Annotated in this window: 42 protein-coding genes and 2 pseudogenes; 22 read left to right on the top strand and 22 right to left on the bottom strand. The window is 38.3% G+C overall.

The window, feature by feature from the left end:
• Positions 1-15: 15 nt before the first annotated feature.
• From sufD to UXI14_RS16145, 5 genes and pseudogenes are all read right to left on the bottom strand, one after another.
• Positions 16-1,332, bottom strand: a complete 1,317-nt coding sequence (gene sufD, locus UXI14_RS16165) for a Fe-S cluster assembly protein SufD (RefSeq protein WP_335967012.1) — start codon at positions 1,330-1,332, stop codon at positions 16-18.
• Between the two features lie 197 nt (positions 1,333-1,529).
• Positions 1,530-2,282: a Fe-S cluster assembly ATPase SufC gene (sufC, locus tag UXI14_RS16160; protein ID WP_277900482.1), complete on the bottom strand. Its 753-nt coding sequence runs from the start codon at positions 2,280-2,282 to the stop codon at positions 1,530-1,532.
• Positions 2,283-2,377: 95 nt separating this feature from the next.
• Positions 2,378-3,823, bottom strand: a complete 1,446-nt coding sequence (gene sufB, locus UXI14_RS16155) for a Fe-S cluster assembly protein SufB (protein WP_335967011.1) — start codon at positions 3,821-3,823, stop codon at positions 2,378-2,380.
• A 48-nt stretch (positions 3,824-3,871) separates the two neighbouring features.
• A pseudogene (locus UXI14_RS16150) lies at positions 3,872-4,186 on the bottom strand (four helix bundle protein); the annotation flags it as partial.
• A gap of 55 nt (positions 4,187-4,241) precedes the next feature.
• On the bottom strand, positions 4,242-4,571 hold the full coding sequence (locus UXI14_RS16145) for an iron-sulfur cluster assembly accessory protein (protein ID WP_335967009.1): 330 nt from the start codon (positions 4,569-4,571) through the stop codon (positions 4,242-4,244).
• A 580-nt stretch (positions 4,572-5,151) separates the two neighbouring features.
• Here UXI14_RS16145 and UXI14_RS16140 point away from each other — a divergent pair.
• Positions 5,152-6,648, top strand: a complete 1,497-nt coding sequence (locus tag UXI14_RS16140; protein WP_335967008.1) for a hypothetical protein — start codon at positions 5,152-5,154, stop codon at positions 6,646-6,648.
• A 12-nt stretch (positions 6,649-6,660) separates the two neighbouring features.
• Complete coding sequence (locus UXI14_RS16135) at positions 6,661-7,263, top strand: hypothetical protein (RefSeq protein ID WP_335967007.1); 603 nt, start codon at positions 6,661-6,663, stop codon at positions 7,261-7,263.
• A 493-nt stretch (positions 7,264-7,756) separates the two neighbouring features.
• On the opposite strand, the gene UXI14_RS16130 is transcribed toward UXI14_RS16135, so the two are convergent.
• Positions 7,757-8,359, bottom strand: a complete 603-nt coding sequence (locus UXI14_RS16130; RefSeq protein WP_335967006.1) for a CGNR zinc finger domain-containing protein — start codon at positions 8,357-8,359, stop codon at positions 7,757-7,759.
• A gap of 103 nt (positions 8,360-8,462) precedes the next feature.
• On the opposite strand from UXI14_RS16130, the gene UXI14_RS16125 reads away from it, so the two are divergent.
• The 9 genes from UXI14_RS16125 (at position 8,463) to thiL (ending at position 16,242) form a co-directional block, all read left to right on the top strand.
• The gene (locus UXI14_RS16125) at positions 8,463-9,350 is read left to right on the top strand and encodes an EamA family transporter (RefSeq protein ID WP_335967005.1); all 888 of its coding nucleotides are present in this window, start codon (positions 8,463-8,465) and stop codon (positions 9,348-9,350) included.
• Positions 9,347-9,658 (top strand): hypothetical protein, encoded by a 312-nt coding sequence (locus tag UXI14_RS16120; protein WP_335967003.1) that lies wholly within the window; start codon positions 9,347-9,349, stop codon positions 9,656-9,658. Before UXI14_RS16125 ends, UXI14_RS16120 begins: the two co-directional genes overlap by 4 nt.
• Before the next feature lie 232 nt (positions 9,659-9,890).
• Complete coding sequence (locus tag UXI14_RS16115; RefSeq protein ID WP_335967014.1) at positions 9,891-10,451, top strand: Crp/Fnr family transcriptional regulator; 561 nt, start codon at positions 9,891-9,893, stop codon at positions 10,449-10,451.
• A gap of 79 nt (positions 10,452-10,530) precedes the next feature.
• Positions 10,531-11,292, top strand: coding sequence for an SDR family oxidoreductase (locus tag UXI14_RS16110; protein ID WP_335967002.1), 762 nt, complete (start codon positions 10,531-10,533; stop codon positions 11,290-11,292).
• Between the two features lie 115 nt (positions 11,293-11,407).
• Positions 11,408-12,259, top strand: coding sequence for an AraC family transcriptional regulator (locus UXI14_RS16105; RefSeq protein WP_335967001.1), 852 nt, complete (start codon positions 11,408-11,410; stop codon positions 12,257-12,259).
• An 87-nt stretch (positions 12,260-12,346) separates the two neighbouring features.
• A complete protein-coding gene (locus UXI14_RS16100) occupies positions 12,347-12,760 on the top strand; it encodes an OsmC family peroxiredoxin (RefSeq protein ID WP_335967000.1) in 414 nt (137 codons plus the stop codon).
• Positions 12,761-12,791: 31 nt separating this feature from the next.
• Positions 12,792-13,286: a hypothetical protein gene (locus UXI14_RS16095; RefSeq protein ID WP_335966999.1), complete on the top strand. Its 495-nt coding sequence runs from the start codon at positions 12,792-12,794 to the stop codon at positions 13,284-13,286.
• 213 nt (positions 13,287-13,499) lie between these two features.
• Positions 13,500-15,023 (top strand): glycosyltransferase family 39 protein, encoded by a 1,524-nt coding sequence (locus UXI14_RS16090; RefSeq protein ID WP_335966998.1) that lies wholly within the window; start codon positions 13,500-13,502, stop codon positions 15,021-15,023.
• Between the two features lie 163 nt (positions 15,024-15,186).
• Positions 15,187-16,242 carry a thiamine-phosphate kinase gene (thiL, locus tag UXI14_RS16085; protein WP_335967013.1) on the top strand — a complete coding sequence of 352 codons (1,056 nt, stop codon included), beginning with the start codon at positions 15,187-15,189 and terminating at the stop codon, positions 16,240-16,242.
• Between the two features lie 291 nt (positions 16,243-16,533).
• On the opposite strand, the gene UXI14_RS16080 is transcribed toward thiL, so the two are convergent.
• Complete coding sequence (locus tag UXI14_RS16080) at positions 16,534-17,313, bottom strand: alpha/beta hydrolase (RefSeq protein ID WP_277900492.1); 780 nt, start codon at positions 17,311-17,313, stop codon at positions 16,534-16,536.
• 199 nt (positions 17,314-17,512) lie between these two features.
• Positions 17,513-18,808 carry an aminopeptidase P family protein gene (locus UXI14_RS16075; RefSeq protein WP_335966997.1) on the bottom strand — a complete coding sequence of 432 codons (1,296 nt, stop codon included), beginning with the start codon at positions 18,806-18,808 and terminating at the stop codon, positions 17,513-17,515.
• A gap of 462 nt (positions 18,809-19,270) precedes the next feature.
• On the opposite strand from UXI14_RS16075, the gene UXI14_RS16070 reads away from it, so the two are divergent.
• From UXI14_RS16070 to UXI14_RS16060, 3 genes are all read left to right on the top strand, one after another.
• Positions 19,271-19,930: a succinate dehydrogenase cytochrome b subunit gene (locus UXI14_RS16070; protein ID WP_335966996.1), complete on the top strand. Its 660-nt coding sequence runs from the start codon at positions 19,271-19,273 to the stop codon at positions 19,928-19,930.
• Positions 19,931-19,942: 12 nt separating this feature from the next.
• The gene (locus UXI14_RS16065; protein WP_277900495.1) at positions 19,943-21,946 is read left to right on the top strand and encodes a fumarate reductase/succinate dehydrogenase flavoprotein subunit; all 2,004 of its coding nucleotides are present in this window, start codon (positions 19,943-19,945) and stop codon (positions 21,944-21,946) included.
• A gap of 73 nt (positions 21,947-22,019) precedes the next feature.
• Positions 22,020-22,766 carry a succinate dehydrogenase/fumarate reductase iron-sulfur subunit gene (locus tag UXI14_RS16060; RefSeq protein ID WP_277900496.1) on the top strand — a complete coding sequence of 249 codons (747 nt, stop codon included), beginning with the start codon at positions 22,020-22,022 and terminating at the stop codon, positions 22,764-22,766.
• Positions 22,767-22,818: 52 nt separating this feature from the next.
• Here UXI14_RS16060 and UXI14_RS16055 read toward each other — a convergent pair whose 3' ends face one another.
• The 12 genes from UXI14_RS16055 to UXI14_RS16000 all read right to left on the bottom strand — a co-directional run bounded on the left by UXI14_RS16055 (position 22,819) and on the right by UXI14_RS16000 (position 35,474).
• Positions 22,819-24,516, bottom strand: a complete 1,698-nt coding sequence (locus tag UXI14_RS16055) for a sodium:solute symporter family protein (protein WP_335966995.1) — start codon at positions 24,514-24,516, stop codon at positions 22,819-22,821.
• 8 nt (positions 24,517-24,524) lie between these two features.
• Positions 24,525-24,779: a DUF4212 domain-containing protein gene (locus UXI14_RS16050; protein ID WP_335966994.1), complete on the bottom strand. Its 255-nt coding sequence runs from the start codon at positions 24,777-24,779 to the stop codon at positions 24,525-24,527.
• A gap of 165 nt (positions 24,780-24,944) precedes the next feature.
• Positions 24,945-25,361: a hypothetical protein gene (locus tag UXI14_RS16045; RefSeq protein WP_335966993.1), complete on the bottom strand. Its 417-nt coding sequence runs from the start codon at positions 25,359-25,361 to the stop codon at positions 24,945-24,947.
• A 14-nt stretch (positions 25,362-25,375) separates the two neighbouring features.
• On the bottom strand, positions 25,376-25,942 hold the full coding sequence (locus tag UXI14_RS16040; RefSeq protein ID WP_335966992.1) for a hypothetical protein: 567 nt from the start codon (positions 25,940-25,942) through the stop codon (positions 25,376-25,378).
• A gap of 637 nt (positions 25,943-26,579) precedes the next feature.
• Positions 26,580-27,236 carry a CoA transferase subunit B gene (locus tag UXI14_RS16035; RefSeq protein WP_335966991.1) on the bottom strand — a complete coding sequence of 219 codons (657 nt, stop codon included), beginning with the start codon at positions 27,234-27,236 and terminating at the stop codon, positions 26,580-26,582.
• A 92-nt stretch (positions 27,237-27,328) separates the two neighbouring features.
• Complete coding sequence (locus tag UXI14_RS16030; RefSeq protein WP_335966990.1) at positions 27,329-28,030, bottom strand: CoA transferase subunit A; 702 nt, start codon at positions 28,028-28,030, stop codon at positions 27,329-27,331.
• 223 nt (positions 28,031-28,253) lie between these two features.
• Positions 28,254-29,393: a P1 family peptidase gene (locus tag UXI14_RS16025; RefSeq protein WP_335966989.1), complete on the bottom strand. Its 1,140-nt coding sequence runs from the start codon at positions 29,391-29,393 to the stop codon at positions 28,254-28,256.
• A 91-nt stretch (positions 29,394-29,484) separates the two neighbouring features.
• Positions 29,485-30,024, bottom strand: coding sequence for an isochorismatase family protein (locus tag UXI14_RS16020; RefSeq protein WP_335966988.1), 540 nt, complete (start codon positions 30,022-30,024; stop codon positions 29,485-29,487).
• Between the two features lie 185 nt (positions 30,025-30,209).
• Positions 30,210-32,555, bottom strand: coding sequence for a transglycosylase domain-containing protein (locus tag UXI14_RS16015; protein WP_335966987.1), 2,346 nt, complete (start codon positions 32,553-32,555; stop codon positions 30,210-30,212).
• 1 nt (position 32,556) lies between these two features.
• Entirely contained in the window at positions 32,557-33,045 is a 489-nt protein-coding gene (locus UXI14_RS16010; protein ID WP_335966986.1) for a gliding motility lipoprotein GldH, read from the bottom strand.
• Positions 33,038-34,204, bottom strand: a complete 1,167-nt coding sequence (gene ricT / locus UXI14_RS16005) for a regulatory iron-sulfur-containing complex subunit RicT (RefSeq protein WP_335966985.1) — start codon at positions 34,202-34,204, stop codon at positions 33,038-33,040. Before ricT ends, UXI14_RS16010 begins: the two co-directional genes overlap by 8 nt.
• A 238-nt stretch (positions 34,205-34,442) precedes the next feature.
• Entirely contained in the window at positions 34,443-35,474 is a 1,032-nt protein-coding gene (locus UXI14_RS16000) for a rhodanese-related sulfurtransferase (RefSeq protein ID WP_335966984.1), read from the bottom strand.
• Between the two features lie 615 nt (positions 35,475-36,089).
• Between UXI14_RS16000 and recA the strand changes: the two genes are divergently transcribed.
• From recA to UXI14_RS15980, 4 genes are all read left to right on the top strand, one after another.
• Positions 36,090-37,097 (top strand): recombinase RecA, encoded by a 1,008-nt coding sequence (gene recA, locus UXI14_RS15995; protein WP_277900509.1) that lies wholly within the window; start codon positions 36,090-36,092, stop codon positions 37,095-37,097.
• Positions 37,098-37,268: 171 nt separating this feature from the next.
• Complete coding sequence (locus UXI14_RS15990; RefSeq protein ID WP_335966983.1) at positions 37,269-37,706, top strand: hypothetical protein; 438 nt, start codon at positions 37,269-37,271, stop codon at positions 37,704-37,706.
• 27 nt (positions 37,707-37,733) lie between these two features.
• Entirely contained in the window at positions 37,734-38,276 is a 543-nt protein-coding gene (locus UXI14_RS15985; protein ID WP_277900511.1) for an RNA polymerase sigma factor, read from the top strand.
• 54 nt (positions 38,277-38,330) lie between these two features.
• Positions 38,331-39,800, top strand: a complete 1,470-nt coding sequence (locus UXI14_RS15980) for an outer membrane beta-barrel protein (protein ID WP_335966982.1) — start codon at positions 38,331-38,333, stop codon at positions 39,798-39,800.
• Positions 39,801-39,846: 46 nt separating this feature from the next.
• On the opposite strand, the gene UXI14_RS15975 is transcribed toward UXI14_RS15980, so the two are convergent.
• A complete protein-coding gene (locus UXI14_RS15975) occupies positions 39,847-40,611 on the bottom strand; it encodes a lysophospholipid acyltransferase family protein (RefSeq protein ID WP_335966981.1) in 765 nt (254 codons plus the stop codon).
• Positions 40,612-40,685: 74 nt separating this feature from the next.
• On the opposite strand from UXI14_RS15975, the gene trpS reads away from it, so the two are divergent.
• Positions 40,686-41,654, top strand: coding sequence for a tryptophan--tRNA ligase (gene trpS / locus UXI14_RS15970; RefSeq protein WP_335966980.1), 969 nt, complete (start codon positions 40,686-40,688; stop codon positions 41,652-41,654).
• A gap of 33 nt (positions 41,655-41,687) precedes the next feature.
• Here the strand turns inward: trpS and UXI14_RS15965 are convergent.
• Positions 41,688-41,915, bottom strand: a pseudogene (locus UXI14_RS15965) (transposase); the annotation flags it as partial.
• Between the two features lie 431 nt (positions 41,916-42,346).
• Here UXI14_RS15965 and UXI14_RS15960 point away from each other — a divergent pair.
• The 3 genes from UXI14_RS15960 to UXI14_RS15950 all read left to right on the top strand — a co-directional run bounded on the left by UXI14_RS15960 (position 42,347) and on the right by UXI14_RS15950 (position 45,102).
• Complete coding sequence (locus tag UXI14_RS15960) at positions 42,347-43,288, top strand: SPOR domain-containing protein (protein WP_335966979.1); 942 nt, start codon at positions 42,347-42,349, stop codon at positions 43,286-43,288.
• A 187-nt stretch (positions 43,289-43,475) separates the two neighbouring features.
• Positions 43,476-44,510, top strand: a complete 1,035-nt coding sequence (locus UXI14_RS15955; protein ID WP_335966978.1) for an alpha/beta hydrolase — start codon at positions 43,476-43,478, stop codon at positions 44,508-44,510.
• 79 nt (positions 44,511-44,589) lie between these two features.
• Complete coding sequence (locus UXI14_RS15950) at positions 44,590-45,102, top strand: acyl-CoA thioesterase (protein WP_277900517.1); 513 nt, start codon at positions 44,590-44,592, stop codon at positions 45,100-45,102.
• Positions 45,103-45,300 lie beyond the last annotated feature (198 nt).

Here is a 45,300-nt window from a genome sequence, read left to right as displayed (position 1 = left end):
TATAACAGTTTTATTTTATAAGTCGAAACCAATGTTAACGCCAAGCTTCATGGCAATCAACTTGTTAATCCTGATTTTAACCTCGGGTATTTTCACACTTTCCAAAACGTTATTGGCAAAAGCATACATCAACAAAGCGCGTGCTTCCTTTTTAGGGATTCCACGGGTTTGCAGGTAAAACAGTGCTTCGTCGTCCAATTGCCCAATGGTACATCCGTGCGAACATTTTACATCATCGGCAAAAATTTCTAATTGAGGCTTTGCGTTTACAGTGGCCTTGTCATCAATTAAAATATTGTTATTCTGCTGAAACCCATTGGTTTTTTGGGCTTCTTTTTCAACAATAATACGCCCGTTGAAAACGCCGGTACTTCTATCGGCATAAATACCTTTATAATCTTGATGGCTCTCGCAATTTGGCGTTGCATGATGCACCAAGGTACTATGGTCTACATGCTGTTTGTCTTCGGTAATGGTAATTCCCTTTAAGGTGGAATTGATATATTCCCCTTTGTGGAAAAACTGTAAATTGTTACGCGTTAATTTCCCCCCGAAAGAAAACGTATGCACTGATGCATGACTGTTTTGTTGTTGCGAAATATACGTATTGTCAATCAACGAAGCGTCTTGGTTATCGTTTTGAATTTTGTAGTAATCAACGATGCCTCGCTTGTGGGTATAAATTTCGGTAACGGCATTGGTAAGCACCGGATTGTCGGTTAAACTTTGATGCCTTTCTATAATCTGCACATGCGCATTTTCACCCACGACTACCAAGTTTCTGGGTTGCAGCATTAGCGACGATTCTTTTCCAGTGGCAAAATGCAAAATTTGAATCGGTTTGTCCACCACCTTTCCTTTTGGGATATTTATAAAAGCGCCTTCCCTTGAAAAAGCCGTATTCAACGAAGTAAGGCTATCGTCTTTTTTAGCTATTTTATTGAAGTAATTTTCAATAACCAATTGATATTTTGGCTTTGTCAATGCCGAACTCATAATGCATACATCCAAGCCTTCGTGTGAGGTTTGCGACAAATGCGAACTGTAAATACCATCGATAAAAACAATTCTGTAGCTATCTATATCGTGTACAAAATACTTTTTTATGTCCTTAAATTCCAAAGCAGATTCTTCCTTTGGAAACACACTGTAATCGTTTTTTAACAATGCGTTTAACGATGTATATTTCCACGCTTCATCTTTCTTAGTAGGAAACCCCTTTTCTTCAAAGATTTTTATAGCTTCCGTACGGATATCGTGTACCGAGTGATCAATGTCCACACGGTTTTCAAAAGCCATAAACGATGATATTAATTTATCTTTTAATTCCATTCTAAATTTTCGTTTCTGAGTTCTGGGAGTTAGATAAATGCTAAATCCTCTAAAAAACCTCAGTTCTATAATTTAATTTTTCTTGTCATGCTGAGCTTGTCGAAGCACTTTATTTTGAAATGTGCCTGAGGAAAACCCTTCGACAAGCTCAGGGTGACACATATTAAAATAATACTATATCTATGTGTTCCCGAAACCTAAACGGCTACTTCCTGCTTAATCCAGTCGTATCCTTTTTCTTCAAGTTCTAAAGCGAGCTCTTTTCCTCCGGATTTTACTATTCTTCCGTTTAACAATACGTGCACAAAATCGGGCACGATATATTCTAATAAGCGCTGATAGTGCGTAATTACAACTACGGCATTGTCTTTACTTTTTAATCGGTTTACGCCGTTTGAAACAATGCGGAGCGCATCTATGTCCAAACCGGAGTCGGTTTCGTCCAGAATAGCCAATTTTGGCTCCAACATGGCCATTTGGAAAATCTCGTTACGCTTTTTCTCGCCTCCCGAAAAACCTTGGTTTAACGAACGGGAAAGAAATTTTCGGTCGATTTCCAATAATTCTGATTTCTCACGTATTTTCCTCAACATTTCATTGGCCGGCATATCTTCCAATCCTTGGGCCCTGCGACTTTCGTTTATGGCCGTTTTCATGAAATTGGTTACCGACACCCCCGGAATCTCAACCGGATATTGAAACGACAAGAAGATGCCCTTATGCGCTCTTTCTTCAGGAGCAAGCGCATCAATATCTTCTCCCAAAAATTTAATACTTCCTTTGGTAATCTCAAAATCTTCATTCCCGGCTATCACCGACGACAATGTACTTTTACCGGAGCCATTGGGCCCCATGATAGCGTGTACCTCCCCCGGTTTTACTTCCAGGTTAATCCCTCTCAAAATTTCTTTATCTTCTACGCTAGCGTGTAAATTTTCAATCTTTAACATTTGTTTCTTCTGTTATATTGTATGTTGTTGTTTCTGCTATGTTGCTATGGTATTGCTTTGGGCAACTTGATAACCACATAATCATCAACTTAAATTTATCCTACGGAACCTTCTAATGAAATTTCCAGTAATTTTTGTGCTTCTACGGCAAATTCCATAGGAAGCTTATTTAATACTTCTTTACTAAATCCGTTTACAATTAACGCAATGGCCTTTTCGGTATCGATACCACGTTGGTTACAGTAAAAAATCTGGTCTTCCCCGATTTTACTGGTGGTGGCCTCATGCTCTATTTGCGCCGTTTTATTTTTGGTTTCTATATACGGAAATGTGTGTGCCCCGCATTCATTCCCCATTAACAAAGAGTCGCATTGCGAGAAATTACGGGCGTTTTCTGCCCTTCCCTGCACTTGTACCAAACCACGGTAACTATTTTGCGATTTTCCTGCGGAAATACCTTTGGAAATAATGGTGCTTTTTGTGTTTTTCCCTAAATGGATCATTTTTGTTCCGGTGTCGGCTTGCTGAAAATTATTGGTTACTGCAATTGAATAAAACTCCCCTACCGAATTATCGCCCTTCAATACACATGAAGGATATTTCCATGTTACGGCAGATCCCGTTTCTACTTGTGTCCAACTAATTTTAGCGTTTTTTTCGCACAATCCTCTTTTGGTTACAAAGTTAAAAACACCTCCTTTTCCGTTTTTATCGCCCGGGAACCAGTTTTGCACGGTTGAATATTTTATCTCGGCATTGTCAAGCGCGATAAGTTCCACCACGGCAGCATGCAATTGGTTTTCGTCACGCATGGGCGCTGTGCATCCTTCCAGATAACTTACATAACTTCCTTCTTCGGCAACTACCAATGTACGCTCAAATTGACCCGTTCCCGCTTGATTGATACGGAAATAGGTTGAAAGCTCCATTGGGCAACGAACGCCTTTTGGGATGTAACAAAATGACCCATCTGAAAACACCGCTGAGTTTAGGGCCGCATAAAAATTATCTTTTTTGGGAACTACTGTGCCGATATATTTCTTTACCAGCTCCGGATACTCTTTAATAGCCTCTGAAATGGAGCAAAAAATAATGCCCTTCTCGGCCAAGGTCTTTTTAAATGTAGTTGCCACGGAAACCGAGTCCATCACCACATCAACGGCCACTCCCGCCAGTTTTTTCTGCTCGTCAATGGAAATCCCCAGTTTTTTAAACGTATCCAACAATTCTGGATCAACATCGTCCAAACTTTCGTATTGCGGTTTCTTCTTTGGGGCCGAGTAATACGAAATCGACTGAAAGTCGGGTTTTTTATATTTTACGTTCGCCCATTCGGGTTCTTGCATTTCCGTCCATGCACGATAGGCCTCCAAGCGCCAATCGGTCATCCATTCCGGTTCGTTCTTCTTTTTAGATATCGCCCGAACAATCTCTTCATTTAAGCCCACGGGCAGGGTATCCGATTCTATATCGGTATAAAACCCATACTCGTATTCTTTCGTTTCGAGCTCTTTTTTTAATTCTTCCTCTGTGTATGCCATATTTTTAGTTATAAAGCTGAAAGTTTATAACGTTGCAAAGCTATTTCTCTAAATTAGGATTGTTAGATACTTAATCAACCCACTTATTAACTTTGCTATTTCATTCACCTTCAATTTTAATTTTTCAAATTCTGCTTCAATAATATATTTCAAATCGTAAGCTAAATACAATTGATACCATACTTCTCCTGCAAATGCTTTCGCTATATATAGAAAACGAATAAACTCTTTTGTTGTTTCCCGTTCAAACCCCTCAGCAATGTTAGAAGATATAGAAATCCTTACTCTTCTAATTTGTCGCTTTAGTCCCTTATTCTCTGAAAACCCACGGTTGTTTGTAATTGCATATATGGTTGAATTTAACGCTCTCGCTTTTTACCATAAAACCCTTACAAAATTTTAACCTTCAACTTTCAAACTAAAGTGAAAAACTCTCCCCGCATCCGCAGGTTCTCTGTGCATTTGGGTTGTTAAAGACAAAACCTTTACCGTTAAGCCCGCCGGAATACTCTAAAGTGGTTCCGATTAGGTACAAAAAGCTTTTTTTGTCTACAATGATTTTTACTTCATTGTCTTCAAACATTTTATCTTCCTCTGCCTTGTTTTTATCAAATTTCAGGTCATATGATAATCCACTGCACCCACCACTTTTAACGCCTACACGTATAAAGTCCTGAGCCACATTAAAGCCATCGTCGGCCATAAGCTCCGCGATTTTCTTTTTCGCTGTTTCAGAAACTTTTATCATAATAAATCTGTTCTTTCTAAATAGTTTACAAAAATAAGATATTCGGCACGATATACCATAGCCAAAAGCATTATTATATTATATCTTTCTATAGGCTTTTGTTATGATTGTTGATAATTCCTTACATTTTTTCCTTATAAGTACTGCACTACCATTATAAAGTCAATGCTATTGCCCTTATCTATTAAAAACCACATGGGTTTTTCTTTTAAAAAACTAAAAACTTATGGTATTGAACAATTAAAATTTGATTTGGTTTTATTCAAAGAAAACAGTTTCAAAAAAGAAAAAGTCCAGTTTAAAACCTGCTTAAATAAAATTTGCTTATAAATAGCACCAATATAATTCAAAGAGTATCTTCAAGAAGAAACGTTGTGACCTCTGTAATTGAGTGATTGCTTTATGGTTCTATGCTAATCTGGTTTTAATATATCCAAATCGACATATTAAGTTTTAAAAAAGGGTATTATTCCCTTTCCACTCCTTAATAAGGATTATTTACTCCTTTTTTATACTTTTATGAGTAATATATATAACTATTATGTACTTTAATTGATATAATAACCTAAACTATTATGATATGAAACGATTATTTTCACAAATTAATTTTTCTTTTACAACCTGTATTGCCTTATCCCTCTTCTTTTTTAGTTGTGAAAAAGAAGATATAGGAGATTTATCACAAAAAGGGTCACATCCATCATTTTCATTGCTTGAGTTCAGCGACAAATTTGTAAAAGAAAATCTTATTGTTGACTGGAATGAATACATTGCTGAAGTTGACAGTTCTAGTGGACAAGATAAATACCTGTACAATACATCCCTTAAATCATCAAGTACACTATATGACAATGAGCAAAAATGGGGCCAATTATATAAGTTACTGGCTGAAAAAGACAGTCTGTCCAACTGGAATTACACTCTCTTGGAATTTTTATCCGTAAAAGACAGCATATTGCCAAATAATCTATCTATTTCCAATACTACGTCATTTACTGGAACTTTGTATTTTTATGATTTAAAGGGCAATGTAAAGAAGATTGAAAGTTATGAAGATGGTTTGAAAATGACTGAATTTATAAATAAGAAGCAGGGTAAGGTAACCTTACAATCAAAGGCGCCAAAAGTTTGCGGAGGTTACAACCCTTTTTGCGAAGATGGAACAACCGTGACATATATTACTGTTTCCGTAAGCACTTATACCGATCATTACAATGTACGGGAAGGTGGAAGGTTGGATTATTCTTACTCTACATATGATGGCACAAAGACCAAATGGATAGCTGTACCTGTTAATGATCCAGAACCTACGGTAGGCAGTTATGTACACCATCATGTGGATGATCCTAACTTAAATCATGGAAGTGGAAGTAGTGGTAGTAACCATCCAAAAGACGTCATAGTTGACTCATCTGCTTCACCCTGTATTGATGGAATAATAGGTCAATTGAAACTAAAAGACAAACATGTAAGCGTAGTCCCTGATATTCTTGGTAGTGAAGGAGCAAGTCATTTATCGCAAATAATATTAGATATATTCGATAATTCGGATAAATATATGATTAAATTTCTAGTAAAAGAAGCTGGTACTGATTCAAATGGAGCTGCTAAAAATGCTCAAACATTGCGGGAGTCGGATGGAAATGGTGGATTTATAATGACGATTACAATAGATGACGATTATATAAAGAATGCAACCAAACTTGCATTGGCCAGGACTATTATTCATGAATCCTTACATGCCTATTTAGGTTATGTATTACAAAATAATTATACTAGTAATACAGCATCATTGTTGCATACATATTATAGCAAGTATGGGAATGGCAATATAGCAGAACATACATTTATGTCACAATATGTTGAAGCCTTGGGGTATTCGTTGGCAGCTTGGGATAACCATAAGCAATCTCAAGAATATTATAATAATTTGGCTTGGTCTGGAGGATTGCTTTCAACAGATGCTTATAATAAATTATCTGGATCCAAAAAAACAGCTATTTTAAATGCGAATAGAGCTGAAGGAAACGCTATTTATAAATCAACCAGTCAAGCCAAAGGAATAAGATGCAATTAACTATTTATTATTATGAGTAAAGTAAAAGTAATTTTAATTTCGATATCATTTTTAATAATCTCTTGCAAGAATTCTCAGGTTTTTAATGAAAATGACAAAAATGAAACCAAAAATATTTATGATATCATAAATGCTTACATTAAAGACAATAAGGTTAAAGAGATTTATTTTATGTCATATAAAAATGATGATTATGATTTTGATAAAGTTAAACCATTAATAAATCATATGAATGAAAATGATTATTTAATTGGCAAAAAAAAAATAGATTCTATGGCCTCATTAGGCAAATTAAATACTGATTATAAGGATTCTATAGCTAGAATATATATAAAGCCCCAAATTGAAGACTTTTTGGGTTATAGGGATCTTGAAGATATGAAATCAAAGCCGAATATATCAATAAAATGGGACAAGAATAAAATAAAGAATGCTAAACTAATTAAAATCAAGGATGATTCAACTCTGAAAATCTCAGTCCCTATATTGAATAGAGAACAAGACATATCTTTGTTTTATGTTGAATCTTCCAAAGGTTTAGATCTTAAATTTTATAAAAGGAATGATAGTATATGGAAATACTATTGTTCAGCATTAATTTACACAGAAGATTAATTTTTCTCGTTTAAGAAGAATGGTTTTGCAAGTATATAATGTAATAAAAGCATGAAATTATTCTTAAAGAAGAATTAAAGTCAAGTTTTTTATGTTCAAATAAAATATATTGAATAACAGATAGTTAATCTAATTAGTTTAAAAAGTACTCCCTTTCTATTGTTTTATTAAAAAACCTAATTACATTTGCACCGCTTTTGTGATAAAGCATTACAATAAGAAAGTTCAGTGTCATTTGAGTCACCTATTCGGTTACCCGATTATTTAAAACTAGGATAACTCATTGATTTTAAGAAATATAATTGTCGGTTTTGGCAGCCTGCCACCCCAACAAAATAGCTCTTAAAAAACACTGCCCCTTCCCTAATTATTGGTCATTTATGATTATTTCTCCTTTTTGTCATTGGTTTAATTTCTCACACCTTTTGTGAAATGACCGCCCTTGTTGCTTACCGACTTTATCTTTTAATATTCCGCCGATTTATTTTGTATATTAGTGTTTATTCCTCTGATACCATTGACTGGCCTTATGCTGACTGCCACAAGTGGCCATACTGCACCATTTTCTCCTGCCGTTTTTTGAACTATCGAAAAAAAGCCAACCACATTTGGGACATTCCTTAATCCTATCCGGCAAGTTCAGCAGAAGAAGGTCATAGGCATCTTTTGTAATGGACAACAAAATTTTTTCCAATTCCCCTGCCCCGGTTGTCCATTTAGTTATAAATACCTTCTGCTCTTGCTCAATACACAACTTTGAGAAAGATTTTGAAACCACTTTATTAAATATTTCAATATCTACACTATCCACACTTTTGTTGAGGGAGATTGCCAGGAATATGGAATGTAGGAGTTCACGTAGATCAATCGCTCTGTTCAAAAATCTATTGGCATAGTCGATATCCTTGGGATTCTCTCCTTTTAAAGATTCACGCTGTTCTACATTAATAATCTCTGCTTTGACAGCCCAATCCAGCAAGTCATCGATTGAATTCAAATAATCTCTCTGGGGTACATCAAATCTATCATGAATGGTGTTCACAAAATCCAGACAAAGCCTTCCCCCATCAAATCTCATATTATTAATTTTATTCATTTTTACTCTTAAAATACATTTTAACAGTAAAAAATTGTATTTTTACCATCTAATTAATCTTTAATGGTAAAGATAAGGTTTCAGAATTTATTTCCAAAGAACAATGGACTTTAAAGTGATACTTGCGTTATTGGCTCTATACTTGGGTTGGGGCTCCACTTATTTGGCAATCGCTGTTGCCTTGGAGCATTTCCCGCCTTTTATGCTTGCTGGCATCCGTTTCTTTCTGGCGGGTTCGATATTCTTTGGTTGGTGTCTATTGCAGCGAATCAAAATCCCTCCGGATAAGGATATATTAAAAATTTGTCTAGCGGGATTCTTTCTATTGTTCCTTGGTTCGGGTTCGGTCATATGGGTAAGTCAATTTCTGAGCACCGGAATTATTGCCATAATATGGGCTTCATTACCTGTTTGGCTTGTTGTTATGGATAGGAATAATTGGAAATTTTATTTGCCAAATTTTAAACTCATTGCCGGACTGATTATTGGTTTTTTTGGCGTATTGATCCTTTTTTGGGATAAAACTTCCAATAATGGCACATTCAGGGAATTGATCATGGCAATAGGTGGCGTACTATGTTTTTCGATTGGCTCGCTTTATTCCAAATATGTTTCATTTAAAAACAATATCCTTATGGTAGTGGCCATTCAAATGATATTTGTGGGGGTATTGGCAATTGCAACAAGTATATGTATAGGAGAAGATATGCCGACAAGTACAAATATATCCTTTACAAAATCCGCTTTGGGATTGGCCTATCTGATAATTATAGGTTCTTTAGTGGCTTACTCCGCTTATGTCTGGCTTTTAAAAGTACTGCCGCCAATAGTGGTCGGAACCTATACCTACATAAATCCGGCCGTGGCCGTCTTTCTTGGCTGGTGGTTCCTCAAGGAGGATGTAACCAATCAAAAAATAGTTGCCTTGACCCTCATATTCATAGGAACACTCATTGTTAATATATATAAATCAAAAACTCAAAAATTATGATTGCAAGAATGTGGCACGGTAAAGTGCTAAAAGAGAAATCCGAAAAATATCACGGATACTTATTGGAAACCGGCTTAAAGGATTATGCCGAAGTAGAAGGCAACCAAGGCGTTAAACTTCTAAAAAGGGATGAGGATGTTATAACTCATTTTTATACTTGGTCTTATTGGGACAGTTATGATTCCATCAAAAAATTTGCCGGGGAAGACTATGAAAAAGCCAGGTATTATGAGGATGACAAAAAATTCCTGTTGGAATTTGAACCATTTGTCACCCATTATGAGGTTCTAAACCATAAACAAACGTAGTTTTTTTAGCTTGACACTAACTTATTTATATGCCAAGCTCTTATCCCTATAAACCTCTATATTGGATGGCTATACAGTCTAAAATAAGAACCATAGGGAATATCGGTTTTTAGGAAAGGCTTCACATACTGCCGATGGAACTTAGAAAAAGTTTCAAATAATATCAACTAAAAAAAGCCATTTTTACCAAATGGTAAATCAATTAAAATAAATGATTGCTACCTTTAGACCTATGCAAGAATTGATAGAGTATATATTGCAGTTTGGCAATTTGAACAAACAGCAAATCGGGCTAATTTCCAGCAAAGCAACCGAAACGGAACTTCTCAAAGACGACTATTTTGTAGAAGCGGGAAGCACGTTTAACCAAGTCGTTTTTATTTTGAAAGGTATTTTGCGCATCTATTATTACAATAAAAAAGGAGATGAAATCACAAAGTATTTCATTGACGAAAACCACTTGTTTTCAAATCCGTACAAAGGCGAGCCATTGACAGAATACATTCAAGCTGTTACAGATTGTAAATTAATCGTTTTTCCCCAAAAAGATTGGGACGACCTATCTGACACAATTGTCGGGTGGGATAAAATTACACATAAAATATTTCAAAAAGGAATGGCGGAAAAATTAGACCGAAGAAGTTCGTTGGTTTCAGAAGACGCCACAACACGTTACCTGACATTTTTAGAAAAATTTCCAACACTTGTCAATCGGGTCCCCCTTTCATATATTGCTTCCTATTTAGGAATTACACAACAGTCATTAAGCAGGATAAGAAAAAACATCGGTTAAAATCGTTTTTTACCAAATGGTAAATGATTTCATTTTTAGTTGAAGCAACTTTGCAGTATTAATTTAAATCAACAAAAAAATGAAAAAAGCATTCATAACAGGAGCGAACAAAAGCATCGGCTTTGAAACAGCAAGACAATTATTACAAAAAGGATTTTACGTTTATCTCGGAAGCCGAAATTTGGAAAACGGACAAGAAGCCGTAAAACAACTAAAATCAGAAGGGCTCAACAATGTAGAAGTCGTTCAGATTGATGTGACCGATGATGCTTCTGTAAAAAGTGCACGTATGGAAATCGGTAATAAGACAAGTGTTTTGGACGTGCTAATCAACAACGCGGGAATTAACGGAGTAAAAATTGACGAGAGCGGGAACTTTATTCCTCAAACATCGCAAAATACAGGTATTGAGATTTTTAAAGAAGTGTACGAAACCAATATTTATGGTGTTGTTAGAGTTACACAAGCATTCTTGGATTTACTCAAAAAATCGGATGAACCAAGAATTGTCATGGTAAGTTCAAGTCAAGGATCTATTACTTTACATAGCGACCCAACTTATAAATATTACAATCACAAAGGGGTAGTTTACCTATCGTCAAAATCGGCACTCAATATGTACACTGTGAATTTGGCATATGAACTGAAAGACACGAATTTCAAAATCAACGCTATAAGCCCCGGTTTCACCAAGACAGATTTCAACCATCATCGCGGAACAGAAACTGTGGAAGATGCCGGAAAACGCATTATTAAATATGCCTTAATTGACAATAACGGTGTTACAGGAAAATTCTTTTGTGAAGAAACCAATCCTGAGGGAGGCGAAATTCCTTGGTAAGAAAAGGATAAACAATGGGTAATAAAAAACATTAACTTTAACTTTTGGGTTAAAGTAGTTCAAAGAAACATCTTTAAGCTTGTGGTAGAATAAGATATGCAGAAATGGTATCGATATGATAAACAGTTATAAAAAATTTGATTTGTTTGGGAAATCGCTCATTCAAAGAATTGTATTAAAGCCACCCTTTAAATATGAATTTCCGGTTAATGAGCAAGCTTGCTTATTGTTTGTAAGAGAAGGAGCGTTTCAGTATAAAATGGATGACATACAGATTGGTGTTCCTACTAATTACTCATTACTTTTAAATTGTGTTAAATCTGGCAAGCAAATACATCATTCCGATGCAAAAAACTTTTGTGAAGTCGTGATTGTCACGTTCCATTTAGATGTTTTAAAAAAGATATACAATAGAGAAATTCCCTTGATATTGCAGCCTAGCATCAAAGTATCCAATCAGTCGAGCGGAAAGGTCAATAATGACTTCTTAATTCAAAAATATATTGAAGGTCTTCTTTTTTACTTTGAAAACCCTTCTCTTGTCAATGACGAAGTTCTGGTTTTGAAGTTGAAGGAAATTATCCTCCTATTATCGCAAACACAAGAAGCAGAAACCATACAGGTCATATTATCTCAACTTTTTTCACCGAGAACCTATACTTTCAAACAAATTATTGAAGCAAATCTTTTTTCTCAATTGACGGTAGAAAAATTAGCACAACAAACCAACTTGAGCGTTTCTTCATTCAAACGGGAATTTACAAAATTATACAATGACACCCCTGCAAATTATATTAGGAACAAAAAACTTGAAAAGGCAGCTGAACTCCTTTTGGCTTCTGACCAACGTATTTCTGACATTGCTTTTGATTGTGGATTTAATGATTTGGCAAATTTCACCAAAAGTTTTAACGATAAATTCCATAGTACGCCCACTAATTATCGCCTGAACCAAATTGACAAATAATTGAACTGATTCTCTAAATCCCCTCTTTCAATCTTTTTAACCTTTGTATTGTCAATAATGGCATTATAATATAAAAATTAAAAAGAAATGAAACGTACAGCAAAAGCACATTGGACAGGTAATGCAAAAGAAGGCAAAGGAGATTTAACAACACAATCTGAAACATTATACAAAACAAACTACAGCTTTAAAACCCGCTTCTTAGGCGAAGAGAAAGGAACCAATCCAGAAGAATTGTTGGCAGCAGCACATGCAGGATGTTTTACTATGGCCGTTAGTTTTGCACTAACAGAGAAAGGATTATCACCCAAATCATTGGATACGGAAGCCATTTTAACGATGGAAAACCTTAATATTTCCAGAATTCATCTTTCAATTTCAGGTTCCGTTCCAGGGATAAGTACAGAGGAATTTGAAACCATCGCTAAAGAAGCAGAGCAAAACTGCTTGATTTCTCAGGCATTAAAAATACCTATAAGTTCAGAGGCAAGTTTAGTATAATAAAACCAATATTAATTTAAAACAGAAAAAAATGGGATTATCTAATTTAGGTATTTTTCATACGTTCATAGGCATCATTGCCATTATTGCCGCAGTTATTTCTTATGCACGGTTTGGTAAAGTAAATTTAACACATATTACTGGTAAGATATACTTCTATACAACAATTGTAACGTCATTAACAGCATTGGGCATATTTAATCATGGGGGCTTTAACCCCGGGCATATATTTGCCTTATTCATTGTAGTGCTGGTATTGGCAGGTTATTACCTACACGCTAAAAAAACAGGAAATAACAGGTTTCGTTATATGGAAAATTTCCTTCTGTCCTTTAGCTTTTTCTTATCTTGGGCACCAACGGTTAACGAGACGCTTAATCGTATTCCCGTTGGACGGCCATTAGCTAACGGACCAACAGACCCGTTAATCGGGAAAACGCTTCTTGTGCTTTTCGTTCTATTTATAATTGGTTCTGTCCACCAATTTAAACAACAAAGAAAGTTAAACAAGAAAGGACATCAGTAACTTATTTCCATTACAGAAGTTCCAACAAACATTTTATATTTCAAATCAAGAAACATGGGGTAAACCTAAAAATTGCAAGCCGTAATAAGATGGGCTGTGATTTCAAACGGAACATAAAGGCAATCCTAAATCGAAAAACATTCATTTTAATCCCGTAACTTCGTTAATCTAAATCTATGTGCATAAATTCATAAAATCATACCAAATTAACAGATGGCTAAAAAACCCCTATTTATTGTAATTGTTTTCTGTGTAATCAAACTGACACTTCATTTAATAGCAGATTATAATTCAGGATATCAGGGGGATGAATTATTGCACATAGAAACGGGAAACCACCTTGCCTTTGGATTTATGGAGTTCCCACCATTAATTGCCCTCTTGGCTTTTTTACAAAACCTGCTACAATCCAGTTCCGTATTTGTTAATCATATATTTATTCATCTTGCGGCAATTTCAATAATGATAATGGTTTCAAAAATTGTTCTCGAATTGGGGGGAAAGGCAAAAGCTGTTTTTTTGGTCCTCCTTTGTATCATTATTGCTCCGGGGTTTGAGCGTTCGCAACAACTATTCCAGCCCGTGGTTTTCAGCCAATTCTTTTGGGTGCTAAACTTTTACTTTCTCCTTAAATATGTCTGCTATCTTAAAAGAAGACACCTATGGTTTTTGACACTTGGTACAGCATTGGCTTTCTTGACTAAATATGATGCCGTATTTTTCATTTTCGGAGTTTTATCCCTCCTTATATTTAAAACAACAAGGCAAGCTTTGTACAGGCATAAATTCTGGTGGCATATTCTCGTATTCATTTTAGTGATAAGCCCAAATATTATTTGGCAGTATAAAAATGACTTTCCTGTCCTGAAAATGTTCGATCGGCTCTACCAGACCCAGTTGGACCAATTGGAACCAATACCAGTACTTACGCGTTTTATTATATCATTAAATCCCTTGACATTGTTGGTCTGGGGGGTAGGGTTTATTTTTATGTTTCATGCTCAGATGCGTAAATATAGACCCGCCGTGCTTTCGATTTTGCTGTCAGTTGTACTTTTGTCCTTAAGTCAAGGAAAAGGATATTATTTCTATCCGGTCCTACTTACAATTTTGCCATTCGGTGGTGTTTTTTGGGAAAATGTAATATTAACAAAAAGAAAGTGGGTAATTTATCCATTGACTCTATTCCTATGTTTGGGGATATTTCTCATCCCATTTGGAATGCCGGTTTTTTCGTTAAAACATTATCTGAAAAAAACCTATCCTTATGAAAAAAAGGAGGTAACAGGCGGACGATATGCTGTGCGGTTTGAAGAACGCTTTTCAAATGAAAAGTGGAGCAAAACGCTTAAGGCGTTAAAACAGGTGTATGACAGCCTTCCCGAAATGGAAAAGAAAAGTGCCCTTATCTGGGGCAAACATTACAGACAGGCCGGTGCGGTAAGCCTGTATGGAAAAGAGTACGGCCTGCCCAATGCCTTTTCATTACATGGAAGTTTCTATAGTTGGTTGCCTAGCGGAGAGATGCCCTTAACAACCATTGCTTTACGTGATGGAGACCTGAATGGAAAGGATTTTTATGAGCGTTATTTTGAAGAAATCATCCCGGTAAAATCTGTATATAATCCCTATGCGGATGAAAAAGAAAAATTATATCAGACTATCTTTATTTGTAAAAGCCCCAAACAGACTTTTGATGAATTAAAAGAACAGTTTCAAGACAGGATATTTGAATGAGAATACGCTATTCCTCATTAAATGATTGAATCGAGATCCTGAAATTAGTTGTTTGTTATACAATATAGCATGTTGTTGCGGTTAAGGCATTCCACCTTTTATCCATTCTCAACTTTACAAACTTTCAACCATGCAACTTTACAACTTTGCCTATCTTTGCAGCATGATAGAAGATAAAAATCCGCAGCGCACATCTATTTCCGATTTGGGGGAATTTGGTTTGATCGACCATCTTACCAAAAATTTCAGCATAAAGCACAAAACCACCGTAAAAGGAATCGGAGACGATGCCGCCGTACTCGATTTTAAAGGCAAAAAAACCATTGTAACTACAGATTTGTTAGTGGAAGGCGTGCATTTTGACCTAAGCTATATGCCTTTAAAGCACCTCGGTTATAAATCGGTTATCGTCAACCTGTCAGATGTGTATGCCATGAATGCAAAGGCAACACAGATTACGGTTTCCATTGCTATTTCCAACCGTTTTCCGCTGGAAGCTCTAGAAGAGCTGTACGCAGGAATAAAATTAGCATGCGATATATATGATGTTGACCTTGTTGGCGGCGACACTACTTCGTCCAACAAAGGGTTGCTTATTACGGTTACCGCCCTTGGCGAAGCCAACGAAGAAGATATTGTTTATCGAAATGGAGCCAAACCCAACGATTTATTAGTAGTTTCAGGCGATCTGGGCGGTGCTTACCTTGGCTTACAGGTTTTGGAACGCGAAAAACAGGTTTTTCAGGTAAATCCTAAAAATCAACCGGACCTAGACCAATATACCTATATTATTGAACGGCAACTAAAACCGGAAGCACGAAAAGATATTCCCGAACTATTGAAAAAACTTGAAGTAAAGCCAACTTCCATGATTGATATTAGCGACGGGCTTTCTTCTGAAATTATCCACCTCTGCAAACAATCCAATGTAGGTTGTAACTTGCATGAAGACAAAATACCACTGGATCCACAGGTTATCTCGACTTGTGAAGAATTCGACATAAGTAGTTCCACGGTTGCATTAAGCGGCGGGGAAGATTACGAATTGCTTTTTACGATTTCGCAAGACGATTACCCTAAAATAAAGGCAAATCCCAGCTTAACGGTTATTGGCCACATGACCGACGCAAAGGAAGGCATGCATTTAATAACACGCGCCAATACCAAAATTGCGATTCAAGCACGTGGCTGGAATTCGTTTAAGGGCAATCAAGCATAAAAATCATGCAACCGACTGCAAGGCGTGCCTTTTACGATAAAATTTAGCCAATGTTTCGTTGATTTCCTTTAATTCGGGCGTCAACACGTCTAAATGACCGGTTTCGGTGGTAGTGATTTCACACTTACATGTTTTGCATTGATATTCAGTAATGTGTGGAGTGATTTTTTTCGACACCACATAGCGATGTCCAAACATGGAACACACAGCTTTCTTGATCGTAGATCTTGAGGTTTTCATAGGTTATGTAATTTATGGGCGGTATTAACTTATGTATATTTCCAATAAAAATCAAATATTATTCAAAAAAACTTTGATTTTATCGATGAATTGCGATTTGTTCTCAATAAAACTCATATGCCCATCTGGAAATTCAACCACTTCCATGTCAGTATTTTGAACTTGTGCCCTTAAATCTTCATATAATAATACCGGGTCTTTCTTACCGATAATCATCATTTTGGCAAAGGGTGTAAAGTGAAGTAATATTTCTCTGTCCTTACGGATTTTCATCCCTTCCAATGCAGCAACTATTCCTTGGACCGGTGTTTTAAGTGCCTCTTTTTTAAGCTCCTTGATTTCTTCAGAAAAAATCTTTCTGTTTTTGGGGCGGAAAAGATTGGAAATTCCCATCCGCACAAAACTTTTATAATCTTTTTTAACCATTTTTATGGCCCGGTCCCTGTTTTTTTTCTTTTCCGGCGAATCGGCACTTGCCGTTGAGTTGGCCAAAATCAAGGCTTTTACTTCATCTGGATAAGCTTCGGCATAGGCAAGGGCCACATAACCGCCCATGGAATGCCCGATTAATGAAATACGGCGCAGTTTTAACTTGTTTATCACTGCTTTTACGGCATCGGCCATTGTTTCCATGGTGTGCACATAACCAACACATCCTGTTTTTCCGTGCCCCAACAGGTCTATTGTAATTACCCGATAACGCATAAGCAATTGTTCTTTCAGGGAATCCCAAACAGTCGTGTTTTCTAAAAATCCGTGCAACAAAACCACTGCCGGGCCCTGCCCCGCATCTTCATAAAAAACAGAAGTTCCTTTGTAGTTTAGCATCATAATGACTAGGGATTTGGAATTAGTCTATTGTTAATTGTTAATCGTTAAATTATAAAACTTTGAACTCTTTGCGGAACATTGGTGTTAGAGGATAGAAATTTAATCCCCAAAAGGAGGTGTTTTTAGCTTATTTTAAAAACACCTCTTACAGCAATCGTTCCTTCCTACTCCCTTTTCCAAATCACTCTTCCCTTAATTACTACTTATTTTTCATCCATTCTTCAATTTCTTCAACTTCCAAAGGAATGTTCTTCATTAAATTGAAAGGTTCTCCGCTTTCCTGAATTACCATATCATCTTCCAAACGGATACCAAAACCTTCATCTGGTAAATATATTCCCGGTTCTACAGTAAATACCATGTTGGCTTTCATTGGTTTTTTTAATGGGCCATAATCGTGCGTGTCCAACCCGATATGATGGCTCGTGCCATGCATAAAGTACTTTTTGTAAGCAGGCCAATCGGGGTTTTCATTTTGCACATCGGCTTTGTCCAACAAACCAAGGTCCAACAATTCACTAGTCATTAATTTTCCAACTTCTTCATGATATTCTTTCCACATGGTACCGGGCACCAGCATTTTTGTTGCTTCCTTTTTTACTTTAAGTACTGCATTATATACTTGCTTTTGCCTATCGGTAAACCTTCCGCTTACGGGAATAGTCCGTGTCATATCGCTTGCGTAGTTTGCATATTCGGCTCCGGCATCGATCAACAATAATTCTCCTTCTTTGCATTGTGCTTTGTTTTCGATATAATGCAACACATTGGCATTGTTTCCAGAGGCAATTATGGGCGTATAAGCAAATCCACGAGATCGGTTTCTAGTAAATTCATGTATAAACTCCGCCTCAATTTCATATTCCCAAACGCCGGGTTTTGTAAATTGCAACACCCGTTTAAATGCTTTTTCGGTAATATTGCAAGCCTGTTGCATTAACTTGATCTCCTGAGGCTCTTTGTTGCCACGTAATTCTTGTAAAATTTGATTGCTTTTTTCCCATTTATGAGCCGGGAATTTATCTTTGCACCATTTTATAAATCGGTCTTCGCGTGTTTCTGTTTCAACCGATTGGCGGTAATGTTCGTTGGTATTGAAATAAACTGTTTCGGCCTCGGTCATTAATTCATAAAAAATTTTGTCGAATTCCTTTAGCCAATACGTCGTTTTAATCCCGCTTACTTCCAGGGCCTTTTCTTTGGTTAGCTTTTCGCCTTCCCAAACTGCAATATGCTCGTTGGTTTCCCTAACAAACAACACTTCTTTATGTTTTGCTTCATGGGCATCGGGGAAAAGCACCAAAATACTCTCCTCCTGATCTACGCCACTTAAATAAAATAAGTCCCTGGCCTGCTGAAAGGGCATGGTACTGTCTGCTCCAATGGGATATATATCGTTGGAATTAAAAACCGCAATACTTTTTGATTTCATTTGTGCCATAAATTTTTGACGGTTCTTTATAAATAAGTTGCTGTCGATCAAATCATATTTCATATCCTTATTTTACTTTTTAATTTCGACAAAATTAGTAAGAATAGAAAGTTTTGATGTTAAACTTCGATTAAAGTTTGATGTAATTTAACAAAGCATGGAAATGCTCTTGTTAATAAGTTTTATATGCGCCCCTAAAAACATTTGCATGGTTGGCGATTAAAAAATTTATTTTGGCATTTCCCAACTATTACACAGTTAAGAGATAAAACAGAAATCATCATAGGACAAATAATAACGATACTCTTTGCAGTCGATATAATCTATTTAATTTTCAAATTCAGTAAAAAGCTTAGGTCAGGAAAAAACAATAAACTGATAGAACATTCTAATTTCATATTAAATAGCAACTTTTTACAAACCCTACTTTATACTCATTCTAAATTGCAGGGAAAACAGAAACGAAAGTTTGTTAATAATTTGTTCGTGCTGTATTTTTGTACGAATTAAAATAAATTATTTCTAATGAGCGGAATGTTAAATTCAACAATAGCCAGAAAAGTTGCCATGGCACTTTCTGCTATATTCTTATTAATCTTCCTTTTACAGCATTTTATTATCAATTTCACATCTGTAATCAGCGAAAATACCTTTAATGAACTGTCTCATTTTATGGGAACCAATATCTTGATACAGTTTGTAATGCAACCCATTTTGATTTTTGCTGTGGTTTTTCACTTTGTTATGGGTTTTATCCTTGAAATAAAGAACAAAAAAGCCAGGAACATAAAATATGCCAGTTTCAAGGGAAGCACAAATACTACTTGGGTTTCGAGAAACATGATTTATAGCGGCTTGGTTATTTTAGCCTTCCTCGTACTTCATTTTATTGATTTTTGGTTACCGGAATTGAATTACAAATACATTCAGTTTAATCCAGAAGATCCAACTAGGTATTATCATGAATTGGTGGAAAAATTTCACAATCCAATACGGGTTGGCGCATATGTGGTTGCATTTGTATTATTGGCATTGCACTTGCTTCATGGATTTCAATCGGCTTTTCAATCGGTTGGGTTTAACAACAAGTTCACGCCGGCACTTAAAACTTTTGGAAAGTATTTTGCGATTATCATTCCATTAGGATTTATTTTCATTGCACTTTTCCATCATTTCAATCATTAAAAAGAGGTAGTTATGGCAGTATTCGATTCAAACATACCACAAGGCGATTTAGCTAATAAGTGGGTCAATCATAAAAATAAAATCAACCTGGTAAATCCGGCCAATAAACGTAACATTGATGTTATTGTTGTTGGAACCGGATTGGCGGGAGGTTCGGCAGCAGCAACATTGGCAGAGCTTGGCTATAATGTAAAGACATTTTGCTATCAAGACTCGCCACGCCGTGCGCACTCTATTGCCGCCCAAGGGGGAATTAACGCCGCAAAAAATTACCAAGGTGATGGCGATTCTATTTACCGCTTGTTTTACGACACGGTAAAAGGAGGCGATTACCGTTCGCGTGAGGCCAATGTATACCGTTTGGCCGAAGTTTCTGCCAATATAATCGACCAATGTGTAGCGCAAGGTGTTCCCTTTGCCCGCGAATATGGCGGGTTGCTAGATAACCGCTCGTTTGGTGGTGTATTGGTTTCCAGAACTTTTTATGCTAAAGGACAAACGGGCCAACAACTCTTATTGGGCGCCTATGCCGCGATGAACCGACAAATAAACCGTGGTAAAATACAATCGTATAACCGCCACGAAATGCTCGATTTGGTTATTGTTGACGGAAAAGCCAGAGGGATCATTGCAAGAAACCTCGTAACCGGAGAAATAGAACGCCATGCAGCACATGCCGTGGTTGTTGCATCGGGAGGGTACGGAAACGTATTTTTCCTTTCTACAAACGCCATGGGAAGCAATGTAACCGCTTCTTGGAAAATACATAAAAAAGGAGCCTATTTTGCCAACCCGTGCTACACGCAAATCCACCCAACTTGTATTCCCGTTTCAGGAGATCATCAATCAAAATTAACACTGATGTCAGAATCCCTTCGTAACGATGGTAGAATTTGGGTTCCTAAGAAAAAAGAAGATGCAGAAGCCATCCGTCAAGGAAAATTAAAACCTACCGAATTGGCCGAAGAAGATAGAGATTATTACCTTGAAAGAAGATACCCATCTTTTGGTAACCTTGTTCCCCGCGATGTGGCCTCCAGGGCCGCCAAAGAACGTTGCGATGCCGGGTTTGGCGTAAACAAGACAGGAGAAGCCGTGTTTTTAGATTTTGCATCGGCAATTATGCGCTATGGAAAAGAGCAGGCCGCCATTCACGGAAATCACAATCCCAGTGAAACAGAAATGAGGGAACTGGGCGAAAAGGTAATTGAAAACAAATATGGGAACCTTTTCCAGATGTACGAAAAAATAGTGGACGAGAATCCGTACAAAACACCCATGAAAATATATCCCGCCGTGCATTATACCATGGGCGGAATTTGGGTAGATTACAATTTAATGACCACCATTCCTGGTTGCTACGCCGCCGGAGAGGCCAACTTCTCCGATCACGGCGCAAACCGTTTAGGGGCATCTGCACTCATGCAAGGTCTGGCCGATGGTTATTTTGTGTTACCATACACCATTGGCGATTACTTGTCGCAGGACATTAGAACCGGAAAAATATCAACAGAATCTCCCGAATTTGAAGCTGCCGAAAAAGCGGTGAAAGATCAAATAGAAAAACTGGTTGCCAATAAAGGAAAACATTCTGTAGACCATTACCACAAAAAACTCGGTAAGATTATGTGGAACAAATGTGGAATGGCCAGAAATGCGAAAGGCTTGGAGGAAGCAATTACCGAAATTCGTGAGCTTCGCGAGGATTTCCATAAAAATGTATTGATTCCCGGTTCTGCCAATAGTAAAAACAGCGAGCTGGAAAAAGCATTGCGCGTAGCCGATTTTCTTGAATTAGGAGAATTGTTTGCCAAAGATGCTTTACACCGAAATGAATCTTGCGGAGGTCACTTTAGGGAAGAATATCAAACCGAAGAAGGAGAAGCCAAGCGTGACGACGAGAACTTTAAATATGTAGCCGCATGGGAATACAAAGGAGCTCCAAGCGATGCCGTATTGCATAAAGAAAATTTGGAATATAAAAATATTGAGCTTAAAACGAGAAGTTATAAATAGATATAAGTAGTGAGATATGAGATGTTAGATTAACTTTCAATACTCAATACTTAATACTCAATACTCAAAAAGTATGAATTTAAAGCTAAAAATATGGCGTCAAAAAGATGCCAACACCAAAGGAAAGATGGTTGAATACCCAATTGCAGGTATAGAAGAAGATATGTCTTTCTTAGAAATGCTGGATGTTTTAAATGAAGAATTGATTTCAAAAGGTGAAGAGCCTGTTGAATTCGACCATGATTGCCGCGAAGGAATTTGCGGGGCCTGCTCGCTTCAAATTAACGGGGAACCACATGGCCCCGACAGAGGCGTAACTACCTGCCAATTGCATATGCGCATGTTTAAAGACGGCGACACCATTACCATCGAGCCTTTTAGGGCAACTGCTTTTCCGGTAATTAAAGATTTAATTGTTGACAGAAGTTCGTTCGACCGGATACAGCAAGCAGGCGGATTTATTTCTGTTAATACTTCCGGAAATACCATTGATGCCAATTCCATTCCTGTTAATAAGGATGATGCCGATAAATCGTTTAACGCGGCCACCTGTATTGGCTGTGGCGCATGTGTAGCTGCTTGTAAAAATGCAAGCGCCATGCTGTTTACAGCAGCCAAGGTATCGCAATTTGCTTTGTTGCCTCAAGGACAAATTGAAGCAACCGACCGCGTACTAAACATGGTGAAACAAATGGACGAGGAAGGTTTTGGAAATTGCTCCAACACCGGAGCCTGTGAAATTGAATGCCCGAAAGGAATTTCGTTGGAAAATATTGCCCGAATGAACAGGGAATATCTTTCGGCCAGTTTGAAGAAGTAAAACATCTTTTTTGATTACAATAACCAAACCCTTTGTGTATACAAAGGGTTTTTCAATGCGTTTGCGCCTGCCCCGCCCCTTTTGGAATCCTAACATTTTCAACAATATCCACGATTTCCTGCGGAGGTTGTTTGGTAAACTTCGATACAACAATGGCTACAATAAAGTTCATAAACATCCCAACAGTTCCAAAACCTTCCGGGGAAATACCAAACCACCAATTTTCCTTTCCTGAAGTTGCTACCGAACCAATCCAATTCAACTTGAACCTTGCAATATAATAAAGGGTAATGCCCAAGCCCATTATCATTCCGGAAATGGCACCTTCTTTGTTTATCCGCTTTGAAAAAATCCCCAAAACAATGGCCGGAAAAAACGAAGCCGCGGCCAGCCCAAAAGCCAATGCAACAACCGAAGCCACAAAACCCGGCGGATGAATACCAAAATATCCCGCCACACAAACAGCTACAAAAGAAGAAGCCCTGGCTGCCCACAATTCCTGTTTTTCTGTAATTTGGGGCATCACCATCTTTTTAAGCAAATCGTGCGATATGGATGACGAAATAACCAATAACAACCCTGCTGCGGTAGATAAGGCTGCGGCCATGCCCCCGGCGGCAACCAAGGCGATTACCCAATTGGGCAGGCGGGCAATTTCCGGATTTGCCAAAACCATGATATCACGGTCAATGGTCAATTCGTTTTTAGATGCATCGGCAAGGTATTGAATGTTGCCATCGTTGTTTTTGTCTTCAAAAGAAAGCAGCCCTGTTTTTTCCCATTTGGTAAACCATTCGGGCATATCACTATATGATTTTCCGCTTACGGTTTCAATTAAATTGGTTCGTGCAAAAACAGCAATGGCGGGTGCAGTGGTGTACAAAATAGCAATAAAGATAAGCGCATACAAAGCCGATTTACGTGCGTCTTTTACCTTTGGTACTGTAAAAAACCGAACAATTACATGCGGCAATCCTGCGGTACCCATCATTAAGGCGGCGGTAATTAAAAATACATCCAATGTAGATTTACTTCCCGAAGTATATTCATGAAATCCTAATTCCTGTTGCAGCCCGTCCAATTTATCCAATAAATAAACCCCGTCGTGTGCCCGATCTCCAAAACCAAATTGCGGAACCGGGTTTCCCGTCATTTGTATGGAAATAAAAATAGCCGGGACCATAAAAGCAAATATCATTACACAATACTGTGCTACTTGTGTATAGGTAATACCTTTCATTCCACCCAAAACCGCATAAAACAATACAATGCCCATGCCAACATATACTCCTGTATTGACCTCAACTTCTAAGAAGCGGGAGAAAACCACGCCTACACCACGCATTTGCCCGGCGATATAGGTGAACGAAACAAACAAAGCACAAATAACCGCCACCAAACGTGCGGTTTTAGAATAATACCTATCGCCTATAAAATCGGGCACTGTAAACTTTCCGAATTTACGAAGATAAGGTGCCAATAAAAGCGCAAGGAGCACATAACCGCCTGTCCAGCCCATTAAAAAGACCGAACCGTCATATCCGGAGAACGAAATAATTCCAGCCATGGAAATAAAAGAGGCTGCCGACATCCAATCGGCTGCTGTGGCCATACCGTTCGCCAATGGGGAAACACCTCCTCCGGCCACATAAAAATCTTTGGTAGAACCTGCCCGGCTCCAAATGGCTATTCCAATATAAAGGGCAAAGGTAATTCCAACAAGGACATAGGTTAGTAGTTGAACTGACATAAAAAAGCTTATTCGTTAAGGTTGTATTTTTTGTCCAATCTATTCATTAGGATTACATAGATTAGAATTAAGAGGATAAAAACATAAATGGAACCTTGCTGGGCAAACCAAAACCCTAATTTAAAACCACCGATCTTGATTTGGTTTAACGTATCGACCAGAAGTATGCCGAAACCAAAGGAAACAATAAACCAGATGCACAATAAAACAAACAAGTATTTTAAATTTTCTTTCCAATAAGCATCATTTGAAGTATTGACCATTATTTTAAAGTTTGATGGTTCGATGAACAATAATACATTTTTTTTATTAAAAAATTAAATGATACTCAATATCTAACAATAAAAAATGAATAATACCCAATAATAAAATCCGTAATCAATCAAAATGATTGTTTCCTCAAGCGTAATTGATTATCTGGCAATCCATCAAAGAGAGCGTTGTTTTTTATACCTCAACTTAAACAATCGTAAAATTCTATAAAACCCAAGGACAACAATTATAGAAATACATGCCGCTGTACCCAATGCCCCGCCATAACCTGAAAAAAAAGACGCGGAATTGATATAAAAAAAGGAGAATACAAGCCCGGACAGCGGAACAAGCCATACATTCTTCATAACCCTGTATGAAACCATCCCGATAAAAGAACCTCCAATAAAAACCAAAGGAACTGTATGTGTATAAAAATCGGGAAACAAATTGGGGAAAGCATAAAAAAACAAGGCCGTTGCCAACGATGCTATAGAGGAAGACCGCACAGGTCCATATGCTAAATAGCAATTGATAAAAAAAGTAATTGTTGCCCCAAAAATACCCGTTAACAATACAATAAAGGTTTCCATGAAACTGTTTAGTTTTAGTTATAAATTAAAAGAAACAAAAACGAAGTACATACCACCCCGGCAAAAGCAATGGTGCCCAATTTTCCGCCTACGCCCTTAAATACGCTTTTGGAGACAATCAATAAAATTCCGGATACAGCCGATGCTATGCATATAAAAACCCAATTGAAAGCAACGACGTCGTTGGACATCGCTATAAAGGCACCACAATATATGGCCGGTGGAATATCTTTCAAAGAATTGTTCTGCTTATTGAGGTTTGGAATGTAAGACGATAACAGCCCAATTAACGAAACCGCCAAAACACTGTTGAAATTAGCTATAACTTGTATATATTTCGCGGCAAACGCCCCCAATACTACAAATAAGATTAAATAAAAATCTTCATACAGATCGGCATTATGTTTTAAAGGGACTTTATAATGAAAAATAGTCATTAGCAATACCATACTAACTATGGCAGCAATTAAATAATAACTATCTGCATTATCAAACAAAATAGCCCCGATATAGATAAAATGAATAAATACAATAAAAAGATAGATTGTTAAGCTTATGTACCGGGAAACCACTTTAAACACTTTAGAATTAAAGCGGCAAAAATACTAAAAGAACTTCTTTAAACCTGAGTTCGATTATTATAAAAAGGAGACAGGCTTTAAAAGCTGTCTCCTTTTTTAACTTCTTAGCAAAAACTTTGGGGCTTGTTCTTAAAATGGGGCTTTTAGAACATTAAAAGTTTTTTTGCAATTAACATTAAACTTTTCATTAGTATAATCGTTCCTTTAATATTATCACTTAAAATATTAAAAATCGATTGACTTTGTTGGTTGTCTTCGTAGGTTAAAGTATAATCTCTCATATGCACAAATAGTTTAAGTAGGTGATTGTATCATTAATTAATATTGGGATAATAAACTTAAATCATATTAATTGAAATTGCACTTTTTTGTTGTGAACCATATCAAAATTGTTGTAAAATAATTTATGTAGTATGTTTCAACAAAACCTATATGTTAATGGCTACAAATCTAGAAGAAAAAATGAATTATTAGATAAAGCGCTTTAAAATTTCGACGAAATGCACAAGAAACAAAAATATCACTATATCCACTATTATATAGCTACGACCGCCATTAATTGGACTCTCAAATTAAAGCTAGTTTGAGCGTTGATACTTTTGAAGCCTGTAAAAAACTGGATGTATCTGGTCTTGCCTTAAACCTGCATTTCGGGGACTTCGCCAGAAACCAACAAATTCCCTTCGGTAACTGCTTTTATGTCGTCTACAGAAACCCCCGGTGCCCGTTCTAGCAACAAGAAGCCTTCTTTTGTAACTTCAAGTACCGCCAGGTTGGTAACAATTTTTTTAACACAGCCAACCCCCGTTAACGGCAAACTACACTCCCGAAGCAGCTTGGATTCCCCTGCACGGTTGGTATGCATCATGGCTACGATAATATTTTCTGCCGAAGAAACCAAATCCATGGCACCGCCCATCCCCTTCACCATTTTTCCGGGAATTTTCCAATTGGCAATATCGCCATTTTGAGCAACTTCCATAGCACCGAGAATGGTAAGGTCTACATGTTGCCCACGGATCATGCCAAAACTCAAGGCCGAATCGAAAAAAGAAGCACCGGGCAGGGTTGTAATGGTTTGTTTCCCGGCGTTAATAATATCGGCATCTTCTTCGCCTTCAAAAGGAAAAGGCCCCATGCCCAAAACACCGTTTTCGCTTTGAAATTCAACCGAAATATCGCCGCGTACATAATTGGCAACTAAAGTGGGTATTCCAATACCTAAGTTTACGTAATATCCGTCTTTTACCTCTTTGGCGATACGTTGCGCTATTTGTTCTTTACTTAAACCCATAATTAATTCATTGGTGTGTTAATTTGAAGATTCCCTTTATGCTATTCTCGATTCATCTCATCATCAAATTATTTCATTTTCTAATTATCCGATTAACTTTTTTTCCTAACGGTTCGTTGCTCGATTCGCTTTTCGTACTTGGCGCCTTCATAGATTCGCTGCACGAATATTCCGGGGACATGAATCTGGTTGGGGTCTAAACTTCCGGCAGGCACCAGTTCTTCTACCTCAACAACTGTAGTTTTGGCTGCACCGCACATTACGGGATTGAAATTACGGGCGGTCCCCTTAAAGATAATGTTTCCGGCTTCGTCTCCCTTCCATGCTTTTACAAAGGCAAAATCTGCTTTAAACGCATGTTCGAGTACGTAATGCTTACCATTAAACTCCCTTGTTTCTTTGCCATCGGCAACCTCGGTCCCATAACCGGCGGGGGTATAAAAAGCAGGAATTCCAGCTTGTGCTGCGCGGCAACGCTCGGCTAATGTTCCCTGCGGAATAAGCTCTACATCCAGTTCTCCGCTAAGCATCTGACGTTCAAATTCATCGTTTTCGCCTACATAAGAAGAAATCATTTTTTTTATTTGATGTTTTTGTAGCAGGAGCCCGAGGCCAAAATCGTCTACCCCGGCATTGTTCGAGATACAGGTAAGGTCCTTTATGTTGAGTTTTACCAATTGCTGAATACAATTCTCTGGGATTCCACACAACCCAAACCCGCCCAGCATAAAAGTCATACCGTCTTTTACGCCATTCACGGCTTCTGTTACCGATTTTACCTTCTTGTTAATCATTTATCAATATTTTACCGGAAAATTACGAATATTTCAACAAAATTGAAATATATACTACACAAATTGAAGATGTTTTTATATGTTTTTGATGTCCTTGACAAAGAAAATCATTTCCCTGCTATTAATTTATACGCATATCATATGCTTTGTGGTCCGGAAATTTTTGATTTTTCATTAAGGTTTGTTATTTCTCTAGCTCCACAAAGTCTCCTACTTTGCGGTATTACTCCTCGATTAACTTATGCGCTTTTAAAATAGATATAACCTTGGGCACGGGCAATGCTTTTATAATCCTTCCGTCTTTTCCAGTGGTGGTTTCCCCCATAAAAAGGGAATTTAAAATGGCTTCTTCGGTGGCTTCAATGGCAGCCATAAATAGGGGCGACATATAATCGTTGGAAACTACTTCTTGTTTTAATAGCGGAATAGACTTATAGGGCACGCGCACTTGTTTGGACGTAGAAAAGGCAATTATGTAATCGCCACTCCCGTTTGAAGCGATGCCCCCGGTTTTTGCCAAGCCCATAAAAGCTCTTTTTGCCAGGCGTTTTAAGTTTCTATCGGTCAAAGGCGCATCTGTGGCCACTACAACCATACAAGAACCATCTACATTGTTTAAAAGTTGGTTGCTAAAGGAGAAATTCCCCAGTTTTTTCCCTATATTGATGCCGGCTATTTGCAAAACCCCTCCAAAATTGGTTTGTACCATAACACCTATGGTATAGCCCCCTAAATTTCCGGGCAATTTTCTGGAAGATGTGCCTATGCCCCCTTTATAGCCAAAGCAAATAGTCCCGGTTCCGGCACCGATGCTCCCTTCTGTTGTATTGGCTTCTGAAGCAGTTTCTATGGCTTCAAGCACCTCATTATGTGTTACGTGCATACCACGGATATCGTTTAAATAACCATCATTGGTTTCGCCTACCACTGCATTGACCGAACGTACATTTTCGTTGTCCTTTTGTTGTAATGTATATTTTACAACAGCTTCGACCGCTGTGCCAACATTAAGCGTATTGGTTAAAATTATAGGGGTTTCAATAGTGCCAAGCTCCTCAATTTGAGTGCTTCCGGCCAACTTTCCAAAACCATTGCCCACAAAAATGGCAGCGGGAACTTTTTCCTGAAAAATATTGCCGCCATGCGGAAGAATCGCCGTTACGCCAGTGTGAACGGAATCGTCTTTTTCTATGGTAACATGCCCAACTTTAACCCCTTTAACATCAATAATAGCGTTGTGCTTTCCTGTTGGGATGACGCCTATTTGAATACCATAATCCCTAACGCGCTGTTGTGCATAATTGTATGAAACTGTTGTGAGGAAAAATAAAAAGAAGGTGACTATTCTAGAGAACGGCTTCATCTGTTACTATTTTATTTATTTTTTTTAATGGTCAGATGGAATACCCCTAATTATCATTTCGGTTGGCATCTAAAATTTTGTTATGGGCATTTCATATGTTTTCGGAAGTAATGAGTATGCATCCGGCATCCTTCATTTGCTGTAAAGCTTTATCACCATCATCTGGGTTTACGTTAACTGCCCGGACAGCATCCGTAATAACGTATGTTGTATAACCGGCCTGTACCGAGTCTAAAGCTGACGAAAGCACGCAATAATCTGTTGCGATCCCGGAGACATATAGCTGACTTACTTCTTGTTTGCTTAAATATTCGTACATATTCACATTCGTGGCTTCAAAAGCAGAATAGCCATCGTCCAAGGTGCCTGTTCCCTTAAAAAATATCTGGTCTATTTTATCAATGTTCAGGTCGGTGTGAAATGCGGCACCGTATGTATGCTGGACACAATGTGGCGGCCATTTGTTGAAATGCTTTGTTTGTTTGGGGTGCCAATCCTTGGAAGCGATTATCAAGTCGAATTTATCAACAATACTATTGATTACCGGGACCACTTCTTCGCCTCCTTTTGCTGCTAAAACCCCGCCAGTACAAAAATCGTTTTGTACATCTACAATTAATAACGTTTTCATGTCTTTTCTTTGTCGCCTCATAAAGATACGAACCTTTGACAATTATACATTGATAACGGAAAACATTTTAGGCATAACAACAGCCTATATGGTTGTACCGTATACCCGAAAACATTTTATAAAAGAATACAACTTAAAATCTGGGTCCGATTATTATTAAAAAATCAAAATAATCGAACACAGGTTTAAAAGTCGATATCAACGCCTTCGTTGTAATCTATTTTTAACGAATCTTTGCTTTCTTCGGCAGGTTGACTGCAATCTACACGTATGGACAGATCTTCCGGACGCTCAAAATCATCTTTGGAAACATCCAAATCTTCATCTGCATAGCATTTTTTCATGTACAGCCCCCAAATGGGCAATGCCATGCTGGCTCCTTGACCATAACGGATCCCGGCAAAATGGGTGGCCCTGTCTTCACCACCGACCCAAACTCCGGTAACTAGGTTGGGCACCATGCCCATAAACCAACCGTCACTTTGGTTTTGTGTGGTTCCCGTTTTTCCTGCAATCGGGTTTGTAAATTCGTATGGATAACCTGTTATAATTTCTTTATACATGGTTTGGTTTTTGGCCCAGCTACCCCGTAAACGCGCACCGGAACCAGATTCGGTAACCCCTTCCATTAATTTCACCGTGGTATAGGCCACTTCTTTGCTCAATACATCACGGGTTTCGGGGACCGATTCGTATAAAACCGTGCCGTTTTTATCCTCAATTCGGGTAATCATGACCGGTTTAACATACACCCCTTGATTGGCAAACGTACCAAATGCCCCTACCATCTCATAAACAGAGATATCGGGCGTTCCAAGGGCAATGGAAGGTACCGGGAGTATAGGTGCTTCAACGCCCATCCGCTTTATTAAGCTCACTACGGGCTGTGGCCCCACTTTATCCATTAATCTGGCCGTAATGGTGTTCACTGAATTTGCCAAGGCATATTTTAAGGTATACATATCTCCTGAATATTTCCCATCGGAATTTTTTGGGCACCAAGGTTCTATATTTCCATATTTATTGGCTTCAATACAGGTGTAAATATCGGGCAGCTCATCGCAAGGCGATAAGTGCAATTGGTCGATGGCGGTGGCATATACAAAAGGTTTGAAGGTTGAACCTGCCTGACGGCGCCCCTGTTTTACCTGGTCGTATTGAAAATGCTTGTAATTAATTCCGCCAACCCAAGCTTTTACATGGCCAGACTGTGGGTCCATGGACATCATTCCGGTACGTAAAAAATACTTGTAGTATTTTATGGAATCCAGTGGCGACATCACGGTATCTTTCTCCCCTTTCCAAGTAAAGACTTCCATGGGGATTTTCTCTTTAAAAGAGGCCATGATTTCTTCTGTAGATTTGCCCAGATCGTCGCGCATATGCCTCCAACGCTCAGATTGTTTCATGGAGTGATCGTATGTTCTTTGTATTTGTTCGGGCGTAAGGTCCAGAAATGGAGCCGTTGGGTTGCGTTTGTCTGTATTCTGCACGAAAAACTCGGCCTGTAAGCGCTTCATGTGCTCTTGTACGGCTTGCTCGGCATAGGCTTGCATACGCGAATCTATGGTGGTGAAAATTTTAAGTCCGTCAAGGTAAATATTGTATTTTTCTCCGTCGGGACGGTAATTTTCGGGGTCGCTTGCCCAATCTTTCAACCAATCTCTTAAGTACATCCTAAAATAAGTTGCAATTCCTTCGCGGTGCGATTCCGGATGGTAATCTATATCCAAAGGCAATGCTTTTAATGTATCGAGGGCTGTTTCGTCTATAAAGTCGTTTTTGTACATTTGGTTGAGCACCACATTCCTGCGGTTGGTTACCCCTTTTTCGTTTCTTCTGGGATTATACAACGACGAGTTTTTAAACATCCCAACCAACATAGCCGATTCTTCAACGTCGAGCTCCCCGGGTTCCTTACCAAAATAAATACGTGCTGCCGAACGGATACCATCGGCATTATTGCCAAAATCGTATATATTAAAATACATGGCAATAATTTCCTGTTTGGTATATTGCCGTTCCAATCGTACCGCAATAATCCATTCTTTTATTTTTTGAATGATCCTTTCCAGAATATTAGAAGAAACCTGTTCGGTAAACAATTGTTTTGCCAATTGTTGCGAGATGGTACTCGCCCCGCCACGTGTTCCCAAAAATACGGCGGCCCGCAAGGTTCCCCAAGCATCAATTCCGGAATGGTCGTAATAGCGCTCGTCTTCGGTGGCCACCAATGCATTTACCAGATGCTTTGGGAGTTCTTCAAAATTTACAGGCGTCCTGTTGTCGTTTAAATAGTATTTTCCCAAGGTTTTCCCATCGGCAGAAATAACTTCGGAAGCTAAGTTTGTTTGTGGGTTTTCCAAGATTTCAAATGAAGGCAATTTCCCGAAAACGCCCCAAGAGGCCAATAAAAATATAAGCACTACAAAAAGGATGCCTGCTGCAAAGATTCTCCAGAACCAAAGAATATATTTTTTAAACCCTTGATCGTTCTTTTTTGTTTTTTTATTTGTCGCTTTTTTTGCCATTTTATTTTTCAGCTGATTTTTCAATACTTATACCAATGTCTGTAATTCCCTTCAAGGACGGAACCCCGCTTACATTGCCGTTTTTACGCATGGCATGCTCTATTGCTATGCGGTAGGTGCCCATTGTGGGGAATACAACATTTTCTTTGTAAAACAGTTTGTTTTCCTTAACGGAAGAAAAACCTTTTCCAAGCCATTCGCCATTAGGTTTTGCCATTTCGTACTCTAAAGTATCGGAAACGGTTTTTCCATTTGGAAAGTCCAAATTAACTATTAAAAACAAATTACTAAAAGGATATTTTTCATCGTTTCTTAAGTTGATGAAAACATTGTACGCATTTAGGGAATCGGGAGGCACAAAAGTGAAGTCAACTTTTTCGCCTTTGCCCCAACTTCCTTTTACTGCTTTGTACTCGCCATAAACGGCATTGGAATTGCATGCGGCAACTATGAATATTATAAGAAATAAAGAAATGAGCCTTTTATACATTCCTAGATCTTTTCCTTTTATTGTTGTTGCGTTTCTTCTTGTTTTTCTTTTGCCTTCTCTGTCCTTTGGGCCTGTCGAAACGTGTTAAACTATCCTGACCTACAACGTTCTCAAACTCTGTTTTAGTATCTACGGAGAGATCTAATGCATATTCTTCAAGGCTGGTAACGGTTTCTTTTTTCTTGTTTTTAGCGATTATCTCTTTTACCTGTCCCGTGGTTAGTACAAACCAATTTGCCCATTCTCCTTCGTATGCATACCATAAAAGGCCTTTAAAGATGTCTATTTTTTGACAAATGGCTTCGCCTTTTTTGGTTTTTAGGCGTTCTTCTTGGTTGGGAAAATCTTTAAGCGCATCCAGGTATGCGTCCAGTTCGTAATTAAGGCAACATTTTAGTTTTCCGCACTGCCCCGCAAGTTTTTGGGGATTTAAGGACAATTGCTGGTAACGTGCCGATGCGGTGTTTACCGACCTAAAATCGGTTAGCCAGGTAGAACAGCACAATTCCCTCCCGCAGGAACCAATTCCGCCCAAACGGGCCGCTTCCTGACGATAGCCTATTTGGCGCATTTCTATGCGGGTACTAAAAGCCCGTGCCATGTCTTTTATAAGCTGGCGGAAATCTACACGTTCCTCGGCGGTATAATAAAAGGTAGCCTTTGATCCATCGCCCTGAAATTCTACATCGGAGATTTTCATTTGCAACTGAAGCTGTATTGCCAGCTCCCGCGATCTTTTTTGTACTTCGGGTTCGCGACCGCGTGCCGTTTGCCAGATGTCGATATCTTTTTGAGAAGCTTTTCGGTAGATTTTAGGCAGGTTTTCATCGGTATAATCTACCTTTTTCTTTTTCATTTGCACCTTTACCAATTCGCCCACCAAAGTAACCACCCCTACGTCGTGCCCCGGGGAAGACTCGGTGGCCACGATATCCCCAATGGAAAGGGTCAGGTTTTCTTTATTTCTAAAAAACTCTTTTCTACTATTTTTAAATCGTACTTCTACACAATCGAAAGGCTCATGGCCATTGGGTAACGACATATTAGAAAGCCAATCAAAAACGGTAAGTTTATTACAACCATCGGTTCCGCAAGTACCGTTATTCTTACACCCACGAGGTTGCCCACCCTTCCCGGTTGAACAACTGCTACATCCCATAATCTTATATATTGAACCAAAGTTTGCCGCTGCAATTTCTTCGGTTTAGGTTCATAAATACTTTTTTAGTATCGTAAAGATACTATTTTCAAATTAGTTAATAGAGAATAGTTATAAGTTAATGGTTTTTCTGGGTATTGCCCAGAAATTTTATCGGGTTTCTTTTTTCCGTTTCAATTCGGAATGCCTTCTGCTACACCATCTTCACGATTATACCTATTGTTCTATTCTGTATCATTTACTTTTTAAACTTCAATACTTTGGACCTGCCTTTTTTAAATATCAAGTTGCTCACCCCTTTCCCTTTCCTCAGGGCTTTTTGTTCTTCGTAAGGCAATGCAATAATGTCCATGCATTCATCAGAACAGCAATGATTCATTTTTTTGGCACATTCTTCACATTGAATAAACAGTAAATGGCATGCCTCATTGGCACAATTTACGTGTGTATCGCATGGTTTTCCGCATTGGTGGCAATGCGCGATAACATCTTCTGAAATACGTTCTGCCCGGCGCTCGTCGAACACAAAGTTTTTTCCTATAAATTTATTTTCAAGTTTATTTTCTTCAACTTGTCTTACATAATTAATAATCCCGCCTTCGAGCTGAAATACGTTTTTAAATCCTTTATGTTTGTAATATGCACTGGCTTTTTCACAGCGAATGCCCCCGGTACAGTACATGACCAGGTTTTTATCTTCTTTGTGTTTTTTTAGGTCTTTTTCTATAATCGGCAGGGAGTCCCTAAAAGTATCCACATCGGGGGTAATGGCATTCTTAAAACGGCCAATTTCGCTTTCGTAATGGTTGCGCATGTCTACCAAGACCGTGTTTGGGTCTTCTATAAGTTCGTTAAACTTTATGGCATCTACATGTACGCCTTTATTTGTAACATCAAAAGTTTCGTCGTTAAGCCCGTCGGCTACTATTTTATCGCGTACTTTTACCTTCAACTTTAAAAAGGCAAAGTTGTCGTGCTCAATAGCAATGTTTAAACGTACATTTTCCAGGAAGGTAATGGAATCTATATGTGCCTTAAAATCGTGGAACAAATCGGCAGGAACCGAAAGTTGTGCATTAATCCCTTCGTGAGCAACATAAATCCTACCGAGAACATCCAGTTCGTTCCAGGCCAAGAATAAATGGTTTCTAAAAATTTGAGGATTTCCAATTTTAGCGTATTTATAGAAAGAGATTGTTAAGCGGTCTTTACCCGCCTCCTCAATAAGTTTTGCCCTTTCCTCTGCGCTCAAGTTATTGTACAGTTGCATGCTATACCAATAGTTTTACGTTAAAAGAAATTTTTTGCAAAAATACGCTTTTTTCTTTGATTGACAATTTGGTGCGTTTTCAAGTGAAGGGTTTAGCGTTTAGTGTTCAACTATTCAAAGTTTTAGTCACTTCGATGAAGGAGAAGTTGCATAATGTAATGGGCTTCAAGTTCAAAATTCAAGGTTTCATGTTTGTTTTATTTTGATGCGTATTGGGTGTTAATTCACTGCCAACAGTTATCGATTAGCATTTAGCCATGAACCCCTGATCGTTAACCGCTATTCAAAATTTCCTCAATAAAAACAAAAAGGGCTTTGGTAAAAACCAAAACCCTTTTCGTAGCTAATTCGTTGTTATTAAAATATTTAAAAAAATATTCATCATTGCACATAACAACGAACCTAGCCTCCATCCAGCTTGCCATTGCAACGAATTGCAACTGTGAGGTTGGCCGATTTAACATTTAATACGTAGACATTGCTTTTCATTAAATCGTCCCTTCCTTTTCTTGGATAGATGCAAAATATTTAAAAAGGTTGCGCGGCAAAATTGTATGCTGAAAAAAGAAATAGTATTTTAGCACGAATCAAAAAAATAAAAGTACACAGAGAAAAATGAGTTCGGAAAAAGATGCTAAGTTAAAAGCCCTGAAGCTCACCTTGGACAAACTGGATAAAACCTATGGCAAGGGAGCTGTTATGAAAATGGGCGACAGTGTTGTTGAAGATGTTGATGCCATTCCAACGGGGTCCATTGGGCTAGATATAGCCTTGGGAGTTGGCGGTTACCCAAGAGGAAGGATTGTTGAAATATACGGTCCGGAGTCTTCCGGAAAAACCACCCTCACCTTACATGCCATTGCTGAAGCTCAAAAAGCTGGTGGCATTGCTGCCTTTATTGATGCAGAACATGCTTTTGATAGATTTTATGCACAAAAACTGGGCGTAGATATAGACAATTTGATTATTTCACAACCAGACCACGGAGAGCAGGCTTTGGAAATTGCAGACAACCTCATACGTTCTGGTGCCATTGACATCGTTATTATCGATTCTGTTGCCGCCTTAACACCCAAAAGCGAGATCGAAGGCGAAATGGGCGACTCTAAAATGGGGCTGCATGCCCGCTTGATGTCGCAAGCCTTGCGTAAGCTTACGGCCAGCATAAGTAAAACCAAATGTACCGTTGTCTTTATTAACCAGTTAAGGGAAAAGATTGGCGTTATGTTTGGCAATCCAGAAACCACTACCGGTGGTAATGCCTTAAAATTTTATGCCTCGGTAAGGCTGGACATTCGCCGTTCAACACAAATAAAAGATAGCGATGGGGGTGCCTCTGGTAATAAAACCCGTGTAAAAGTGGTAAAAAACAAAGTTGCCCCGCCTTTTAAGGCAACAGAATTCGACATTATGTATGGAGAAGGAATCTCCCGTATTGGTGAAATCCTGGACCTTGGCGTAGAATTTGAAATTATTAAAAAGAGCGGCTCTTGGTTTAGTTATGGCGACACCAAACTTGGACAGGGCCGTGACGCCGTTAAAACCCTGCTACAGGACAATCCTGAGTTACTGGAAGAACTTGAAGGAAAAATAAGGGAAGCCATAAAAACTATAAATACATAGCATAAAAAGCTCCTATAGATAAAAGCCCTGAGGATTTTTAAAATCCCCGGGGCTTTTTTTAACCTGTTTTCTATTATTAGAAAAAGTCAAAAGTAAGTTTTAAACAATTTTTTTCCACCAAACGCAACCCTTGGCACTAAAAAGCATCTAGTAATAAAATACTATATAATAATGAAGAAGATATTTGCGCTAACACTAAGTTGCTTATTATTGCTTGGCTTTAGTTCTTGCGACATTTCGGATGATGATACTGCTAATTTCCATTATGAAACCCTCGAAATAACAGGTGCCGACCTGCCCGAATATTTTGAATATGGAAAAATGTACAACATCGAGTTTACTTATTTGCGCCCTACAGATTGCCATATATACGATGGATTTGAGTTTAACCCCACCGGTGAAACAGAACGTACTATCTTTGCAATTGCGGCAGTTGTAGAAAGAGCAGACTGTAAGGATTTGACAGCTATTGAAGGAACCGATAATTTTGATTTTGAAGTACGGTACAGAGACCCCTACACATTTAAGTTTTATGTAGGTGAAGACGAAGACGGTGAAAAAGAGTACCTTACATACGAAGTCCCTGTTCAGGAAGCAGGCGAAGAATAGAAAGTATAAAATAACCCAGCTATACGAGTGAGTTTAGAACAGCTCATAAAACAGTGTAAGCGGCAAAATAGAAAGGCTCAAGAACAACTATACAAACTGTACAGTTCTAAATTGTTTAGCGTATGCCTTAAATATTCCCGCAACAAAACAGAGGCAGAAGATAATCTGCATGATAGCTTCATGGTTATTTTTAACAAGATAGACACGTATAATTTTAGAGGTTCTTTTGAAGGCTGGATGAAAAGGGTTACCGTAAATACCGTACTCCAAAAGTACAGAAAAGAAAGTGCCCTTGACGCATTGCCAAATAATTTGGAAGCCGATATAGAAGTAGAACTGCCAGAAGAAGACATTTCGTTAAATTATCTTTTAAAACTTATACAAGAACTGCCAGACCGGTACCGGCTGACATTTAATTTATATGTACTCGACGGGTATTCTCATAAAGAAATTGCAGAAATGCTTCAAATAAACGAAGGAACATCCAAGTCGAACCTGGCCCGGGCCAAAATGGCCCTTAGAAACAAAATTGAAGAAGACGAATTAAAAAACAGGGTAAATTCAGTTTAAAAGCACATGCCCACAAAAAATAAATAATACCCTTTGGTATAATTGGTATTAAAAATGAACGACAAGAAAAACATAGAACGCTTATTTCAAGAGAAGTTCAAAGATTTTGAAGCTGCTCCGCCATCGCATGTATGGAACGACATACAGGCTTCTCTTGATAAAAAAGACAAGAAAAGAGGCATTGTCCCGATATGGTGGAAACTGGGCGGTGCCGCTGCTGCTGCATTGGCACTTTTCTTTATACTGAATGGTTTATTTTGGAACAATCCAGAGGAAACTTTTCCAGAAGGCAATACCATTACCCACACAAACGATAGTATTGACAACGGAAATACAGCGACTCAAGACAACACTTCTGCCAAAGACGAAACATCCGATGCTGTTGCCGAAACCGAAAATGAAGATTTAAAAAATTCGGAAGAAAGCCACCAAGATAATTCTAAAATTATCAGATCCTCTTCCTATAAAACACCACAAAACGGTGTTGCAAACAACGAAACGGTAGACAAAAACAAAACTTCTGGCCATGACGGGAAACTTAATGCTCCATCCGAAGGAACAAAAAAGAGCAATAGCCCCGAAATTGCCCAAAACAATATTCCTGTAAACGACGACCAAAAAGCAATTCCAGACGATAACACAATCTTTAAAAATAACAATAACATTGCTGTAACCAATAACGACGAAGCCGCAGAAAAGGAGAACGACATCGACAGCACAAGCACAAAAAAATCCCTATTGGATTATGTGGACGAAATGGAAAAAGAAAAGGAAGAAGAAACCTTGGCGAGCACAAGCGAAAAACCTGCAAGGTGGAGCGTAAACCCAAATGTTGCCCCTATTTATTACAATTCGCTAAGCAAAGGCTCTCCAATTAACACCGATTTTGCCGGCAACTCGAAAACCGGCGATGTAAACATGAGCTACGGTATCAACATAGCCTATAATGTAAGCAAAAGATTAAGCGTGAGGTCTGGTATCAATAGTGTGAACATGGGCTACACCACAAACAATGTTTCGTTTGGCCCCTCTGTTTTCAGTGCAGAAAAGTCTACATCAAACATTACCTTTAAGAACTCTGCAACTGCATTAAACGTATCGGACCAAAAAACGCCGTCGGCCAATTTCAATGACGAAATTCAGGCAAGGGACGAAGTGGTGTCGTCGGGTAGTATGGACCAAAAATTTGGTTATTTGGAAATCCCCATGGAATTAAAATATCGGTTGGTAGATAAAAGGTTTGGGGTCAATATTATTGGCGGGGTAAGCTCGCTGTTTTTAACCGATAACGAAGTTTCTTTCGAGACCAACAATATGGCAACCGAAGTTGGAGAAGCCAATAACCTGAACGACCTTAGCTTTAGTACCAATATTGGTGTAGGCGTAGATTTCCAAGTCACCAATAAGTTATTGTTTAACCTCGAACCTATGTTTAAATATCAATTAAATACATTTTCTAGGGAAGATGGTGGCTTTAGCCCGTATTTGCTCGGGGTATATACCGGTTTGAGCTTTCAGTTTTAAGACAGTTAGTCGGGCTGCCATTGCATAACACGCAATCAACCTGAATTTAAATCCCTTTCTCTCCGGAAGGGATTTTCTTTGTAAGCTTATTGAATATCAGGGTTCTTGCCTGCTTTTTTATTTCGGTTCCATGAGAAGATCCCAGGCCTTTGGTCTCAATAAACGGAAGGATACGGGCCCGCATTTTTCCCGGGCTCCCGCTAAAAAACTCATAAGAAAAACGCTTTTTATTGTCTAAAAATACAATGGGCACAATGGGTATTTCGTGCTCTATGGCCAACCTAAAGGCACCGTCCTTAAATTCGTCCAACACAACGGCAGTATCGTCGGGCACACCACCTTCGGGAAATATACATACGCTCAAACCTTGCTTTAAACGCCGCTGTGCACTCTTGTATACGGCCGTCCTGCTACTTGCCGAGCTCCTATCTACCAAAATACATACGCGCTTGTAAAAAAAGCCGAAAATAGGGATTTTGGCCAATTCGCGCTTCCCCACAAAAACAAATGGGTTTTTAGATACTTTCAACATCAACATAATATCGGCCATAGAAGTATGATTGGCTATCAACATATAGCTTTTGCCTTTTTCAAGCTTTTGTTCTTTTTTCACGGAAGGAATAAAAAACATACCGTAAAGTATAAAATTGGCCCATATATTTCTGGCTATCCAAAAGAATTGTGGATACAAACGTTCGGAAGATGACACTATTAAAAGGACTGGGAAAAATATAACTATTGGTATGGTTACTAAAATGTAAAACCACAAACGGTACAAAAGCTGAAAAAAACGCGTAAATATTTTAGTCATGAAGTCAAAAATAAACATTTGTTGTATACTTTTTGCAAAACATTATACCTTTGTGCCATTCTAGAGAAAAAGACATGGCGAGAATACTCACAGGCATACAAAGTACGGGAACCCCGCATTTGGGAAATTTGTTGGGCGCGATAATTCCCGCAATAAAATTGGCGCAACAACCAGAAAACGACTCTTTTTTGTTTATTGCCGATATGCATTCGCTTACGCAAATAAAAAATGGGAGCGAGTTAAAAAACAACACATACAGCGTTGCCGCCGCATGGCTTGCTTTTGGGCTCGACATCAACAAAGTGGTTTTTTACCGGCAGAGCGACGTTCCGCAAACAGCCGAGCTTACCTGGTATTTAAGCTGCTATTTTCCTTTTCAGCGCCTCACCTTGGCACATTCTTTCAAAGACAAGGCCGACAGGCTCGATGATGTAAATGCAGGACTGTTTACCTACCCCATGCTCATGGCCGCCGATATTTTATTGTACGATGCCGAAATAGTTCCGGTTGGGAAAGACCAAATGCAGCATATAGAGATAACACGCGATGTAGCTTCCAGGATGCACACTCAAATTGGCGAGACCTTTGTTATTCCCCAAGGAAAAGTACAGGAGGCAACCATGTACATTCCCGGCACGGATGGCCATAAAATGAGCAAATCCAGAAACAACATTATCAATATTTTTCTTCCGGACAAAAAACTGCGCAAACAAGTTATGGGCATAGAAACGGACAGCATACCTCTTGAAGCGCCAAAAAATCCCGACACCTGCAATGTATTCGGTATATATAAATTATTGGCTTCGGAAGAACAAATTGCAGAAATGAGAAAGAATTACGAAGAAGGCGGTTATGGTTACGGCCACGCAAAGCAAGCTTTGTACGAGCTCATCACCCATAAGTTTGCTACCGAAAGGGAACGGTTTAACTACTATATGGAAAATCTTACGGAAGTAGACGAAGCACTGGCCATTGGTGCAGAAAAAGCCAAAAAAGTGGCCAATGCCACCTTGGCGCGCGTAAGAAGCAAAATTGGTTATTAATCAGGTTATTTTTAATTAAACAGCCTATAAAAGTTATACCAAGGAATGTAAATAACATGCGTTTCGATATATTGAATTCTTTTGAATATTACCGATATGTATGTTGGGTTTGGTGGGGTAAAATGAATAGGTAATTAATCCAGAAACTAGGTTTGCAATAAAGTTATCGAAGCTTCAATGTCTGGTGTGTTCAATCTGACATTGGTTCTTCAGAATATCGTTGACACTCTCCATAACCGCTCTTTTTCTAAGCAGAATTTTAGTTGCATAAGCATCCTAAATTTCTGCTTCTTTATGATGGCAAACAACCTATTTTCTTACAGCGAACTTATGTTAAACAGACTGCCGTACTCACACCGTGTCCACGGCCGAATTTCTGCGGCTATTTTCCGTTATCAAACTCTTTTAAAAGCTTTGCCTTTTGTTGTGGGCCGGATGTACACTTTCTCATAATTACCGTTCAAAGTCAAAGAATTATTTTATAACCTGAGACGGTTTTCCTTTAAAGGGAGTTTAGAGGGCGGGCATGAATAAGAAAGTCTATTTTTACTTTGAAGTATATACAAAAAACAATTCCCTTTCGGTCTTTTAATTAGCTGATTGCCAATACGCATTTATAGAAAAAGAACAACTGTTAATAAAAACTGAAAAACATTTTTCGATTAAACATCATTTTTTTCCATCTTTGCTGTATGCGAATTGAGAATTACATAAGCGATTTACTATACAGGTACGAATGTGTTACCGTGCCGTGTTTTGGTTCTTTTATTACACAACACCAGCCTGCCAAAGTACATTATACCACGAATGCTTTCTATCCGCCTTCAAAATCCATTGCTTTTAACGAGCAATTAAAATCCAACGACGGATTGTTGACCAAATACACCGCCGAGGTTTTGGGAATTGCTTATGAGGAGGCCACAGGAAAGATAGAACAGGCCGTTCTCGGTTGGCAGAAAGCATTGGCGCAAAACCAAAAAATAGAGCTTAAAAATATTGGCGATTTATGGTACAGCGACGAACAAAAAATATTGTTCCAACCTTCTTACCATATAAATTACCTTACTTCTTCATTTGGGTTTTCTTCTTTTGTTTCTCCCGCCATTACCCGCGAAGAACTTAAAAAAGAAGTTGAAATCCTTGAAGACAAGGCTCCAATTGCCTTTACTCCCGAAAGAAGGAAGAATCTTTCTTACCTAAAATATGCGGCTATTTTCTTATTGGCTTTGTCGGCGGGTACGGTTGGCTATAAATTTGTCGATTTACAGCAAACAAACCAAGTTCAGGTTGCCCAACAACAGGTTCAACAACAAATAGAAAAGGATATTCAAGAAGCTACGTTTTTTGACACTACGCCATTGGAAATCCCTTCCATTACGCTTAAACTTGAAAAACAACCGCTTAAATACCATGTAATTGCCGGTGCTTTTAGGGTTGAAGAAAATGCCGATAAAAGAGTTGCCCAACTGAAGCAAAAAGGCTATGATGCCGAACGGATAGGCGAAAACAAATACGGACTGCATCAAGTAACCTATGCCAGCTTTGCCGAAGTACCCGAAGCTTTGTCTTTCTTGCGCAAGGTTAAAAAAGAAGAATCTCCCGAGGCTTGGCTTTTGGTTGATGAAATAGACTAACGAGCTACACAAACGGGTTTTAGCAGTTTTCGTGATTTTTCAAGTCCTGCCTTTATTTTTAGTAAGTATTCTTTTATGCTTCATGCTATATGGCGGTATAAAGATAAACTGCATTACTTCTTATAAAAACCTGCTTCATATTAAAACAAATTGTATTTTAGATAGCCGTATAACCAATCTAAAAACAATGAAAAAAGCAATTCTAATTTTATTCTTGGCAGTTGCCCCTTTTTGTATTGCCCAAGAAAACCCGATACATTCATTTTCCGAAAAAAAAGACATTTTATGGGCCAGCCCAAAAGGTTTCGACCTTACTATGGATATTTATACCCCGACTACCAACAAAGACAGTTACCCGGTTTTAATTATATACCACGGTGGCGGATGGCTTATCAACAATAAATCCATTATGGACGAAATGTCAAAATACCTGGCCTCGCATGCCAATTATGTAATTTGCAATGTAAATTACAGGTTGCTTACCGCCAACAACAATACTACCAACATGAACGAGATTATAGAAGATGCCATGGGGGCCGTATTATGGGTAAAAGAAAACATAGAAGCCTACAAAGGCAACCCGAATGCCATTGCCATTACCGGCGACAGCGCTGGCGGGCACTTGGCCGCCATGGTGATAAATGGTAGCGATTATTTAAATGCTTCAGGTTTTAAAGGCAACAGTCTTGGGTTTAACCCCACTTACATACCCAAAGGAGAAAATATAGAAACCATTAAAAAAAATAATGCGCTGCAAGTTCAGGCTGCTGTTTTAAGTTACCCCGCGGTAGATATATATGCGGCCGCTTATGGCGATGGAAAAAATGGTTTTGAAAGTCCCTCAAACTTTTTTTGGGAAATGGGAGGCGCCAAAGCGAGGGGGATTTTTGGAGAAAACACAAACGTAAAAGAAAATCCCGACTACTACAAAAAAGTATCTCCAATATATACCGTACCTAATGCAAATGACAGGAAATTGCCTCCACAATTTTGCCATGTAGGCTCCAAAGACAATACAACAACCCCGGTATCGATAAAAGCATATGTAGACAAATTAAAAGAAGAAGGCCAACCTGTAGACTATTGGGTCTACGAAGGGAGAAACCATGCCTATCTGGATTCGGGCACCAACGAATTTTTGGGAAACAGCTTTGAAAAAGACGCGATTGAACCGCTAAAAAAAATAATTTCTTTTCTAGACAATGTGTTTTATAAAGAATAAATAATTGAAAGGATAAGATTACAAGAATAATTTTCTTTTTTTCATTCTTTTGGAAATATCTTTGCATAAAATTTAAACAATGCAAGCAAAAACACCCAGTGAATCGCATACGGTAATGACCGACCTTGTTTTACCAAGTGAAACCAATCCGTTAAATAATTTATTCGGGGGCGAACTATTGGCCCGGATGGACCGTGCCGCAAGTATTTCTGCCAGGCGCCATTCCCGCCGGGTAACCGTTACAGCTTCAGTAAACCATGTTGCTTTTAACAGGGCCATTCCGCTAGGAAGTGTAGTTACTGTTGAAGCCCGTGTTTCCAGAGCGTTTAACAGTTCCATGGAAATCTATATAGATGTTTGGATTGAAGACCGGGAAAACGGACACAGAAGCAAAGCAAACGAGGCCATTTACACCTTTGTTGCCGTAGATGATACGGGAAAACCTGTTGCGGTACCGCCCATTAACCCAGAAACAAAACTTGAAAAAGAAAGGTACGATGCCGCTTTAAGAAGAAAACAATTAAGTTTGGTGCTGGCCGGCAAAATGAAACCTAATGATGCTACCGAATTAAAAGCACTTTTTATACAATAAAAGGCATCTTTCAATATAAAATTCAACAAATCCAAGAAATAAAAAAGGCTTTGAACTTAATCAAAGCCTTTTTACTTACAATTAACTCAACCCTATTATTACAATATAGAGAAACAAATAGCTCCCATGTCCTCTATAGTGGCATCAAAAGTAGCATATCTTATTCTTTGTATGTATGACAAATGTCATACATACATA

It is taken from the genome of Galbibacter sp. PAP.153, from assembly GCF_037029175.1.
GTDB lineage: Bacteria > Bacteroidota > Bacteroidia > Flavobacteriales > Flavobacteriaceae > Galbibacter > Galbibacter pacificus.
Note: the sequence above shows the minus strand (reverse complement) of the source record. Positions and strands in the feature narration are given on the sequence as shown.

Excerpts from the sequence above, each read along its gene's own strand:
- sufD (WP_335967012.1), bottom strand. The coding sequence starts at position 1,332 with ATGGAATTAAAAGATAAATTAATATCATCGTTTATGGCTTTTGAAAAC.
- sufC (WP_277900482.1), bottom strand. The coding sequence starts at position 2,282 with ATGTTAAAGATTGAAAATTTACACGCTAGCGTAGAAGATAAAGAAATT.
- sufB (WP_335967011.1), bottom strand. The coding sequence starts at position 3,823 with ATGGCATACACAGAGGAAGAATTAAAAAAAGAGCTCGAAACGAAAGAA.
- UXI14_RS16145 (WP_335967009.1), bottom strand. The coding sequence starts at position 4,571 with ATGATAAAAGTTTCTGAAACAGCGAAAAAGAAAATCGCGGAGCTTATG.
- UXI14_RS16140 (WP_335967008.1), top strand. The coding sequence starts at position 5,152 with ATGAAACGATTATTTTCACAAATTAATTTTTCTTTTACAACCTGTATT.
- UXI14_RS16135 (WP_335967007.1), top strand. The coding sequence starts at position 6,661 with ATGAGTAAAGTAAAAGTAATTTTAATTTCGATATCATTTTTAATAATC.
- UXI14_RS16130 (WP_335967006.1), bottom strand. The coding sequence starts at position 8,359 with ATGAATAAAATTAATAATATGAGATTTGATGGGGGAAGGCTTTGTCTG.
- UXI14_RS16125 (WP_335967005.1), top strand. The coding sequence starts at position 8,463 with ATGGACTTTAAAGTGATACTTGCGTTATTGGCTCTATACTTGGGTTGG.
- UXI14_RS16120 (WP_335967003.1), top strand. The coding sequence starts at position 9,347 with ATGATTGCAAGAATGTGGCACGGTAAAGTGCTAAAAGAGAAATCCGAA.
- UXI14_RS16115 (WP_335967014.1), top strand. The coding sequence starts at position 9,891 with ATGCAAGAATTGATAGAGTATATATTGCAGTTTGGCAATTTGAACAAA.
- UXI14_RS16110 (WP_335967002.1), top strand. The coding sequence starts at position 10,531 with ATGAAAAAAGCATTCATAACAGGAGCGAACAAAAGCATCGGCTTTGAA.
- UXI14_RS16105 (WP_335967001.1), top strand. The coding sequence starts at position 11,408 with ATGATAAACAGTTATAAAAAATTTGATTTGTTTGGGAAATCGCTCATT.
- UXI14_RS16100 (WP_335967000.1), top strand. The coding sequence starts at position 12,347 with ATGAAACGTACAGCAAAAGCACATTGGACAGGTAATGCAAAAGAAGGC.
- UXI14_RS16095 (WP_335966999.1), top strand. The coding sequence starts at position 12,792 with ATGGGATTATCTAATTTAGGTATTTTTCATACGTTCATAGGCATCATT.
- UXI14_RS16090 (WP_335966998.1), top strand. The coding sequence starts at position 13,500 with ATGGCTAAAAAACCCCTATTTATTGTAATTGTTTTCTGTGTAATCAAA.
- thiL (WP_335967013.1), top strand. The coding sequence starts at position 15,187 with ATGATAGAAGATAAAAATCCGCAGCGCACATCTATTTCCGATTTGGGG.
- UXI14_RS16080 (WP_277900492.1), bottom strand. The coding sequence starts at position 17,313 with ATGATGCTAAACTACAAAGGAACTTCTGTTTTTTATGAAGATGCGGGG.
- UXI14_RS16075 (WP_335966997.1), bottom strand. The coding sequence starts at position 18,808 with ATGAAATATGATTTGATCGACAGCAACTTATTTATAAAGAACCGTCAA.
- UXI14_RS16070 (WP_335966996.1), top strand. The coding sequence starts at position 19,271 with ATGAGCGGAATGTTAAATTCAACAATAGCCAGAAAAGTTGCCATGGCA.
- UXI14_RS16065 (WP_277900495.1), top strand. The coding sequence starts at position 19,943 with ATGGCAGTATTCGATTCAAACATACCACAAGGCGATTTAGCTAATAAG.
- UXI14_RS16060 (WP_277900496.1), top strand. The coding sequence starts at position 22,020 with ATGAATTTAAAGCTAAAAATATGGCGTCAAAAAGATGCCAACACCAAA.
- UXI14_RS16055 (WP_335966995.1), bottom strand. The coding sequence starts at position 24,516 with ATGTCAGTTCAACTACTAACCTATGTCCTTGTTGGAATTACCTTTGCC.
- UXI14_RS16050 (WP_335966994.1), bottom strand. The coding sequence starts at position 24,779 with ATGGTCAATACTTCAAATGATGCTTATTGGAAAGAAAATTTAAAATAC.
- UXI14_RS16045 (WP_335966993.1), bottom strand. The coding sequence starts at position 25,361 with ATGGAAACCTTTATTGTATTGTTAACGGGTATTTTTGGGGCAACAATT.
- UXI14_RS16035 (WP_335966991.1), bottom strand. The coding sequence starts at position 27,236 with ATGGGTTTAAGTAAAGAACAAATAGCGCAACGTATCGCCAAAGAGGTA.
- UXI14_RS16030 (WP_335966990.1), bottom strand. The coding sequence starts at position 28,030 with ATGATTAACAAGAAGGTAAAATCGGTAACAGAAGCCGTGAATGGCGTA.
- UXI14_RS16025 (WP_335966989.1), bottom strand. The coding sequence starts at position 29,393 with ATGAAGCCGTTCTCTAGAATAGTCACCTTCTTTTTATTTTTCCTCACA.
- UXI14_RS16020 (WP_335966988.1), bottom strand. The coding sequence starts at position 30,024 with ATGAAAACGTTATTAATTGTAGATGTACAAAACGATTTTTGTACTGGC.
- UXI14_RS16015 (WP_335966987.1), bottom strand. The coding sequence starts at position 32,555 with ATGGCAAAAAAAGCGACAAATAAAAAAACAAAAAAGAACGATCAAGGG.
- UXI14_RS16010 (WP_335966986.1), bottom strand. The coding sequence starts at position 33,045 with ATGTATAAAAGGCTCATTTCTTTATTTCTTATAATATTCATAGTTGCC.
- ricT (WP_335966985.1), bottom strand. The coding sequence starts at position 34,204 with ATGGGATGTAGCAGTTGTTCAACCGGGAAGGGTGGGCAACCTCGTGGG.
- UXI14_RS16000 (WP_335966984.1), bottom strand. The coding sequence starts at position 35,474 with ATGCAACTGTACAATAACTTGAGCGCAGAGGAAAGGGCAAAACTTATT.
- recA (WP_277900509.1), top strand. The coding sequence starts at position 36,090 with ATGAGTTCGGAAAAAGATGCTAAGTTAAAAGCCCTGAAGCTCACCTTG.
- UXI14_RS15990 (WP_335966983.1), top strand. The coding sequence starts at position 37,269 with ATGAAGAAGATATTTGCGCTAACACTAAGTTGCTTATTATTGCTTGGC.
- UXI14_RS15980 (WP_335966982.1), top strand. The coding sequence starts at position 38,331 with ATGAACGACAAGAAAAACATAGAACGCTTATTTCAAGAGAAGTTCAAA.
- UXI14_RS15975 (WP_335966981.1), bottom strand. The coding sequence starts at position 40,611 with ATGACTAAAATATTTACGCGTTTTTTTCAGCTTTTGTACCGTTTGTGG.
- trpS (WP_335966980.1), top strand. The coding sequence starts at position 40,686 with ATGGCGAGAATACTCACAGGCATACAAAGTACGGGAACCCCGCATTTG.
- UXI14_RS15960 (WP_335966979.1), top strand. The coding sequence starts at position 42,347 with ATGCGAATTGAGAATTACATAAGCGATTTACTATACAGGTACGAATGT.
- UXI14_RS15955 (WP_335966978.1), top strand. The coding sequence starts at position 43,476 with ATGAAAAAAGCAATTCTAATTTTATTCTTGGCAGTTGCCCCTTTTTGT.
- UXI14_RS15950 (WP_277900517.1), top strand. The coding sequence starts at position 44,590 with ATGCAAGCAAAAACACCCAGTGAATCGCATACGGTAATGACCGACCTT.